The 57671-nt window shown below is 63.0% G+C and carries 44 protein-coding genes, 4 tRNA genes and 1 pseudogene (1 of these 49 running past the window's edge); 27 read left to right on the top strand and 22 right to left on the bottom strand.

The window, feature by feature from the left end; translation table 11 throughout:
* The 4 genes from B3E91_RS10590 to B3E91_RS10575 all read left to right on the top strand — a co-directional run.
* Positions 1–67, top strand: the 3' portion of a protein-coding gene (locus B3E91_RS10590; RefSeq protein ID WP_287029382.1) for a hypothetical protein. The gene continues 62 nt to the left of window position 1, outside the view; only the last 67 of its 129 coding nucleotides appear in the window; its start codon lies beyond the left edge, outside the window; the stop codon is at positions 65–67.
* Between the two features lie 144 nt (positions 68–211).
* Complete coding sequence (locus B3E91_RS10585; RefSeq protein WP_287029381.1) at positions 212–1519, top strand: hypothetical protein; 1308 nt, start codon at positions 212–214, stop codon at positions 1517–1519.
* 7 nt (positions 1520–1526) lie between these two features.
* The gene (locus tag B3E91_RS10580; protein ID WP_287029380.1) at positions 1527–1793 is read left to right on the top strand and encodes a DUF2523 family protein; all 267 of its coding nucleotides are present in this window, start codon (positions 1527–1529) and stop codon (positions 1791–1793) included.
* A gap of 3 nt (positions 1794–1796) precedes the next feature.
* Positions 1797–3074 (top strand): zonular occludens toxin domain-containing protein, encoded by a 1278-nt coding sequence (locus tag B3E91_RS10575; protein WP_287029379.1) that lies wholly within the window; start codon positions 1797–1799, stop codon positions 3072–3074.
* A 403-nt stretch (positions 3075–3477) separates the two neighbouring features.
* On the opposite strand, the gene B3E91_RS10570 is transcribed toward B3E91_RS10575, so the two are convergent.
* From B3E91_RS10570 to tig, 11 genes are all read right to left on the bottom strand, one after another.
* Positions 3478–4107 carry a trimeric intracellular cation channel family protein gene (locus B3E91_RS10570; protein WP_282338474.1) on the bottom strand — a complete coding sequence of 210 codons (630 nt, stop codon included), beginning with the start codon at positions 4105–4107 and terminating at the stop codon, positions 3478–3480.
* 9 nt (positions 4108–4116) lie between these two features.
* Positions 4117–5472, bottom strand: coding sequence for a glutathione-disulfide reductase (gene gorA, locus B3E91_RS10565; RefSeq protein ID WP_287029378.1), 1356 nt, complete (start codon positions 5470–5472; stop codon positions 4117–4119).
* A 168-nt stretch (positions 5473–5640) separates the two neighbouring features.
* A complete protein-coding gene (galU, locus tag B3E91_RS10560; RefSeq protein ID WP_090230693.1) occupies positions 5641–6480 on the bottom strand; it encodes a UTP--glucose-1-phosphate uridylyltransferase GalU in 840 nt (279 codons plus the stop codon).
* 177 nt (positions 6481–6657) lie between these two features.
* Complete coding sequence (locus tag B3E91_RS10555) at positions 6658–6936, bottom strand: DUF3509 domain-containing protein (RefSeq protein WP_273233472.1); 279 nt, start codon at positions 6934–6936, stop codon at positions 6658–6660.
* Positions 6937–7254: 318 nt separating this feature from the next.
* The gene (locus B3E91_RS10550; protein ID WP_287029377.1) at positions 7255–9132 is read right to left on the bottom strand and encodes a SurA N-terminal domain-containing protein; all 1878 of its coding nucleotides are present in this window, start codon (positions 9130–9132) and stop codon (positions 7255–7257) included.
* Positions 9133–9226: 94 nt separating this feature from the next.
* A tRNA-Asp gene (locus B3E91_RS10545) sits at positions 9227–9303 on the bottom strand.
* 49 nt (positions 9304–9352) lie between these two features.
* A complete protein-coding gene (locus B3E91_RS10540; RefSeq protein WP_090230685.1) occupies positions 9353–9625 on the bottom strand; it encodes an HU family DNA-binding protein in 273 nt (90 codons plus the stop codon).
* A 130-nt stretch (positions 9626–9755) separates the two neighbouring features.
* A complete protein-coding gene (lon, locus tag B3E91_RS10535; RefSeq protein WP_287029376.1) occupies positions 9756–12152 on the bottom strand; it encodes an endopeptidase La in 2397 nt (798 codons plus the stop codon).
* Positions 12153–12277: 125 nt separating this feature from the next.
* Complete coding sequence (gene clpX, locus B3E91_RS10530; RefSeq protein WP_090230681.1) at positions 12278–13558, bottom strand: ATP-dependent Clp protease ATP-binding subunit ClpX; 1281 nt, start codon at positions 13556–13558, stop codon at positions 12278–12280.
* A 108-nt stretch (positions 13559–13666) separates the two neighbouring features.
* The gene (gene clpP, locus B3E91_RS10525; RefSeq protein ID WP_287029375.1) at positions 13667–14305 is read right to left on the bottom strand and encodes an ATP-dependent Clp endopeptidase proteolytic subunit ClpP; all 639 of its coding nucleotides are present in this window, start codon (positions 14303–14305) and stop codon (positions 13667–13669) included.
* Between the two features lie 89 nt (positions 14306–14394).
* Positions 14395–15705, bottom strand: a complete 1311-nt coding sequence (gene tig / locus B3E91_RS10520) for a trigger factor (protein WP_273233462.1) — start codon at positions 15703–15705, stop codon at positions 14395–14397.
* A 285-nt stretch (positions 15706–15990) separates the two neighbouring features.
* Here tig and B3E91_RS10515 point away from each other — a divergent pair, with 285 nt between their 5' ends.
* From B3E91_RS10515 to B3E91_RS10495, 5 genes and pseudogenes are all read left to right on the top strand, one after another.
* Positions 15991–17997 (top strand): ATP-binding protein, encoded by a 2007-nt coding sequence (locus B3E91_RS10515; protein ID WP_287029374.1) that lies wholly within the window; start codon positions 15991–15993, stop codon positions 17995–17997.
* 233 nt (positions 17998–18230) lie between these two features.
* Positions 18231–19529 (top strand): Na+/H+ antiporter NhaA, encoded by a 1299-nt coding sequence (nhaA, locus tag B3E91_RS10510; RefSeq protein ID WP_273233458.1) that lies wholly within the window; start codon positions 18231–18233, stop codon positions 19527–19529.
* Between the two features lie 365 nt (positions 19530–19894).
* Positions 19895–20078: pseudogene (locus B3E91_RS22250) on the top strand (DapH/DapD/GlmU-related protein); the annotation flags it as partial.
* A 319-nt stretch (positions 20079–20397) separates the two neighbouring features.
* Positions 20398–20709 carry a hypothetical protein gene (locus tag B3E91_RS10500; RefSeq protein ID WP_287029371.1) on the top strand — a complete coding sequence of 104 codons (312 nt, stop codon included), beginning with the start codon at positions 20398–20400 and terminating at the stop codon, positions 20707–20709.
* A gap of 232 nt (positions 20710–20941) precedes the next feature.
* Positions 20942–21733 carry a CatB-related O-acetyltransferase gene (locus tag B3E91_RS10495; protein ID WP_287029369.1) on the top strand — a complete coding sequence of 264 codons (792 nt, stop codon included), beginning with the start codon at positions 20942–20944 and terminating at the stop codon, positions 21731–21733.
* A gap of 276 nt (positions 21734–22009) precedes the next feature.
* Here B3E91_RS10495 and B3E91_RS10490 read toward each other — a convergent pair.
* The 3 genes from B3E91_RS10490 to B3E91_RS10480 form a co-directional block, all read right to left on the bottom strand.
* Positions 22010–22094: transfer RNA gene (locus B3E91_RS10490), tRNA-Leu, on the bottom strand.
* Positions 22095–22145: 51 nt separating this feature from the next.
* Positions 22146–22221, bottom strand: a tRNA-His gene (locus B3E91_RS10485).
* A gap of 33 nt (positions 22222–22254) precedes the next feature.
* Positions 22255–22331 (bottom strand) — tRNA-Arg (locus B3E91_RS10480).
* 279 nt (positions 22332–22610) lie between these two features.
* Here B3E91_RS10480 and folD point away from each other — a divergent pair.
* Entirely contained in the window at positions 22611–23465 is an 855-nt protein-coding gene (gene folD / locus B3E91_RS10475) for a bifunctional methylenetetrahydrofolate dehydrogenase/methenyltetrahydrofolate cyclohydrolase FolD (protein ID WP_090230662.1), read from the top strand.
* Between the two features lie 48 nt (positions 23466–23513).
* Here folD and B3E91_RS10470 read toward each other — a convergent pair whose 3' ends face one another.
* From B3E91_RS10470 to B3E91_RS10460, 3 genes are all read right to left on the bottom strand, one after another.
* Positions 23514–25418: a DEAD/DEAH box helicase gene (locus B3E91_RS10470; protein WP_287029368.1), complete on the bottom strand. Its 1905-nt coding sequence runs from the start codon at positions 25416–25418 to the stop codon at positions 23514–23516.
* A 135-nt stretch (positions 25419–25553) separates the two neighbouring features.
* Positions 25554–26936 carry a cysteine--tRNA ligase gene (gene cysS / locus B3E91_RS10465; RefSeq protein WP_287029367.1) on the bottom strand — a complete coding sequence of 461 codons (1383 nt, stop codon included), beginning with the start codon at positions 26934–26936 and terminating at the stop codon, positions 25554–25556.
* A 204-nt stretch (positions 26937–27140) separates the two neighbouring features.
* Positions 27141–28811 (bottom strand): glutamine--tRNA ligase/YqeY domain fusion protein, encoded by a 1671-nt coding sequence (locus B3E91_RS10460; RefSeq protein ID WP_287029366.1) that lies wholly within the window; start codon positions 28809–28811, stop codon positions 27141–27143.
* 246 nt (positions 28812–29057) lie between these two features.
* Here B3E91_RS10460 and B3E91_RS10455 point away from each other — a divergent pair, with 246 nt between their 5' ends.
* Positions 29058–29552, top strand: a complete 495-nt coding sequence (locus B3E91_RS10455; protein WP_090230649.1) for a peptidylprolyl isomerase — start codon at positions 29058–29060, stop codon at positions 29550–29552.
* 4 nt (positions 29553–29556) lie between these two features.
* Positions 29557–30279, top strand: coding sequence for a UDP-2,3-diacylglucosamine diphosphatase (gene lpxH / locus B3E91_RS10450; RefSeq protein WP_287029365.1), 723 nt, complete (start codon positions 29557–29559; stop codon positions 30277–30279).
* On the opposite strand, the gene B3E91_RS10445 is transcribed toward lpxH, so the two are convergent.
* Entirely contained in the window at positions 30280–34329 is a 4050-nt protein-coding gene (locus tag B3E91_RS10445; protein ID WP_287029364.1) for a bifunctional nitrate reductase/sulfite reductase flavoprotein subunit alpha, read from the bottom strand.
* 594 nt (positions 34330–34923) lie between these two features.
* On the opposite strand from B3E91_RS10445, the gene nirB reads away from it, so the two are divergent.
* The 6 genes from nirB (at position 34924) to B3E91_RS10415 (ending at position 43146) form a co-directional block, all read left to right on the top strand.
* Complete coding sequence (nirB, locus tag B3E91_RS10440; RefSeq protein WP_287029363.1) at positions 34924–37482, top strand: nitrite reductase large subunit NirB; 2559 nt, start codon at positions 34924–34926, stop codon at positions 37480–37482.
* Entirely contained in the window at positions 37482–37856 is a 375-nt protein-coding gene (gene nirD / locus B3E91_RS10435; RefSeq protein WP_287029362.1) for a nitrite reductase small subunit NirD, read from the top strand. Before nirB ends, nirD begins: the two co-directional genes overlap by 1 nt.
* 313 nt (positions 37857–38169) lie before the next feature.
* Complete coding sequence (locus tag B3E91_RS10430; RefSeq protein WP_287029361.1) at positions 38170–39381, top strand: MFS transporter; 1212 nt, start codon at positions 38170–38172, stop codon at positions 39379–39381.
* Between the two features lie 8 nt (positions 39382–39389).
* The gene (locus tag B3E91_RS10425) at positions 39390–41054 is read left to right on the top strand and encodes a bifunctional protein-serine/threonine kinase/phosphatase (protein WP_287029360.1); all 1665 of its coding nucleotides are present in this window, start codon (positions 39390–39392) and stop codon (positions 41052–41054) included.
* A 34-nt stretch (positions 41055–41088) separates the two neighbouring features.
* Complete coding sequence (cobA, locus tag B3E91_RS10420) at positions 41089–41853, top strand: uroporphyrinogen-III C-methyltransferase (protein ID WP_282338553.1); 765 nt, start codon at positions 41089–41091, stop codon at positions 41851–41853.
* Positions 41854–41865: 12 nt separating this feature from the next.
* Complete coding sequence (locus B3E91_RS10415) at positions 41866–43146, top strand: nitrate regulatory protein (RefSeq protein ID WP_287029359.1); 1281 nt, start codon at positions 41866–41868, stop codon at positions 43144–43146.
* 24 nt (positions 43147–43170) lie between these two features.
* Here the strand turns inward: B3E91_RS10415 and B3E91_RS10410 are convergent, their stop codons facing one another.
* Positions 43171–43770: a tRNA-(ms[2]io[6]A)-hydroxylase gene (locus B3E91_RS10410; RefSeq protein ID WP_287029358.1), complete on the bottom strand. Its 600-nt coding sequence runs from the start codon at positions 43768–43770 to the stop codon at positions 43171–43173.
* A gap of 210 nt (positions 43771–43980) precedes the next feature.
* Here B3E91_RS10410 and B3E91_RS10405 point away from each other — a divergent pair, with 210 nt between their 5' ends.
* Positions 43981–44844 (top strand): universal stress protein, encoded by an 864-nt coding sequence (locus tag B3E91_RS10405; RefSeq protein WP_090230624.1) that lies wholly within the window; start codon positions 43981–43983, stop codon positions 44842–44844.
* A 55-nt stretch (positions 44845–44899) separates the two neighbouring features.
* Here the strand turns inward: B3E91_RS10405 and B3E91_RS10400 are convergent, their stop codons facing one another.
* The gene (locus tag B3E91_RS10400) at positions 44900–45379 is read right to left on the bottom strand and encodes a DUF1289 domain-containing protein (protein WP_090231071.1); all 480 of its coding nucleotides are present in this window, start codon (positions 45377–45379) and stop codon (positions 44900–44902) included.
* A gap of 401 nt (positions 45380–45780) precedes the next feature.
* Between B3E91_RS10400 and acnB the strand changes: the two genes are divergently transcribed.
* Together acnB and B3E91_RS10390 are read left to right on the top strand one after the other, a co-directional pair.
* Positions 45781–48381: a bifunctional aconitate hydratase 2/2-methylisocitrate dehydratase gene (gene acnB, locus B3E91_RS10395; protein WP_287029356.1), complete on the top strand. Its 2601-nt coding sequence runs from the start codon at positions 45781–45783 to the stop codon at positions 48379–48381.
* 133 nt (positions 48382–48514) lie between these two features.
* Positions 48515–48724, top strand: a complete 210-nt coding sequence (locus B3E91_RS10390; protein ID WP_090230619.1) for a YgdI/YgdR family lipoprotein — start codon at positions 48515–48517, stop codon at positions 48722–48724.
* 231 nt (positions 48725–48955) lie between these two features.
* Here B3E91_RS10390 and ampC read toward each other — a convergent pair whose 3' ends face one another.
* The gene (gene ampC, locus B3E91_RS10385) at positions 48956–50119 is read right to left on the bottom strand and encodes a class C beta-lactamase (RefSeq protein WP_287029355.1); all 1164 of its coding nucleotides are present in this window, start codon (positions 50117–50119) and stop codon (positions 48956–48958) included.
* 227 nt (positions 50120–50346) lie between these two features.
* On the opposite strand from ampC, the gene alaC reads away from it, so the two are divergent.
* Both alaC and B3E91_RS10375 read left to right on the top strand, forming a co-directional pair.
* Positions 50347–51579: an alanine transaminase gene (alaC, locus tag B3E91_RS10380; RefSeq protein WP_287029353.1), complete on the top strand. Its 1233-nt coding sequence runs from the start codon at positions 50347–50349 to the stop codon at positions 51577–51579.
* Between the two features lie 68 nt (positions 51580–51647).
* Positions 51648–52091 (top strand): thioesterase family protein, encoded by a 444-nt coding sequence (locus tag B3E91_RS10375; RefSeq protein ID WP_287029352.1) that lies wholly within the window; start codon positions 51648–51650, stop codon positions 52089–52091.
* A 46-nt stretch (positions 52092–52137) separates the two neighbouring features.
* Here the strand turns inward: B3E91_RS10375 and B3E91_RS10370 are convergent, their stop codons facing one another.
* Positions 52138–53367: an acyl-CoA dehydrogenase gene (locus tag B3E91_RS10370; RefSeq protein ID WP_273233396.1), complete on the bottom strand. Its 1230-nt coding sequence runs from the start codon at positions 53365–53367 to the stop codon at positions 52138–52140.
* A gap of 149 nt (positions 53368–53516) precedes the next feature.
* On the opposite strand from B3E91_RS10370, the gene B3E91_RS10365 reads away from it, so the two are divergent.
* From B3E91_RS10365 to B3E91_RS10350, 4 genes are all read left to right on the top strand, one after another.
* The gene (locus tag B3E91_RS10365; protein WP_287029350.1) at positions 53517–54452 is read left to right on the top strand and encodes a LysR family transcriptional regulator; all 936 of its coding nucleotides are present in this window, start codon (positions 53517–53519) and stop codon (positions 54450–54452) included.
* Positions 54453–54698: 246 nt separating this feature from the next.
* Positions 54699–55076, top strand: a complete 378-nt coding sequence (locus tag B3E91_RS10360) for a MerR family transcriptional regulator (RefSeq protein WP_273233391.1) — start codon at positions 54699–54701, stop codon at positions 55074–55076.
* Between the two features lie 49 nt (positions 55077–55125).
* Positions 55126–56289 carry an isovaleryl-CoA dehydrogenase gene (locus B3E91_RS10355; protein WP_287029349.1) on the top strand — a complete coding sequence of 388 codons (1164 nt, stop codon included), beginning with the start codon at positions 55126–55128 and terminating at the stop codon, positions 56287–56289.
* A gap of 70 nt (positions 56290–56359) precedes the next feature.
* The coding region (locus B3E91_RS10350; RefSeq protein WP_287029348.1) for a carboxyl transferase domain-containing protein at positions 56360–57671 on the top strand (1312 nt) is incomplete at its 3' end.

Raw genomic sequence — 57671 nt, 5'->3', positions numbered from 1 at the left:
CGGCGTTATCGCCCTGGTCAAAGTCGCCGCGATGGGTGGTCGCAAGCTGCTCGGCATGATCCGTTAATTCGGAAAGCATCGGGCGTTGCAACTAGGGGCGCTTCGGCGTCCCTTTTACTTTCAGGGAGACGATATGGAGCAACTTTATTACTTGTGCATATTCGTTATTGGCGCCATGTCGGCTTTCGCTGCATTCAATGGAACTAAGTAGATGAGATTATTCTATGTAGCAGCTCTCCTGCTGGTTTCTATGTCCGTCAATGCCGCTAATTATTCGTGGAATGCCGTGGGTTATTCCAATGGATTTTCTGATCCTGAGGCGGCGTGCAAATTTGTTAAGGAACGTGACTCTATAAATATTGGGGCAAATGGACCTGTATTGACTTCGCTTACTCGCAAGTCCGATGTAGAGTTCGATTGCTTCTCCTATACCGAGTCAGGCTACATTGAGAGGCATGTGGTGGTGGGGCGTAGCGGGGACACTTGCGCTGATCCAGCTGCCGTATATAACGGCCAAACAGGCAAGTGCGAAGTACAGGAGCCTCCAGAGGACCCGTGCAAGTCACGCGAGGGCGCGACACAACACTTTTCCAAAAGCGGCACTATGCCTGACGCATATATGAATGTCGGGACGGGTGGGCGCGCAAGTCTCGCCACTCGGAATGGTTGTTTTGATGGATGCGCGGCTGAGGTTATCGATAACCGATGCAAATATGGCGTTGCAGGTAGTTACCTGTGTCGCGGAACCATGCTCTTCTCCGGCACGTCCTGTGTTAACGCTACTGAGCCTTCTCTCGGCGAGGCTGCTGGCGGCGTTGAAACGCCTGAACTTGAGACACAGACCGAACAGACGCCTTGCAACTACATAACCAAGCCTGACGGGTCTCAGAGCTGCGTTTCTGTCGATTCTCAGGCGAATGACGGACGCAGTTGCGGGACGTTTAACGGTGTCCAGATTTGCACCGACAAGAATCCCGATAAAAACGAAACAAAGGTCGACACTACAGTTACTCCTCCGGTGACTAATCCCGATGGAACCAAGTCGACCACTAAAACCGACGTTGCAACTGTCACGAAGTGCACGGGTGTAGGCGTTTGCACGACAACTACAACCACAACGAAGACAACCACGAAAACCGATGGGACTGGAAAAACCACAAGTACAACTACGGTGTGTACGGGTGCGAAGTGTAGTAGCGGGTCGGGCACTGGCGGTGGTGGCGGCGGCGGTGGGGAAGGGGAGTCTTTTGAAGGTCCGGAACTTGATGACGATGTTCCCGGCTTCGGTGACGCACTCGGAGACTTTATGGACGCTGTTTCCGGCTCACCGATAGTTTCCGCTGCAAGCGGTATTAGCATGCCAGGCGGCGGTAGTTGCTCTTTCGCGTCGGCGTCAACAAAGATTGGTGAGATTAACGCAAATGCTGTTTGCCAGAATGCCAGCTGGCTCGACCCGTTGTATCCGGTGATGTTGGCTATGTGGGCGCTTGCCGCCGTTCGTATTTTCCTGAGCGCGTGAGGTTCTTATGCTTTCCGATTTCGCCACGTGGTTGAAGGATGTTTTGTTATGGATTCCTCGGAAGTTGTGGGCGGAGCTTCTTGAAGCGCTTGCAGCGTTTATTCAGGCGCTTCCCGTTCCTGAGTTCTTTCAAACCGCTAAGTCTGCGTTCGGCTCAATCCCGCCGAGCGTTCTGTTCTTTGCTGCAAAGTTTGCAGTGCCCGAAGGTCTAACTATGTTGCTTGCTGCGTACGCACTTCGGTTTGTTCTTCGCCGCATTCCGGTGATTGGGTGATATATGGCTATCGATGCTTATGTGGGACTTCCGGGGCATGGAAAAAGTTACGGCGTCACTGAGCACGTAATTATTCCGTCGATCAAGGAGGGTCGGCACGTTGTGACGAATGTTCCGATGGAACGCGAGGATCTGCTCGCTGATTTCGGCGTGCCCGGCTCCGAGCTGACGCAGCTTCCTGAGGACTGGTTCGAGCGCCCTGATCTCGCGGATCTTGTCCCGAAGGGCTGCGTCCTGGTGCTCGACGAACTGTGGCGCCGTTGGCCGTCCGGGCTGAAGTCGAATGATGCGTTGCTCGCTGACAAGTCGCTCCTTGCTGAGCATCGTCACCGCGTCGACGACAAGGGCCGTTCTATGCGCGTCGTTCTGGTTTCTCAGGATCTCGCGCAACTCGCCAGCTGGGTTCGGCTGCTCGTCGAGCAGACGTATCGGATGACCAAGCTGACGGCGATCGGCTCGACGAAGAAATTTCGTGTCGATATCTACCAGGGCGCGCCGACCGGCCAGAACCCGCCGAAAAGTCGGCTGATCAGGCAGACGTTTGGCAGCTACAAAAAGGAAATTTATCGGTACTACTCGTCCGCGACGCAGTCCGCGACGGGCAGTGTTGGCGATGAAAGCAAGGCCGATGGTCGCGGGAACTTGCTTAAATCGCCGATGCTGATCGCCGGTTTCGTGCTGCCCGTTCTGCTGATCCCGGTGTTGATCTGGTACGTTTACGGCTACTTTTTTGGCCGGCATGACGCGATTACGGCGACCCCTGAGCCTGTCGCTGTAGTTACTGCAGTTGATGCCTCGAAAGTCAATCCGCCTCCACCTGGAATGGAAACTCTCGCGGCACCTGGGCAGTTTGCCCAGCCCGCTGCCGTGGCGGCCGTGAATCCTCCGCCACCGGCTGAATCTGCGCTCTGGCGGGTTGGTGGCTACATACGTCGCGGAACGTCCTCGGGCAGCTCCGTACAGGCGTGGCGGTCTGAGACCGGCTATGGTGGCGAGCCTGAGCAGCGCGAGGAACGCAAATTTATGCCTGACATGATCGTGCTGCATTCTGAGATCGCCGGTATCCGCTACATGCTCGCGAGCGAGTGTGAGCCGTTTCCGGATGGCATCAACTGGCATTGCCCGGTCGATGGTGCTATTGCCACGCCCTGGTCGGGCCGTGGCGGCACCTCAACATGGGCCACCGATGGCACGCTCGCACAGCGCACCGTGAACGCCGCAGCCGACGGCAGAGCGAGCGGAGCGACCGTTGCCGTCGGCAAGGCGCCTACGGCGCTCTGATCGATGTTCCTTGTGCAACCGACAATTGGTCCCGTCGCAGCCGTCCAGTGCTCGGCAGGATCACCTCTACCGGTCGTTGCCCATAATGATCTGAAAAGGAACCTATCCCATGACCGTTATTCATCAGTGTGACCGTTGTGACCATCAAGGTCGTGTCGTCGAGCTGGCGACCGGCTACCTGTGTGAGCCGTGCTACAGCGCGCAGCGCGATCATGAACGCGAGTCCGAAAGCTGCCCCACCTGCGGGCGCGAGGGCGTGACCGATACGGGCCTTTGCTATCCCTGTTCGCATTCGCCCGACGGTTCTTGTGAGCCTGTCATGTTGTCTTAGGCGTTTCCCATAATGTATATTATGTTAAATTATGAATTATGAGATGCGCGCAAAAACGCTCCCACCGCTCGCTTATGGGATGTGTCGATCCAGCAAATGAAAACTCGGCAACGACAGATGCCAGCGAATGGCCGCCAGACGTATCGCCAGCACCACTCCCATCGCTATTCCGGTATCCAGCCAGTGCGGCATCTCCATTGCGCGCAAGCCGAGAAACGTCAGCGATCCAACGATGCACGCTGTTGCGTAGATCTCCTTCTGGAAAATCAGCGGAATCTCGTTGCACAGCACATCGCGCATCACACCGCCGGCAACGCCGGTCATCACGCCCATGATCACCGCCGTGCTCGCGGACGTTTCATGAGCCAACGCCACCTCGGTGCCGATGACCGTGAAGACCGCCAACCCGAAGGCATCGGCGATCAGCAAGCCGTTCTCGTGGATCGGACGGGTCAGCTGGACCCACACCACCGTGCAGATCGCGGCCAGCGACGCGACGAGTATGTAGGTGTCATCGCGTACCCAACTGACGGGATGGTTACCCAGAATCATGTCCCGCAGCGTGCCGCCGCCCACTGCCGTGATGATGGCGATCACCAGGACGCCGAACAGGTCCATGGACTTTCGTCCGGCCATCAGCGCTCCCGTGATGGCGAATACGGCTACGCCGAACAGGTCCGACAGATAGAAGAATGACGGCATGGCCTGGGCTCAGGTTCTCACCGGCGTGCGCATGGTGACGAACTCTTCCGCCGCGGTTGGGTGAATGCCGATGGTTTCGTCGAAATGCTGTTTGGTCGCGCCCGCTTTCAGAGCCACCGCCAGCCCCTGGACGATCTCCCCCGCTTCCGGCCCGATCATGTGGCAACCCAGAACGCGGTGGGTTTCCGCATCCACTACCAGCTTCATCAACGTGCGTTCCTGGCTGTCGGTGAGGCTCAACTTCATAGGGCGGAACCGCGCCTCGTAGATGCGGACATCGTGCGTCTTGCGCGCGTCTTCTTCCGTCATGCCGACAGTGCCAATATTCGGCAGGCTGAAGACCGCGGTAGGAATCTGCGAGTAATCCACGGGTCGATACTCTTCTGGCCGAAACAGGCGCCGCGCCACCGCCATGCCCTCAGCGATCGCCACCGGAGTGAGCTGCACGCGACCGATTACATCGCCAATGGCGAGAATCGAAGGCTCCTTGGTGCGGTATTCCTCGTTGACCTTGATGAAGCCCTTTTCATCCAGCTCGACCGCCGTGTTCTCGAGCCCCAGGTCATCCAGCATTGGCCGCCGTCCGGTGGCATAGAACACGCAATCGGTTTCGAGGGTACGGCCATCCCTGAGTGTCGCCAGCAGGCTGCCATCGGCCTGCTTGTCGATGCGGGCGATGTCGGTGTTGAACTGCAGGTCCAGGCCCTTCTTCAGCATCTCATCGCGCAGATGCTGACGGAGCGAGCCGTCGAAGCCGCGCAGGAATAGGTCGCCTCTATAAAGCAGCGATGTCTTGCATCCGAGACCGTTGAAGATCGACGCGAACTCCACCGCGATGTATCCGCCACCGATCACCAGCATGCGCTTGGGCAACTCGGGAAGATAAAACGCTTCGTTCGAACTGATCGCATGCTCACGCCCAGGCACATCGGGGATGACCGGCCAGCCTCCCGAGGCGATCAGGATGGTTTCGGCGGTGTAACGTCTCCCATCGAGATCGACGGTATGCGCATCGACGAGGCGCGCGTGCCCCTCGAAGAGCGTGGCTCCTGAATCATCCAGCAGCTTCTGGTAGATGTTGTTCAAGCGAAGGATTTCACGATCCTTGTTGGCGATGAGCTTCTTCCAGTCGAAGTCCGTTTCACCGTGCGACCAGCCGAAGCCGTTGGCCTGGTGAAACTCCTCTTCGAAGTGAGCACTGTAGGCCAGCAGCTTCTTCGGTACGCAGCCGACGTTCACGCAGGTTCCGCCCAGGTATCGACTCTCGGCGATCGCGACGCGCGCACCAAACCCCGCAGCGAAACGCGCCGCGCGAACGCCGCCGGATCCGGCACCGATGACAAAGAAGTCGAAGTCGTAGGCCATGTGATTCTCCTCGTAATGCGCGAAGCATAACCTAGCGCGTGCCTTCGGGCGGCAAAGGTCCACCACCGCCCTCTCCTGCTGCTCGCACATTATCGCCGCAAGCATGCCGATCAGCGTCCATGAAAAAGCCGCCCGAAGGCGGCTTTTCTAACGCAGCGCAAGAGCGCTTCAGTACGCCATACCGGTTTTGTAGAGGTTCTCGAAGCAAAAGTTGGTGGCGTCGATGTAACCCTCGGCACTACCACAGTCGAAGCGCTTGCCTTTGAACTTGTACGCCAGCACGCAACCGTCCTGAGCCTGCTTTAGAAGCGCGTCGGTGATCTGGATCTCGCCGCCCTTGCCCGGCTCGGTGTCTTCGATGAGCTTGAAGATATCCGGCGTCAGGATGTAGCGACCGATGATGGCCAGGTTGGAAGGCGCATCTTCCGGCTTGGGCTTCTCGACCATGTTGTTGACGCGGTAGATGTCGTCACGGATCAGCTCGCCGGCGATCACGCCATACTTGGACGTTTCTTCCGGAGGCACTTCCTGGATCGCGATGATCGAGCAGCGGAACTGGTTGTACAGCTTGACCATCTGCTTCAGAACGCCATCGCCCTCGAGGTTGAAGCAGAGGTCGTCGGCCAGAACCACGGCGAAAGGTTCGTCGCCAATCAGCGGGCGGCCGCAGAGGATGGCGTGACCGAGGCCCTTCATCTCGACTTGACGGGTATAGGAGAAATTGCACTCATCGATCAGGCGACGGATACCGACCAGGTATTTTTCTTTGTCGGTGTTGCGAATCTGGTGCTCCAGCTCGTAGCTGATGTCGAAGTGATCTTCCAGCGAACGCTTGCCGCGTCCCGTCACAATAGCAATTTGCGTAAGCCCTGCATCCAGCGCTTCCTCAACGCCGTACTGGATCAAGGGCTTGTTCACCACCGGCAGCATTTCCTTGGGCATGGCCTTGGTAGCGGGGAGAAAACGGGTTCCATAACCAGCAGCGGGAAACAGGCATTTCTTGATCATGAGAGTCCTTTAAGGGCATTACGAAAAAGTGCGGAGACCAGTCTATCAGGCCGTTCCGGGCTTACAATGGCTGACTAGGTTTTCCATGTCTTCCATCATTCGCCTCATCCTGAGGCTGTCCGTGAACGTCTGCATCTTTCCTGCAATCAAACTTCCTAGGCTTCCATGACGTTCGTATTACGCATGGTGATAGGTGGGCAAACCTGCCTCGCGCAGACGCCGTAGCGACTCGACCGGCGGAACCTCACCAAACTGCAGCGCCATATCTCTGCGCATCGTACTGATCAGACACTCGATGCGAGCATGGGTCGTTATCTGAGCGGCACTGACGACACGCTTGATCTCGGAACCATCCTCGCCGCGCAACGCCAGGAGATAACCGCCATCAGGACGAGCCGTAGCGGATGTTTGGTAACCAGGAAAGGAAGCGGCGATTGTTTCCAGAGCTTGATGCATGGGGCGTCCTTGAGGCGATCGTTTGTCGCCGTTAGGGAGCAGCCTTCATGCCAACCGAGCTGGAAATAAAAAATCTATAAAAACAATAAGTTAGAGCCATACCAGCAAGATGAGCCCGTGCAAATTGCATGACCCTGCGCTCTATGACTTGCAAATTGCAGGATGGTTCAAAGTAGCGGCTGATGCGCTCAGGCATCGTCCAGCTTTCCGACCGGGAAAAAACGCCCAAGTTCGAAAACGCGCCCGCTATTCAAAAACGAAAAATGCCCGGCTCTTTCGAGGCGGGCATCTATCGGTGCTTCAACGTTTGATCGGAGATCAGAAGCGTTCGATCTTCGCCTCGGCTTCCAGCTTCCTGCGATACGCGGCGAAATCCTGCTGTCCGCTGCGTGAGGCCAGGAATCGGCTATAGGACGCCTTCTCTTCGCTCGAAAGCGCCTGCTCCGGCTCGCTCACACCGCTGAGTTTAACCAGTACGTAGCTGCCGTTCGACAGCACCACACCGGTGTAAGCGGGTTTATCGGTGCCAGCGGCAGGCTTCGGCATACGGAAGACCGCCTGGAGCACCGCCGCGTCGACACCTTCCTGGTTTCGTGTAGCGGCTTCTACGGGCTGCCAGGTACCGGCCGCGCCTGCTTGCTGCACCGAGGTCTTGCCGTCGCGCAGACTGGCGAGCATCTCTTCGCCCTTGGTTTTCGCCGCCTCGGTAGCGCGCTCTTTCAACAGCTGTTCGCGAATGGAAGACGAAACCTGCTCCAGGGCGAGCTGTTCGGGCATCCGGTGCTCTTTCACGCGGATCACTACGCTGGTTTCGGGATCGAGCTCGATCACGCCGCTGTTCGCACCGTCTTCAAGAACCTCTGGGCTAAACGCTGCCTGCAGCACTTGCCGATTGGCCGCCAGACCTTCGCCACCCTCGCGCCCGAACGGAGCGCTGGTCTGCACTTTCAAGCCGAGTTCCTGCGCAGGCTGGGCGAGATCCGACGCTTCGAACGACGCGTCCTCAAGCTGCTTGCTCACATCGACAAAACGCTGCTCGACTTCCTGGGATTTCAGATCATGTTCCAGCTTGCTCTTGAGGCTGGCGAAGCTGGGGACTTCGGGAGCCTGGACGTCGAGAAGCTTGATCAGATGCCATCCGAAGTCCGTGCGAACCGGTTCGGAAACCTGGCCTTTCTTGAGCGAATACAGCGCTTTCTCGAAGGCAGGGTCGTAGACACCGGGACCTGCGAACCCGAGATTGCCGCCAGCAGCGGCCGAGCCCGGGTCTTCAGAAAACTGCTTGGCCTGCGCTGCGAAGTCGGCGCCGCCGTCGATGCGAGCCTTAATTTCGTCGATCTTGGCTTTTGCCTGCGCCTCGGTCTGCTTGTCATTTACCTCGATGAGGATGTGGCCAGCCTCGCGCTGCTCGGCCAGGCTGCCGATTTCCTTCTGGTAGAGCGCTTGCAGATCCTCATCCTTGACTTGTGCTTGAGCGAAGAATGCCTCCTTCTTCAGCTCTACGTACTCAAGAACGACCTGCTCGGGACTCATGAACTGGGCGGCATGCGCGTCGTAGTAAGCCTTCACATCGTCCTGGCTGACGGTTACACCGCTACCGTCCGCCGGCAGGGTCAGCGTCGCGAAATCCCGTGTCTGCTTCTCGAGGCGAGCGAATGCGTTCACTTCCGGATCAGTGACGAAACCGCTACCGGCAATTCCTGCACGCAGTTGCCCGATGAGCATCTCCTGCTCGAGCATCTGACGGAACTGCAGACGGCTGTAGCCCATTTGCCGAATGACCTGGTCGAAACGCTCGCTACTGAACTGGCCTTCGCTCTGGAATTCGGGGGTACGCAGGATCAACTGGTCGATTGCAGGCTGTGAAAATGCAAAACCTGCATCCTTAGCGCCCTGCAGCACCAATTTCCGCTCGATCAAGGACTTGAGAGCAGAATCTCTTAGAAGTTTGTCATCGAGCTGGGAAGCATCGAAATCCTTGCCCAATTGCTGAAGCAATTGGCGGCGCTGCATTTCTACGGCCTGATTCAATTCAGCAATGGCGATCTCATCACCATTGACTTTGGCAGCGTCCTGCTTGTGATCGGTCGCTCTGAAAATGGCATCGAATCCTGTCAATGCCATGAGCAGGATGATGGCGCCGATAATGGTCTTGGCAATCCAGCCTTGTGAATTGTCCCTGATGTTCTGCAGCATGCGTCCCCCAGACAGCCATAAGAAAAACGGCCGCGCAGCGTGGGTAGAATCCGGATAGAAGAAAGGCGCATCCGAGGATGCGCCTTCTCGTAAATGGCGGAGCGGACGGGACTCGAACCCGCGACCCCCGGCGTGACAGGCCGGTATTCTAACCGACTGAACTACCGCTCCGCAGCCGGATCAGGCCAATGCCGATCCGAAGGGCAAAGCCCGAAGACGCTTAGTTGACGGCGTCTTTCAGAGCTTTACCTGCTTTGAAGCCAGGGATCTTGGCCGCGTCGATTTTGATCGGGTTGCCAGTCTGCGGGTTACGGCCAGTGCGAGCGGCGCGCTCTTTCACTGCGAAGGTACCAAAGCCTACCAGTACCACGGAGTCACCAGCCTTCAGAGCGCCAGTGACGGATTCGATAACCGCGTCAAGCGCACGGCCAGCGACAGCTTTCGGGATATCAGCAGATGCGGCGATGGCATCGATCAGTTCCGACTTGTTCACTTAAGTCCCCTTATTTCTATTGAGTATGTTTTCTGTAATTAGGTGTTTGCGAAGCGGATGCTGGAGGGCCTGCCGACACAAGAGCCGCTTTATATCAAGGGCCAGAAAATAGTGTCAAGGACGCGTCCAGCTAGTGAGTACTGATTCTCTCCTTGGGATCAGCCTCCCGCTTGTCATCCTTCGCTACCAGCTCGGGAGCCGCATCGGGCAAGGGCTCCGGCGCGTATTGCAGCGCAATTTGCAGGACCTCGTCAATCCATTTGACCGGTTTAATCTGCAGGTCTCGCTTAATGTTCTCCGGAATTTCCTTCAGATCGCGAACGTTCTCTTCGGGGATGATGACGGTCTTGATTCCACCGCGATGAGCGGCGAGCAGCTTTTCCTTGAGCCCACCGATTGCGAGCACTTGTCCTCGGAGGGTGATTTCACCCGTCATGGCAACATCTGCCCTGACCGGAATCTGCGTCAGCGCAGAAACCAGCGCCGTACACATGCCGACACCGGCACTCGGACCATCCTTCGGCGTCGCACCTTCGGGCATGTGGATGTGCACATCGCGCTTTTCATGGAAGTCGGGCGCGATACCAAGGCTCTTCGCGCGGCTGCGAACGACCGTCAGGGCGGCGGTGATCGACTCCAACATGACGTCACCCAGCGAGCCCGTCTTGATGAGCTGACCTTTGCCGGGAACAACGGCGGATTCGATGGTCAGCAACTCCCCGCCCACCTGCGTCCACGCCAACCCGGTCACCTGACCGATCTGATCCTGCTGCTCGGCCAGGCCGTAGCGGAACTTGCGGACGCCCAGGAAATGCTCCAAAGATTCCGCGTCGATTGCGACCTTGAAGCGCTTCTCCGTCGCGTGCTCCTTGACCACCTTCCGGCAGACCTTGGCTATCTGCCGCTCCAGGCTGCGCACACCCGCTTCGCGCGTGTAATACCGGATGATGTCGCGCAGGGCGGCCTCATCGAATTCCACCTCGGTCTTCTTCAAGCCATTGGCCTGGACTTGCTTGGGCGCGAGGTACTTCTGAGCGATGTTGATCTTCTCATCTTCGGTGTAACCCGGCAGACGAATCACCTCCATGCGGTCCAGCAATGGCGCGGGAATGTTCATCGAGTTGGCGGTACACAGGAACATCACGTCGGAAAGATCGTAGTCGACTTCCAGATAATGGTCGTTGAAGTTGTGGTTCTGTTCGGGATCCAGCACCTCGAGCAGTGCTGAAGCGGGATCGCCGCGCATATCGCTGCCCATCTTGTCGATCTCGTCGAGCAGGAACAGCGGGTTGCGGACTCCCACCTTGGTCATTTTTTGAATCAGGCGCCCTGGCATCGATCCGATATAGGTGCGCCGGTGACCGCGAATCTCTGCTTCATCGCGTACGCCGCCAAGCGCCATCCGAACGAACTTGCGGTTGGTCGCGCGGGCGATGGACTCGGCCAGGGACGTCTTGCCGACGCCCGGAGGTCCTACCAGGCAAAGCACGGGGCCCTTGAGCTTCTTCACGCGCTTCTGTACCGCGAGGTACTCGAGGATGCGCTCTTTCACTTCGTCGAGGCCGTAATGATCGGCGTCGAGGATATCCTCGGCTTTGCTCAGATCGAGGCGAACCTTGCTCTCAGCTTTCCACGGCACGTTGACCAGCCAGTCGATGTAGGAGCGCACCACCGTCGCCTCGGCGGACATGGGCGACATTTGCTTGAGCTTGTTCAGCTCTGCCTGGGCCTTCGCAAACGCGTCCTTCGGCAACCCTGCGGCGTCGATACGTTTCTTCAGGTCGTCGACTTCGTTATGACCTTCATCGATATCGCCGAGCTCCTTCTGAATGGCCTTCATCTGCTCATTCAGGTAGTACTCGCGCTGGCTGCGCTCCATCTGTTTCTTCACACGCCCGCGAATGCGCTTCTCGACCTGCAGCAGATCTATTTCTGCATCCAGCAAGGCCAACACATGCTCGATCCGCGGAGCGAGATCGGTGATCTCGAGGATTTCCTGCTTCTGTTCGATTTTCAACGCCATATGCGCGGCCATGGTGTCGACCAGGCGGCTTGGCTCATCGATGCTGTTGAGCGATGAAAGCACTTCTGCGGGCACTTTCTTGCCCAATTGAACGTACTGCTCGAACTGACTCAGCAGACTGCGGGTGAACACTTCCGCTTCACGATCAGGCGCCTCCTGCTCTTCGATCAGCGCCACGTCGGCACGATAGTGGTCATCTACTTCATGGAATCGTTCGATTACGCCGCGCTGCTCGCCCTCGACCAAGACCTTGACGGTGCCGTCCGGCAGTTTCAGCAGCTGCAAGACCGTAGCGACTGTCCCAACGCGGTACAGAGCGTCTTCGCGAGGGTCGTCGTCAGCCGGGTTCTTTTGCGCCAACAGGAGTATCTGCTTGTCCCCTGTCATCGCCGATTCCAGGGCCTCGATGGATTTATCGCGCCCTACGAACAGCGGAATCACCATGTGCGGATAAACCACGACATCGCGCAGCGGCAGGAGTGGCAAATCGATGGTTTTCTTCATGATTTTCGCTCTACGGCGGCCATGCGGCCATAAAATGAGTAGCCCTTGAAACTTAAGATGGGGCTAGGGGCATGAAAAAACAAGCCAGCAGAAAAAAGCAAAGGGGCCATCGGCCCCTTCGTTCGTTACGCCTCAGGCGCCGCCTTGGCTGGCGGCTCGCTGCTTTCATAAATGAGCAACGGCTTAGAGGTACCCTCGATGACACTCTCGTCGATGACCACCTTGCTGACATCGCTCTGGGACGGAATCTCGTACATGGTATCGAGCAACACGCCCTCTAGGATGGAACGCAATCCACGAGCGCCTGTTTTGCGCTCGAGCGCGCGGTGAGCAACGGCCTTGAGCGCGTCCTGGCGGAACTCCAGGTCCACGCCTTCCATTTCAAATAGCTTGCCGTATTGCTTCGTCAGAGCGTTCTTGGGTTCGGTAAGAATCTGAACCAGCGCGGCCTCATCCAGCTCATCCAGCGTCGCGATAACCGGCAGACGACCCACGAACTCAGGAATCAAGCCGAACTTCACCAGATCATCGGGCTCGACGCCGCGCAGCGCTTCGCCGACCTGCTTGCCCAGCTCCTTGCTGCGAACTTCGGCATTGAAGCCGATGCCGCCCCGGGTTGAACGGTTGTGGATCACCTTCTCCAAACCAGAGAACGCTCCACCGCAGATGAACAGGATGTTACGCGTATCGACCTGCAGAAACTCCTGCTGCGGATGCTTGCGACCACCCTGAGGAGGTACAGAAGCCACGGTTCCTTCGATCAGCTTGAGGAGCGCCTGCTGCACACCCTCGCCCGATACGTCCCGGGTAATCGACGGGTTATCAGACTTGCGCGAAATCTTATCGATTTCATCGATGTAGACGATACCCATCTGGGCCTTTTCGACATCGTAATCGCATTTCTGCAACAGCTTCTGAATGATGTTCTCCACGTCCTCGCCCACGTAACCGGCCTCTGTAAGGGTCGTAGCATCAGCGATGGTGAAGGGAACGTTGAGCAAACGAGCGAGCGTTTCAGCGAGGAGCGTCTTACCCGAGCCGGTAGGCCCGATGAGCAGGATATTGCTCTTACCGAGTTCGACATCGTCTTTCTTTTCACGCTGATTCAATCGCTTGTAGTGGTTGTAAACCGCTACGGCGAGAACCTTCTTGGCGCGTTCCTGGCCGATCACGTACTGATCCAGGATTCCGCTGATTTCCTTGGGTGCCGGCAGCTTGTGCGAACTACTTTCAGCCTGTGCTTCCTGCACCTCCTCGCGGATGATGTCGTTGCACAGGTCGACGCACTCGTCGCAGATAAACACGGAGGGGCCGGCAATAAGTTTGCGCACTTCGTGCTGGCTTTTGCCGCAGAAGGAGCAATAAAGCAGTTTGCCGTTGTCCTCGCCATTGCGGGTGTCAGTCATTCGATCAATCCAATCCGGGTAGGCTTGAAACACAAGATGAAGGCAATTGCGGGCATTTTCAAGCCCGCGAACGGCCGGACATTGCCCGGCCGCATCGGTCGGCGCCGTTTAGCTCGCCATTTGGCGATGGACGAGAACCTGATCCACCAGGCCGTATTCGGCGGCACGCTCAGCGTTCATGAAGTTGTCGCGGTTGGTGTCACGCTCGATGGTTTCGATGTCCTGGCCGGTGTGAAACGCCAGCAATTCATTCAAGCGCGCACGAATCGAGAGGATTTCCTTGGCATGGATGTCGATGTCCGACGCCTGCCCCTGAAAACCACCCAGCGGCTGGTGGATCATCATCCGCGAGTTCGGCAGGCAGGAGCGTTTGCCCCTGGCGCCGCCCGCGAGCAGGAACGCACCCATGCTGCAGGCCTGGCCGATGCAGATGGTGGAGACGTCGGGCTTGATGAACTGCATGGTGTCGTAGATCGACATACCGGCAGTGACCGAGCCCCCCGGCGAGTTGATGTACAGGTGGATATCCTTGTCCGGGTTTTCCGCTTCGAGAAACAGAAGCTGAGCAGCTACCAGGTTGGCCATATAGTCTTCCACAGGCCCTACCAGGAAGATGATGCGTTCCTTGAGGAGGCGAGAGTAGATGTCATAGGCGCGCTCGCCGCGAGCGGACTGTTCGACGACCATCGGCACCAGGCCGCCGGCTGCTTGGATTTCAGGCATTTGCATGAATGGATTACGGGACATGTCCTGCGATCGCTCCTAATGGGTCAGATCCAAAAACGCATAAGCCAGCTCGACGGCTGGCTTATGGTGTACTCGAACGAAAGAGAGAATCAGGCGGCCTGCGGTGCTTCCGCCGGCTTGACAGCTTCTTCGTAGGAGACCTGCTTGTCGGTCACCTTGGCCTTCTGCAGGACAGTATCTACAACTTGCTCTTCCAGCACAACCGAGCGGACTTCACCCAGTTGCTGGTCGTTCTTGTAGTACCAGGAGACGACCTGCTCCGGCTCCTGATAGGCGGATGCCATCTCCTGGATCATCTCGCGAACACGTGCTTCGTCCGGCTTTAGCTCGAACTGCTTGACCACTTCGGCAACGACCAAACCCAGCAGGACGCGACGCTTGGCTTGCTCTTCGAAGAGCTCAGCCGGCAACTGATCGGCCTTGATGTTGCTGCCGAACTGCTGCACGGCCTGCGCACGCAGACGATCGATTTCGTTGCTGATCAGCGCTTTCGGCACTTCAACCGGATTGCTGGCGAGCAGCGCTTCCATGACCTGATTCTTGACCTTGGACTTGATCGCCTGACGCAGCTCACGCTCCATGTTCTTGCGAACTTCGGTACGGAAGCCTTCGAGACCGCCTTCCTTGATGCCGAACAGGGCGAAGAAGGCATCGTTCAGCTCAGGCAGCTTCGGCGCAGCGACGCTGTTTACGGTTACGGTGAACTCGGCGGTTTTACCGGCGAGATCGAGGTTCTGGTAATCCGCCGGGAAGGTCGGGGTGATGACGCGTTCTTCACCGGCCTTGACGCCAACCAGAGCGTCTTCGAAACCCGGGATCATACGGCCGGAGCCGAGAACCAGCGCGGTGCCCTTTGCCGAGCCGCCAGCGAAGGCTTCGCCGTCCAGCTTGCCAACGAAGTCGATGTTCAGCTGATCGCCATTTTCGGCGGCGCGATCGACGTTCTCGAAGCTGGTGTTCTGCTTGCGCAGGATGTCCAGCATGTTGTCGACATCGCTGTCCGCCACATCGGCCTGCAGGCGCTCGATTTCGACGTTGTCGAAGCTGGCGACCTGGAACTCAGGGAAGATTTCGAAGGTGGCGACGTACTCGAGATCCTTGCCCTTCTCGAACACTTTAGGCTCGACGGCCGGCGCACCGGCAGGGTTCAGCTTCTGCTCGACGATGGCCTCATAGAAAGTCGACTGGATCAGGTCGCCCAGCGCTTCCTGCCGTGCAGCCGATTCGTAGCGCTGACGGATGACGCTCATCGGCACCTTGCCGGGACGGAAGCCGGCGACCTTGGCACGACTGGCAGTCTGCTGCAGACGCTTGTTGACTTCGGTCTCGATGCGCTCGGCAGGCACGCCAATGGTCATGCGGCGCTCCAGAGCGGAGGTGCTTTCAACAGAAACTTGCATGGATATTCCTCGTTGCACAGACATGGCCGGGCATTCCGACCCCAGAATCAAGGGCATGCATTCTAGTGGCTCGAAGGGCAGAAGTCACCCGTCCGCATTTCACGACACATCTATTACGACTGCCGCAGCGGATTTTTCGCTGCGATGCGGCGCAGTCACCACAGCGGCGCGGCGACGGCATATCATAGGGCCAGCTCAGCGCTTCGCTACCTCGCTCGCTCCTGACGGAACATCACGATGCCAGACCACACTTCCCAGCATTGCTTTCTCCAAGACGGCGGGCAAATGGGCGACGAGGTACGTGCGCACGATTGGGCCGCTACGCCGCTGGGTCCGATCGGCGAATGGTCCGCCGCACTGCGGGTGACCGTGCAAACGGTGCTGAACTCCAAGTTTCCCAAGTGCCTTCTCTGGGGCAAGTCCCTCACGGCCATCTACAACGACGCGTTCCGCCCGATCCTGGGTGACAAACCGCAACCCTTGGGGCGCTCATTTGCCGCGATATGGAGCGAAGCCTGGGACACGCTCGGCCCGATCATAGAACGCGCGCTCCGCGGCGAAGCGACCTACATCGAGGACTACCCGACGCCAATCCACCGACACGGCTACCTCGAACACGCCTACTTCACCTTCTGCTACAGCCCCGTGCAGGACGAACACGGCGCCATCGTTGGCGTTATCGATACCGTGGTGGAAACCACCCAGCGCTTCGTCGTCGAGCGCGACCTGCACTCCCTGGCCGCATCGCTGGAAAGCGAGATCGCCTTGCGCACCGCCGACCGTAACCGTCTCTGGCAGTTGTCCACGGACCTGATCCTGGTGGCGCGCCTCGACGGCATCATCGCTTCGATAAACCCCGCCTGGAGCAGCGTTCTCGGCTGGGAGGAGAAACAGCTGGTAGGCAATTACCTGCTCGACCTGGTGCACGGGGACGATCTGGGCGACTGGAAGAACGCGGTGGCAGCGCTGCGTGAGGGCACGCCGATGAAACGGTTCGAGAGCCGCCTGCGCCATCGTGATGGCAGCTATCGCTGGATCAACTGGACGGCCGTTCCCGGCGACGGGCTGATCAATGCGGTCGGCCGCGACTTCACTGCGGAAAAGCTACAGGCGCAGGCGCTCCAGCACACCGAGGAACTGCTCCGCCATAGCCAGAAGATGGAAGCCGTGGGGCAACTCACGGGTGGGCTGGCGCATGACTTCAACAACCTGCTCGGCGGGATCGCCGGGAGCCTGGAGATGCTCGAAACCCGTGTCCAGCAGGGCCGTATCGACGAACTCGGACGCTACATAGCCGCTGGAAAGAACGCCACCCAGCGTGCCGCCGCCCTCACCCATCGCCTGCTGGCGTTCTCCCGGCGACAGACGCTGGACCCCAGGCCGACCGACATCAACCGCCTGGTTAGCGGAATGGAAGAGTTGATCCGGCGCACCATGGGACCGAAAATCCAGGTTGAAGTAGTCAGCAACGAGGCGCTCTGGACCGCATTCGCCGACACCAATCAGCTCGAAAACTCGCTGCTCAACTTCTGCATCAACGCGCGTGACGCGATGCCGGATGGCGGCACGCTGACCATCGAGACGAACAACCATTCACTGGACCTCGGCGAGGCAGGCGAGCGCGGCCTGGCTCCAGGCGAGTACGTGTCGCTTTGCGTGATCGACACCGGCAGCGGGATGGCGGCGGAGGTTATCGAACGCGCCTTCGATCCGTTCTTCACGACCAAGCCGACCGGCCAGGGAACCGGCCTCGGGCTTTCCATGGTTTATGGCTTCGCCCGTCAATCCGGCGGACAGGTGCGGATCGTTTCGGAACCCGGCCAAGGCACCACCCTGTGCCTTTATCTCCCGCGCCACCACGGCCAACCGGAAACGATCGAAGAGCCAGCCCATGCCAAGCCCCCCCAGGCCCGGCAAAGCGAAGCCATCCTGGTGATCGACGATGAGCCGATCCTGCGGATGCTGATCGTCGAGATTCTGCAGGAACAGGGTTACTGCGTACTGGAAGCTGAAGACGGGCCATCCGGGCTGGCAGTGATCCAGAGCGGAGCGCCCATCGATCTGCTCATCACCGATGTAGGGCTTCCCGGCGGCCTGAATGGCCGGCAGGTAGCCGATGCCGCACGCCAGCAACGGCCCGATCTCAAGGTCCTGTTTATCACCGGCTACGCCGAAAATGCCGTCATTGGGAGCGGACAATTGGACCCGGGCATGCAAGTGCTGACCAAGCCGTTCGCCATGGACGCCTTCGTCGAGCGGATCAGCCACTTCCTCAAAGAGCCCTCCCACTAAGCTCCTCAAGTTGGCGCTCTCGGCTGCACCTCGATTCAAGCGCTTTTTCGCCTTGCCGACCTGTGTATGATTGGCCCAGGGTGTTACCGCGTGCTCCGCGCGGTGCAGGTCAATCAGCGCTGGTCGGGCCGCCACGCGGAGAGCGCTCGCCCGTGAAATCCCACTCTTCCCCTTCGCCCCTCCCCCGCGCGCAACTTCTCGCCGAACGCGCCTTTTCCGCTATCGAGCGATTCATGCATGTCGAAGCCGTCAGCGGAATCGTGCTTCTCACGGCAGCCGCGCTGGCGCTGATCTGGGCGAACAGCTCCGCCTCGGACAGCTACCACGCCCTTTGGCACACCCCGGTGTCGATCAGCGTGGGCAGTTACTCGATCTCGCAGTCGCTGCACTTCTGGATCAACGATGGCCTCATGACCGTGTTCTTCCTGGTGGTCGGGGTAGAGATCCGCCGTGAGATACACGAAGGTGCGCTCGCCAACCTCCGCCTAGCATCGCTACCCCTCGCGGCAGCACTCGGCGGCGTGACCGTCCCGGCGGTCATCTATGCACTCTTCAACTCCGACCCCGTGCACGTGAAAGGCTGGGCGGTGCCCACCGCCACCGACATCGCCTTCGCCATGGGGGTGTTGGCATTGCTGGGCCGAGCGATCCCCAGCAACATTCGCGTACTGCTGCTCGCACTGGCAATCATCGACGATATCGTGGCCGTGCTGATCATCGCCGCCTTTTATGGGGCGGGGCTCGACTACACCGGCCTGCTGATCGCCGCGCTCGGTGTGCTGATGGTCCTGGGCCTTCAGCGAATGGGCATCAGCAATGCCTTCGCCTACGTCGTTCCCGGCGTCGTGCTGTGGACCGGACTGCTGCAGACCGGCGCCCATCCCACGCTGGCAGGCGTCGTCCTGGGCCTGATGACACCGGTGCTGCCGCGCCGCGGCCGGGAGCGCCCGATCGACTCCGTGGTGGAAGTTGTCGGCGATCTGCGCAAACACGCGGACGCCGCCAAGCCTCAGCCCGAGGCCCTGGCACCCCGACTCAAGCACCTCAAGCGCGCGCAGCGGGAGCTGATGCCTCCGGTTTCACGCGTACAGAATGCCCTGCACCCCTGGGTCGCGTTCGGCGTGATGCCGCTGTTCGCACTGGCAAACGCCGGCGTGACGCTGGGCGGCGTCAATCTCGACCTTGATGGCTCGCAAACGGTCCTGCTCGGCGTTTTCCTTGCATTGGTGGTGGGCAAGCCGATCGGCGTGATCGCCGCCAGCGTACTGGTCGTCCGCCTGGGATGGTGTCGCCTTCCACCGCACGTCACCTGGCCAGGCGTGTGTGTCGTCGGTTTGCTCGCAGGGATTGGCTTCACTATGTCAATCTTCATCGCCAACCTGGCGTTCGATAATGAAAACCTGCTGAACGCGGCCAAACTCGGCGTGCTACTCGCCTCGGTGGTCGCCGCCGTGATCGGCCTCAGTTGGGGACTCCTCTACGCCAGACGCAACAGAGTGGCTGCAAACCCCGAACACGCGAAAGGAGCGTAGGAATGAATGCACTGGATTGGGTGAAGTGGATTTTTCGTAAACGAAAACTGGCGCGCACCGTAAAAGGGTTTTCCGCCAGTATCAGCTCCTTCGCTACTAGCGATGTCGTGTTCGGCGAATACATCAGCCTGTGGGGTGGCTCGACCGTTTACGACGCCACCATCGGGCGCTACACCTATCTGGCGGGCTGCAAGGCCGTAAACATCGATATCGGCTCCTTTTGCAGCATTGGCCCCGGCACGCGACTGGGCGGCCTGGGCTCGCACCCGGTCGACATGCTGAGCACGCATCCGGTGTTCTATTCGACCCTCAAGCAATGCGGCGTGAGTTTTTCCGACAAGGATTACTTCGAGGAACTCAAGCGGACCTATGTCGGCCATGACGTGTGGATCGGCGCCAACGTGGTGGTCTTCGACGGCGTCAAGATTGGCGACGGCGCCATCATTGCCGCTGGCGCGGTAGTGACCAAGGATGTTCCGCCCTACGCGATCGTTGGCGGCGTCCCGGCCAAAGTCATCAAATACCGCTTCGAACCCGAGGACATTGAGCGCCTCGAGGCCCTTCAGTGGTGGCACCTGCCTGCGGAAGTCCTGAAGGAAAAGGCCGCATTGATTCGTGGATCGGATGTCCCGGCCCTTGTCGCGGGACTGTCGGGAGCGCGCACCCAGAACGAGATCGACTCCTCGCGGCAAACGTCACCAGAGCTGGCTCGTTAGCGTCAGTACGCACAACGACTTATTCCGTCGCATCTCGGCGTAGGCACGGAACGCGCGGCGCTAAACGAGGTCCAGACATTCGCCGCGCACTGCTGCGCGGCACCTGCAATTGCCTTTTAACGAAACGCCCTAGGCGCTGACAGGAGAAGCAATTGGACATCAAGACCGTATTCTTCAAGATAAACCTGACGTTTCTGGTGATCGCCCTTGGTGTGGGCGGCTACACCTTCATGGCCAGAACAACCGCTGACGGTTCGCGCGAAACCGCGCTCCAGGCGTGGGCAAGTTCGAGTTCCGTAACGGCTCCTACCAACTATCAGGCATGCGAGCCAGGCAAGGCGCGCGCGATATCGGGCGACGAAAACTCCGACTGCTCGATTCAGCGTCAGGCGGACTCCATCTACAAGATGATCATCGAAGCCCCAGCCACGAGCGCCGGACAAAGGGCGATCGTGAAGAAGTAGCTCGAACTCTTGTTTTGTATGCCTTGGCGGGCAAAGGCGGCGCATGCGATGCCGCCTTTGTCCTTGCTACTCGCCCTATAGAGCATTCGCTCGTATCCATTACTACCCAACTCGGCCTCTCACTTCCGTGAAGACCTCTCTCTGTTTATCGGACATTCGGCGCCTGGTAGCACTGGCCTTTTGTATCAGCATGAATACAATCGAATAAGTCGAATGAGCGAGAACGGTAGTAATGGAGTACCCATTCAGTTTTAGATGGACGAAGCAGCACGAAGCCTTTTGTATCGCCGAACGCATTTACCTCAACCATGCGCAAAAAGTTACAGGCGTCTACCGCGCAAGAAATTGGTTGCTGCTGGAAAAAGGGCAAAAAATCAAAATCAATTGCGAAGTGACCACTGAAAACAACTCGTCGATGCCCAACCGCAGTTTTTGCACGATAGGTGCGCACTCCTACGCCAATAGCAAGCTCCCTGCCGACATGCAGATTGGACGATATTGCAGCCTCGCATCCGGGATTACGATTATGGGGTCCCAGCATCCGATAGATCGTTTCACCACCAGCCCAGTTACGTACATCAAGGTTTTCGCAGAAAAATCACTGGACGGTTATGCAGGAAACTATGAAATAACCCCCTTCGAAGGGATTTTTGCACCCTCGCCCACGGTAGGTCATGACGTGTGGATTGGAGGAGACGTTGTACTGAAGGGCGGTATTACAATAGGGCACGGCGCCATTATCGCGAGTAACGCCGTGGTGACAAAGGATGTTCCACCCTACGCGATCGTAGCCGGTGTTCCAGCCAGGATCATCCGCTATCGCTTCCCTAGCGAGATCGTAGATAGACTGCTGGCACTCTCCTGGTGGGATTATAAATATACCGACCTACCAACTGCCGAAGTGGATGGGGTGGAGGATTTTATCGTCACGCTTGAGAAGAAGATTTCCACGCAGGAAATAACCAAGCATGGATTCAAGAAAATAAATCTCTCGAAGGAGTTTTATAGACTGGCAAACCAATAGCTTGTCGCTGGATACGCTGTACCTGCAATGTTACACCTGCACATTTAGCCAGGGAGCACCTAAAGCCGGAAGTACGGGTACGCAGATCCTTGTCGCCTGGCAGCCGATCAAGCGGGGCGACCGTAACGCGCACATCAAAACGCCAAACCCATCCTGGACAACGAAAAAAGGCAGCCCATTTCGGAGCTGCCTTTTTATTCCTGTTGCCGAAGCGCTTTTAAGTCGCGCCCCTTCAGGTCACATCAGAACTTCCACCTGGAAAACAGTTTGATTAGATGGTGCGGACGGAGAGACTCGAACTCTCACACCTTGCGGCGCCAGAACCTAAATCTGGTGTGTCTACCAATTCCACCACGTCCGCATGACGCTGAAACGAAAACGCCAGGTACTGGACCTGGCGTTTTCTCGAATATGGGGTGGACGATGGGAATCGAACCCACGACACCAGGAGCCACAATCCTGTGCTCTACCAACTGAGCTACGCCCACCATATTACGTTTGCCTGTGCCTGAGCGGCCAAATGGCGCACCCGGCAGGACTCGAACCTGCGACCATCCGCTTAGAAGGCGGATGCTCTATCCAACTGAGCTACGGGCGCTTAATCATCTGCATTCGAAAGCGAAGCGCGGACTTAAAAGCGTTGGCCTCAAGGGTCGAATTCTACCCTTTTTTCCATCTTACCCAGCGGCTGGCTGTGCTCGACAAGCGGGGCGAATCTTATAGAGAGGCCTGCACCACGTCAACACTCGGATTGAAAAAATATTCAGGTATTTAAAGAGCTTACGGGGAAACGCCAATCAGCCGACTTTGCCCGCCCGCGACGCCATGCGAGAATGCGCGTCCTTTTTCAATCCTTCCCGATGGTTAACTAAGCGCAATGACTGCACAACTGATCGACGGCAAAGCGATCGCCGCCAGCCTCCGCCTGCAGATCGCCCAACGTGTTGCCGAGCGGCGTCTTCAGGGTCTTCGTGCACCTGGACTGGCGGTGATTCTGGTGGGTAGCGACCCGGCGTCCCAGGTCTACGTTTCGCACAAGCGCAAGGACTGCGAGGAGGTCGGCTTCGACTCCCGCGCCTACGACCTGCCCGCCGAAACCAGCCAGGAAGAACTGCTGGGCCTGATCGACAGCCTCAACGAGAACCCGGAGATCGACGGCATCCTCGTGCAATTGCCGTTGCCGGCGCACCTGGACGCATCGCTGCTGCTCGAACGCATCAGCCCGGACAAGGACGTCGATGGCTTCCACCCGTACAACATCGGCCGCCTGGCGCAGCGCATGCCGATGCTTCGCCCGTGCACGCCGAAAGGCATCATCACCCTCCTCGCCAGCACCGGCGTCGATCTCTACGGGCTCAACGCCGTGGTGGTAGGCGCGTCCAACATCGTTGGCCGGCCGATGGCGCTGGAGTTGCTGCTGGCCGGCTGCACTGTCACCGTCACCCATCGCTTCACCAAGGACCTGGCGGCGCACGTCGCCAATGCCGATCTGCTGGTGGTGGCGGTCGGCAAGCCGGGTCTGGTCAAGGGCGAGTGGATCAAGCCGGGCGCGATCGTCGTCGACGTCGGCATCAACCGCCAGGAAGACGGCAAGCTGGTCGGCGACGTGGAGTACCAACCGGCGCTGCAACGTGCCAGCTGGATCACCCCGGTTCCCGGCGGCGTCGGCCCGATGACCCGCGCCTGCCTGCTGGAGAACACCCTGTACGCCGCCGAGCACCTGCACGCCTGAGGATTGCAACGCCGCAACGGAACGAAGGGCACCCTTGGGTGCCCTTCCTCATTTCCGGCCAGCCGTTCGCTGCTCCAGCAACCGCGCCGCGCCCCTGGGCTTGTCGGTGAACCAGATCACCCGGCTGACGCCACGGGTTATCGCCACGTAGGCCAGGCGCAGGCTCTCATCCTGCATCGCCTGGTCGTAGCTGTTGCGGAAGAAGCCGGAGTGCCGATACAGCGCATTACGCAGCGGGTGCGCCGGGACGCTGGCTCCGTCGTCGAGGATGATCGCCACTTCGGCCTGCAGCCCCTTGGCGCGGTGGATGGTGTAGGTCTTCACCGGCAGTCGTTCGGGCAGCTCGGCCTGGATCGCCCGCAGCGGCTCGTTGCGCCGACCGAGAACCAGCACGGCGTTGCGCTCCGCACCGGGTCGGCCGAGGGCGTGCTCGCACTGGGCCGTGATCTCCCGGATCAGCCGTGGCAGGTGTCGCCTGATATCGAAGCCGCTCTCCAGCCGCACGCCGTGATCGCCCGGCTGCTCGTGCCTGAAGGCGCGACTGAGCTTGGCCTGCTTCACCTCGACCCCGGCGAGCACCGCCTCGCCATCGCGGATCACCGGTTCGATGGAGCGGTAGTTGGTTTCCAGCAGCAACAGCGTGCTCTTGCGCGAGCGCCCGCGGCTGGGGAAATGGCGATCGAAGTCCATGAACAGCTCCGGAGAACTGCCGCGCCAGCCGTAGATGGACTGCCAGTCGTCGCCGATCGCCATAAGGCTGACGTCGCCGCCTTCGCCCGCCAGGCGCCGATGTACCGCCTGTAGCCACTGCACGATCTGCGGCGAAATATCCTGGAATTCGTCGATCAGCAGATGCCGCAGAGGCTCGAGCGCCCCGCCGGAAGGAAGCTTCGGCAACCTGTCCGTGAGCGCCTGGAAGGCGCCATCGAAGGTCATAAGCCCACGTTCGCTCAGCTCGCCTTCGAAGGCTCGCCAGAACATCACCAGCGCTTCGATGAACAGCCGCTCTGCGGTCGAGCACGGCAGCGCCTTCGGCTCCAGACGGTCGATACGGATGCCAATGCTCTGGATGAAGCCGGCCTGCTGGTAGAACACCTCGAACAGCGGCGCGGCGGAGAACTCGCCGGGCAGTTGATAGGCGTCCATAGGTGCCTTCATGGGTTCGCCAGGTCCGGGGGCAGACATGCCCAGGAGCCGATGCACGGCGCCACGGAAAGCGGCCTGCTCGATGTAGCAGCGCTGGTAGGCCTGCCGGAGCAAGGCGGTCTGCGCAGGCTTCAGACGCGAGGCGGTCAGCGGGTTGTCCGGCTCGGCGTCGGCGCCGCGCTCGGATAGTTGCTCGAACCAGCGGGGCGCACCCAGGTGGTCGCGCGCCAGCATGCCCATCGCCGAATGAAAGGTCCGCACGCACTGGCGCGCCTGGGCGGCGTCGAAGGGAAACTCCCAGAACGCCAGCACGCGGCCGAGTTGCTCGCGCAGTTGCGCGCAGGACGCGCTGGTGAAGGAAATCACCGTGAGGCTGCCCGGGTCGATGCGCAGGTGGCAAAGCATGAACACCACGCGCAGCACCAGCGTCGTGGATTTTCCCGAGCCGGCGCCGGCGAACACACGCGTCGCGGCCCCACGGGAGAGGATCATCGCCCACTGCTCGTCCGACGGCGCGCTGATCACACCGACGCTGACGGCCTGGCTCACCCGTTCGCGCATCGCGGCGACCTGAGCGGCCTCCAGGGGCATCGGGCTGGCCGAATAGAGCCCGGCGGACGCGGGTTTGCCGCCCGCGGTCTTGCCGGCACTGCGCTTCCTGGTCGTTGCGCCGCTCTTTCGCGCGGCACGCTTTTGCGCCACCGGAGCAGCGACAGGCCCGGCATTGAGGTAGGCGGTGGTACGGGGGAAGTAGCGCGCCAGCGCGCTGGAAAGCAGCAGTTTGTAGCGTTTCACGGCAGACAGCATTCGGTAGTTCCAACCGCTTCGTGTGGCATAGCGGCCAAGGGTAAGCCGTTGCTCGAGTCGAAAGGGCCATCGGCCGGGATGGCACCATCGAAAATGAAAAAGGCCGCTGAGCGGCCCTTTCCGATGTGGCTTCGGTTATTCCGCCAGACGCCAGGTGGTGCCGCCCTTGCCATCTTCCAGGACCACACCCATGGCGCCGAGCTGGTCGCGGATGCGGTCTGATTCGGCCCAGTTCTTGTCGGCGCGCGCGCGCAGGCGCGCGGCGATCAGCGCCTCGACCTCGGCGGCATCGACCTTGCCCTCGGCGCCGGCCTGCAGGAAGGCGTCCGCCTCCAACTGCAATACACCCAGCACCTTCGCTAGCTCTTTCAGCCGCACGGCCAGCCCGGCGGCGGCCGGCAGGTCGGTGTCACGCAGGCGGTTGACCTCGCGAACCATGTCGAACAGCACCGCGCAGGCTTCCGGCGAGTTGAAATCGTCGTTCATCGCCGTGGCGAAACGCTCGACGAATGCCTCGCCGCCGGCCGCCTGTGCATCCGGCAGGCCCTTGAACGCATGGTAGAAGCGTTCCAGCGCGCCCTTGGCTTCCTTCAGGCTGTCTTCGGAATAGTTGATCGGACTGCGGTAATGGCTGGAAACCAGCAGGTAGCGCACCACCTCCGGGTGGTACTTCTCCAGCACCTCGCGGATGGTGAAGAAGTTGCCCAGGGACTTGGACATCTTCTCGCCGTCCACGCGCACCGCGCCGGCGTGCATCCAGGATGCCGCGTAGAGCTTGCCGGTGGCCGCCTCGCTCTGCGCGATCTCGTTCTCGTGGTGGGGGAACACCAGGTCCGGGCCGCCGCCATGGATGTCGAACGTCTCGCCCAGGCAGCAGGTCGACATCACCGAGCACTCGATATGCCAGCCGGGCCGACCGGCGCCCCACGGCGATTCCCAGCTCGGCTCGCCCGGCTTGGCGCCTTTCCAGAGGACGAAATCCAGCGGGTCCTGCTTGGACTCGTCGACCTCGATACGCGCGCCGATGCGCAGGTCCTCGATCTTCTTGCGCGACAGTTTGCCGTAGCCGACGAACTTGCCGACCCGGTAATAGACGTCGCCGTTGCCCGGTGCGTAGGCGAAGCCCTTGTCGATCAGGGTCTGGATCATCGCGTGCATTCCGGCGATGTGGCCGGTGGCACGGGGCTCCTGATCGGGACGCAGCACCGCCAGGCGGGCCTCGTCCTCGTGCATCGCGGCGATCATGCGCTCGGTCAGCGCCTCGAAGGATTCGCCGTTCTCCTGCGCGCGACGGATGATCTTGTCGTCGATGTCGGTGATGTTGCGCACGTAGTTCAGCTCGTAGCCGGAATGGCGCAGCCAGCGGGCGATCACGTCGAAGGCCACCATCACGCGGGCGTGGCCGATGTGGCAGAAGTCGTACACGGTCATCCCGCAGACGTACATGCGCACCTGGTTGCCCAGCAGCGGCTTGAAGGGTTCCTTGGTCTTGCTCAGCGTGTTGTAGATCGAAAGCATGGTCCATGTCCTAAAAAAACGGGCCACATCGCGTGGCCCGTTTCGACGATATCGTGACGTTAAAGAGCCAGTTTACGATCTCGCGAGCTAGAGCCAGCCAAGGCGGAAATACCTGAGGACGCGGAGTTTACAAGCTGTAAATGAGCAGTCCGAAGGGATTTCCAACGCGGGATGGCCGACGCGCAGCAGATCGTAAGCGGGCTCTCAGCCCTGGCCCCAGGAATCGCGCAGCGTCACCGTGCGGTTGAACACCGGCTGGCCGGGGCGCGAGTCCTTGAGGTCGGCGCAGAAGTAGCCTTCGCGCTCGAACTGGAAGCGCTCTTCCGGCTCGGCCCGGGCCAGCGACGGCTCGGCGCGACAACCGGTGAGCACCACCAGCGACTCCGGGTTGATGTTGTCGAGGAAGCTCGCGCCCTCCTCGGCCTTCTCCGGGTTGGCGGAGCGGAACAGACGGTCGTACAGGCGCACTTCGCACTCGACGCTCTCGGCGGCGGGCACCCAGTGGATCACGCCCTTGACCTTGCGGCCCTCGGGGTTCTTGCCCAGGGTGTTCTCGTCATAGGAACAGCGCAGCTCGACGATGTTGCCGTCGGCATCCTTGATCGCCTCATCGGCGCGAATCACGTAGCTGCCGCGCAGGCGCACTTCGCCACCGGGGATCAGGCGCTTGTAGCCGGCCGGCGGGACTTCCTCGAAGTCGCTGGCGTCGATGTAGATCTCGCGGCCGAACGGCAGGACGCGCACGCCCATGTCCTGCTTCGGATGGCGCGCCAGCTCGAGGTTCTCCACCTGGCCTTCGGGATAGTTGGTGATCACCACCTTGAGCGGTTTGAGCACGCACATGGCGCGCGCGGCGTTGGCGTCCAGGTCCTCGCGGATGGCGAACTCGAGCATGCCGATGTCGACCACGCCGCCGGCGCGGTTGACGCCGATCATGTCGCAGAAGTTGCGGATCGAGGCCGGCGTGTAGCCACGGCGGCGGAAACCCGAGAGCGTCGACATGCGCGGGTCGTCCCAGCCCTGGACGTGCTTCTCGTCCACCAGTTGCTTGAGCTTGCGCTTGCTGGTGATGGTGTAGTTCAGGTTGAGCCGGGCGAACTCGTACTGGCGCGGCTGTGCGGGCACCGGCAGGTTGGCCAGGAACCACTCGTACAGCGGACGGTGATCTTCGAATTCCAGGGTGCAGATCGAGTGGGTCACGCCCTCGATGGCATCCGACTGACCATGGGTGAAGTCGTAGCTTGGGTAGATGCACCACTTGTCACCGGTCTGGTGATGATGCGCATGGCGGATACGGTAGAGGATCGGGTCGCGCAGGTTCATGTTCGGCGAGGCCATGTCGATCTTCGCCCGCAGCGCACGTGCGCCATCGGGGAATTCGCCGGCCTTCATGCGCGCGAACAGGTCCAGGTTCTCGGCCACCGAGCGGTCGCGGAACGGACTGTTGCGACCCGCTTCGGTCAGCGTGCCGCGATACTCGCGCGCTTCCTCCGGAGACAGGTCGTCGACGTAGGCCTTGCCGGCCTCGATCAGCTGGATCGCCCAGGCGTGCAACTGATCGAAATAGTTGGAGGCGTAGCGCACCTCGCCGGACCAGTCGAAGCCCAGCCACTTCACGTCGCTTTCGATGGCGTCGATGTATTCCTGGTCTTCCTTGGCCGGGTTGGTGTCATCGAAACGCAGGTGGCAGTCGCCGCCGAACTCCTTGGCCAGACCGAAGTTCAGGCAGATCGACTTGGCGTGGCCGATGTGCAGGTAACCGTTGGGCTCCGGGGGAAAGCGCGTGATGATCTTCGCGTGCTTGCCGGCGTCGAGGTCGGCCTGAACAATCGGGCGGAGAAAGTTGCTGGCGGTGGGAGTCTCTGGCTTGCTCATAGGGTCCTTGATCTTATGGTCCGTTGACGTTTCATCGCGATGGAACGGCAACGGCCTCTTCGGGTGCGCCGCGCAGGGTAGGCCGGCCAAATCAAAGCCCGTATGATAGCGAACCCGTCAACCCCCTGACAGCCGCAAAGCGGACGTGCTCGTTGATAGTGGATCGAAGGGCCGCTGCCGCCCCGCTCCGCCTTCGGCCCACCCGGATTCGACGCCCCGCCCTTTGCCAGACAAGAGTGAGTTCCCATGATCAAGTTGCACACCAACCACGGCGTCATCACCCTGAACCTGTTCGAAGACAAGGCCCCGGAAACCGTGGCCAACTTCAAGGAATACGTGAAGGCCGGTCACTACGACAACACCGTGTTCCACCGTGTCATCGGCAACTTCATGATCCAGGGTGGCGGTTTCGAGCCGGGCATGAAGCAGAAGGCCACCCGCGCCACCATCAAGAACGAAGCCAACAACGGTCTCTCCAACAAGACCGGCACCGTGGCCATGGCACGCACCATGGAGCCGCACTCGGCCTCCGCGCAATTCTTCATCAACGTTGCCGACAACACCTTCCTCGACCACAGCGCGCCGACCGTGCAGGGCTGGGGTTACGCGGTGTTCGGCGAAGTCGCCGAAGGCATGGACGTGGTCGAGAAGATCAAGGGCGTGTCCACCACCATGAAGTCCGGTCACCAGGACGTACCGGTGGACGACGTGATCATCGAGAAAGCCGAAATCGTCGAGTGATCCCTTGATCCTGCTGATTTCCGATCTGCACCTCGAAGAACAACGCCCGGACATCACCCGGGCGTTTCTGTTTTTCCTGCAGGATCGCGCCGCACACGCCGATGCGCTGTACATCCTCGGCGACTTCTTCGAAGCTTGGATCGGCGACGACGCCATGACGCCCTTCCAGCACCGGATCGCCGAAGCCCTGCGCCAGTTGAGCGACGGCGGCACACATATCTACCTGATGCACGGCAATCGCGATTTCATGATCGGCAAGGCGTTCTGTCGCGAAGCCGGCTGCACCTTGCTGGCCGATCCGAGCGTCGTCGAGCTGCAGGGCGAGCGCGTGCTGCTGATGCACGGCGACAGCCTGTGCACCCGCGACATCGCCTACATGCGCCTGCGCCGCTGGCTGCGCAACCCGCTGGTGCTGTTCATCCTGCGCAACCTGCCGCTGGCCACCCGGCACAGGCTCGGTCGCAAGCTGCGCAAGGAAAGCCGCATGCAGACCCGGCAGAAAGCCGCGGATATCGTCGACGTCACCCCGGATGAGGTGCTCCGGCTGATGCACGAACATGGCGTGAAGCGGCTGATCCACGGCCACACCCATCGCCCCGCACGGCATCCACTGCAGGTCGACGGCCAGCCGGCCGAACGCATCGTGCTCGGCGACTGGGATGCCCAGGGCTGGGCGCTGCAGATCGACGCCGAAGGCTATCGCCTCGACGCCTTCCCGCTAGGCTGATCAGTAGACATCGCGCAGGTAGCGCTTCTGCTCCGCCAGGCCGCGGATGAATGCCGCCGCACGTTCTTCGTCCAATCCGCCGTGATCGCGCGCCACCTCGCGCAGGGCGACGTCGACATCCCGGGCCATGCGGCTGGCATCGCCACACAGGTACAGGCTCGCGCCCTCCTCCAGCCAGCGCCACAGCTCCGCACCGTTCTCGCGGATGCGTTCCTGCACGTAGATCTTTCGCGCCTGGTCACGGGAAAACGCCAGGCTCAGGCGCGTGAGCAGACCATCGCGCTGCATCTCCCGCAGTTCGTCGCGGTAGTAGAAGTCCGATGCTTCGTGCTGTTCACCGAAGAACAGCCAGTTGCGCCCCCGATCGCCACGCATGCGCCGCTCCTGGAGAAAGGCGCGGAACGGCGCCACGCCGGTGCCGGGGCCGATCATCACCATAGGCGCATCGCCATCGACCGGCGGCCGGAAATGCTTCGAGCGCTGCACGAACACCGGGACTTCGCCGCCCTGCGCGCGGTCGGCAAGGAAGGTCGACGCCACGCCCTTGCGCTTGCCGTAGCGTACGGTCGATACGGTCAGGTGGACTTCGTCGGGGTGCGCCTTGGGGCTGGAGGCGATGGAATACAGCCGCGGCTGTAGCCGTTTCAGGCTGCCGAGCAACTCCTCGGCGGCGTATCGGGCGGGAAACGCCTGCAGCACGTCGGCCAGTTGCCGGCTCCACAGCCAGCCGCCCAGTTCGGCCCGGCGTTCGCCCAGCAGCGCCTTTAGTTCGTCGCTGCGGCTGCGCTCGGCGATCAGCGCCAGGGCTTCCTGGCTCGGCCGGGCGATCTCGAAATGGCTGCTCAGCGCCTCGCGCAGCGGTAAATCGCCGACCCGCGCGATATTCACGAGTTGCTCGCCGTCCAGCTTCGCCAGGGCAAGCACCTCCTCGACCAGCGCCGGGCAGTTCTTCGGCCATACGCCGAGCGCATCGCCGGCCTGGTAACTCAGCCCCGACTCGCCGAGACCGAGCGCGAACAGGCGGGTTTCCTTGCCGGAGCCTTCGCCGTTGAGCTTCAGGTTGACCAGCAGCTCGGCACCCAGCGGGCGCTCCTTGCTGACCACCTCTGTCGGTTCGGCCCTGGCGACAATGGAGGCGCCGCCAGCCGAAGGCCTCGCCGCCGTGCCGCCGTGAAGCATGGGCAGCAGTTCTTCCAGCCAGGCGCCGGCGGGCTCATCGAAATCGCTGTCGCAGGTCAGGCAGGCGCGCAGCGGCGTAGCGCCGAGTTCGGCCAGACGGCGGTCGAGGTTCCTGCCGTGCTGGCAGAACCGTTCGTAGCTGGAGTCGCCCAGCGCCAGCACCGCATACCTCAGGTTTTCCAGGCTCGCCGATGCGGCGCGCAGGCCTTCCCAGAAGCGCTGCCCGTTGTCCGGGGCATCGCCGTCGCCGAAGGTGCTGCTGAGCATCAGCACCGTGCTGGTTTCCGCCAGTCGCTGGGCCGGGAAGTCACTCATGCAGTGCGATGCGACGCCCAGCCCGGCCTCGCCCAGCCGCTGCGCGAAGCGTTCGGCCAGCGTTTCCACGTTGCCGGTCTGCGAGGCCCAGAGCAGCGTGACCTGCGGCAGCGCCGGAGCCTGCGCGGCGGGTACCAGCTGATTGCGACTGAACAGGCCGGCGAGCATGCCGTCCAGCCATAGGCGCGTATCGACCGCCAACGGCGCCTGGGCCGGCAGGCTCGGCACGCCGACGCCCTCGGCGGAACGCAGGCCGCTGATGAAGCCGGACAGGTAAATCCGCTCGCTGTCAGTCAGCTCCGGCGGCGCATAGTTGGCGTCGCCGAACCGCGCGGCGAAGGCTTCCACCGGCGCCGTCACCTCGCTCTGGGTCGTCGGCGTGTCGAGAAATCGGTGTTCGATCAGCTCGACCTTGCTCAGCGCCACGGCGCTGAACTTGAATTCGGGCTGCAAGGAAATCGGGTCGACGGCGCTGCTGGTCACGGCATTGATTGCCAGCCCCTCGCCCTGCGCGTCGTTCCAGTGGAACGGCGCGAAGCAGTTGCCTGGCAGCACGCGCTCGCTGACCACCACGGGCAGCACTGCGTCGCCGCGCCGTGAGCGGATCTGCAAGCGATCGCCAACGGCCACGCCCAGCCGCTCGGCGTCCTCGGGGTGGATTTCCACGAACGGGCCGGGGTTGAGCTTGTTCAAGGTGGCGACCTTGCCGGTCTTGGTCAGAGTGTGCCACTGGTGCTGCACGCGCCCGGTGTTGAGCACGAAGGGAAAGGCGTTGTCGGGCATTTCCGCCGGGCTCATGTACGGCCTTGCGAAGAACCGCGCCTTGCCGCTCGGTGTGGCGAACGCCAGCCGCGGCAGGCTGCCGTCCTCGCGCCGGTGCAGGCGCTGGCTGATGCCGTCGTTCAGGTAGCGCCGCGGGTGACGTTCGTGGCCGCCTCCCGGCGGACAGGGCCATTGCTGCGGCGCCTGGCCCAGGCTGGCGTGGCTGACGCCGCGAATGTCGTAGCCGGTCGCCGGATTGTGGAAGCGCCTGATCTCCTCGAACACCTCGCTGGCGGAGGCGTAGCTGAACGCCTCGGCGTAGCCCATGGCGCAGGCCACGCGGGCGATCAGCTGCCAGTCGGCGATGGCTTCGCCGGGGGGCTCGACGGCCCTTGGCGCCAGGCTGAGGCTGCGTTCGGAGTTGATCATCACGCCGTCGGCCTCGGCCCAGAGCGCGCCGGGCAGGAGGATGTCGGCGTAGCGGTTGGTTTCGCCGTCGAGAAAGGCGTCCTGGGCGATCACCAGTTCGGCGGCCTGCAACCCCGCGATCACCGCCTCCCGGTTGGCGACGCTGGCCACCGGATTGGTGCAGATGATCCAGCAGGCCTTCACCTTGCCGGCGCGCATGTTCTCGAACAGTGCCACGGTTCCCCCACCGGTCTCGTCGCGCAGAGTGCCGCGCGGCACGCCCCAGGCGTCCTCGACGAACGTGCGGTCTTCCTCGATCAGTGCCGAGCGTTGCCCCGGCAGGCCGGGACCCATGTAGCCCATCTCGCGTCCGCCCATGGCGTTGGGTTGCCCGGTGAGGGAAAACGGCCCGCTGCCCTGCCGACAGAGGGCGCCGGTGACGAGGTGCAGGTTGCACAGCGCATTGGTGTGCCAGGTGCCGTGGGTGCTCTGGTTCAGGCCCATGGTCCACAAGCTCATCCATTCGCCGGCCTCGCCGATCCACTGAGCCGCCTGGCGAATGTCCGCTTCGGCCAGCCCTGTCAGCGCGGCGACGTGCGCCGGCGTGTAGTGTTCGAGAAACGCTGGCAGCGCCTCCCAGCCTTCCGTGAACGCGGCGATGAAGGCTTCATCGCAGTGGCCGTTCTTCCACAGCAGGTGCAGCAGGCCATTGAGCAACGCCAGGTCGGTGCCGGGACGGATCTGCAGGAACAGGTCGGCCTTGTCCGCCGTGGCGCTGCGCCGCGGATCGACGACGATCAGCCGGGCGCCGGCCTTGCGCCTGTCGAGCAAGCGCAGGAACAGGATCGGATGACAGTCCGCCATGTTCGCGCCGATCACGAAGAACAGGTCGGCATGCTCGAAGTCTTCGTAGGAACCGGGCGGCGCATCCGACCCCAGCGACAGCTTGTAGCCGCTGCCGGCGCTGGCCATGCACAGCCGCGAGTTGGACTCGATGTTGTTGGTCCGCCAGAAGCCCTTGGCCAGCTTGTTGGCCAGGTACTGCGCTTCCAGCGACATCTGCCCGGAGACATACAGCGCCAGCGCGTCGGGGCCATGGGTATCGAGAATGCCGCGCAGGCGCGACGCGGCTGCCTGGATGGCCTCCTCCAGGCCAACCTGCGACGGCTGCTGCGGGCGCTCGCTGCGCAGGTAGGCATGCTGCAGGCGGCCGGGCGCGGTGATCGGCTGCGCGCAGGTGCTGCCCTTGGTGCACAGACGGCCGAAGTTGCTCGGGTGCTGCCTGTCGCCGCTGACCTTGAGTACGCGGTTGTCCTCCACCTGCATGAGGATGCCGCAGCCCACGCCGCAATAAGGACACACACTCCTGACCGTGTTGCTCGCCATACCCGGACCTCGAATCACAGAAACAAAAAAAGGCGCCGTATCGCTCTTCCGTTTTCAACGGGAGCGGCACGGCGCCTTTGTCGTAAGGGTGCGCAATCGTTTTTGATCACGCGCAGCGAGGACGGTGCAAGGCACACGCCAGGTTTGCCATCGGTTCGACGATGCGCTCGCAGACCGCGGTTTCATTGAGTTCCGCGCCCGCCGGCAGGTACTTCGGCGATCGCTCTGCGCACCGCGGTGCGGCCCCACAAGGAGGCACGTTCGACGGCGCGGCCCGTGATTGGGGCAGATTCACCAACCGGGCTCGTCGCATCGGAAGGCCGCTGGCGGCGCCGCTCGAGCGGACGCAAGGGTGCGTCGCTCCTGGCCTGGAGGTTTTTTCGTAGCACGGAACACAGCCACGAACGCCGTTCTGGCATGGCCACTGCATCGGTCCATTCGCCGCAGCGTGCCGTCGAAGACCGCAACGCTCCGCCAGGCAGCCTGGCGAACGGCACCACAATTCATATGAAGAACAGGCAAAGGCGCCCGCGGACCGAAAGGTCCCGGGCGTTTTTTTTTGCCTCCAGAAAACCGTATCGGTCGGGGTAACCCATGAACTCAGCCACCTCCTTCAATCCTGTGCGGACGCTAATCGTCATCGGCAACGGCATGGTCGGCCACCACTGCGTCGAGCAACTGGTCGCCATGGGTGCCCTGCAGCGCTATCGCATCCACGTGTTCGGCGAGGAAGGCCAGCGCGCCTACGACCGCGTGCACCTGTCCGAATACTTCGGCGGCCGCGATGCCGAGTCGCTGGCCATGAGCGACGCGGCGTTCTACCAGCAGCCGGGCCTGACCCTGCACCTGGGCATGCCGGTGCTGGAGATCGACCGCCAGCGCCGCGAAGTGATCACCGCCAACGGCTGCTTCCCCTACGACAAGCTGGTGCTGGCCACCGGCTCCTACCCGTTCGTGCCGCCCATCGAAGGCGCCGAAGGCAATTCGCGCCTGGTCTACCGCACCCTCGACGACCTGGACGGCATCCGTGCCGCCGCCGGCGACGCGCGTCGCGGCGTGGTGGTCGGCGGCGGCCTGCTCGGCCTGGAAGCGGCCAACGCGCTGAAGTCCCTCGGCCTGGAAGCTCATGTCGTGGAGTTCGCCCCTCGCCTGATGCCGGTGCAACTGGACGACCAAGGCGGCGCGGCGCTGAGGGCGCGCATCGAGGCACTGGGCGTCGGCGTGCACCTGTCGCGCGCTACCCAGTCGATCAGCACTGGCGAGCAGCATCGCTACCGGATGAACTTCGCAGAGGGCGAGTTCCTGGAAACCGATCTGATCGTGTTTTCCGCCGGAATCCGCCCGCAGGACGCCCTCGCCCGCCAGTGCGGACTGGAACTCGGACCGCGCGGCGGCATCGCCGTCGACGAGCACTGCCGCAGCAGCGACGCCGACATCTACGCCATCGGCGAATGCGCCGCCTGGAACGGCAGCGTCTTCGGCCTGGTCGCGCCAGGCTACCGGATGGCGCGCAAGGCCGCCGCCGAACTCTGCGGGCAGCCGTGCGACCCATTCCTCGGTGCCGACATGTCGACCAAGCTCAAGCTGCTCGGCGTGGACGTCGGCTCCATTGGCGACGCCCACGGCGCCAGCGCCGGCTCGCGCAGCTACCGCTACATCGACGAAGCCACCTCGAGCTACCGCCGCCTGGTGGTTTCCGCCGACGGCAAGCAGGTACTCGGTGCGGTGCTGGTCGGCGACAACAGCTACTACGACACCCTCCTGCAATACGCGCAGAACGGCATCGCCCTGCCGGCCGACCCGGCCAGCCTGATCCTGCCGCGCGGCGAGTCCGCGCCGGCACTGGGCGTCGACGCGCTCCCCGCGACAGCGACCATTTGTTCCTGCCACAACGTCAGCAAGGGCGCGGTGTGCTGCCAGGTAGACGCCGGTGTCACCGACCTCGGCGAACTCAAGGCCGCGACCAAGGCCGGCACCGGCTGCGGCGGCTGCAGCGCCCTGCTCAAGCAGGTCTTCGAGCACGAACTGAGCGCCCGTGGCGTGGCCGTGGACAAGAGCCTCTGCGAGCATTTCGCCTTCACCCGCCAGGAACTCTACGGCATCGTCCGCGTGGAAGGCATCGAAAGTTTCGACACCCTGCTCGCCCGCCACGGCAAGGGCGAAGTCGGCTGCGACATCTGCAAGCCGGTGGTGGGCTCGATCCTCGCCTCCTGCTGGAATCGGCCGATCATGGAGCCTTCGTTGGTGCCGTTGCAGGACACCAACGACACCTTCATGGCCAACATGCAGAAGAACGGCACCTATTCGGTGGTGCCCCGCATTCCGGGCGGCGAGATCACCCCGGACGGGCTGATCGCCATCGGCGCGGTGGCGAAGAAATACGACCTCTACACCAAGATCACCGGCGGCCAGCGTATCGACCTGTTCGGCGCTCAGCTGCATGAACTGCCGGACATCTGGGGCGAACTGATCGCCGCCGGCTTCGAGACCGGCCACGCCTACGGCAAATCCACACGCACGGTGAAGTCCTGCGTCGGCAGCACCTGGTGCCGCTACGGGGTGCAGGACAGCGTGAAGATGGCGCTGCGCATCGAGCACCGCTACAAGGGCCTGCGTTCGCCACACAAGCTCAAGTTCGCGGTGTCCGGCTGCACCCGCGAGTGCGCCGAGGCGCAGAGCAAGGACATCGGCGTGATCGCCACCGAACACGGCTGGAACCTCTACGTCTGCGGCAACGGCGGCATGCGTCCGCGACATGCCGAGTTGTTCGCCACCGACCTCGACGACGACACCCTGATCCGCACCATCGACCGCCTGCTGATGTTCTACATCCGCACCGCCGACAAGCTGCAGCGCACCTCGGTCTGGCGCGAATCGCTGGAGGGCGGGCTCGACTACCTCAAGGCCGTGGTCCTCGACGACAGCCTGGGCCTGGCCGGCGAACTGGAGGCGCAGATGCAACTGGTGGTGGACCGTTACGAATGCGAATGGGCCAACGCCCTCGCCGACCCGGACAAGCTCAAGCGCTTCCGCACCTTCGTCAACGACCGCGGCGGCGACCCCGACATCCGCTTCGTCAAGGAGCGCGGCCAGCGCCGCCCGGCAAACGCCAACGAACCCGAACTGATTCCCCTGACCGTGGAGAGCGTCTGATGAACACCTCGAGAGAAACGCACGCGGCGATGGGCGGCAACGACTGGCGGGAGGTCTGCGGCGAGCGCGACCTGGTCGCCGAGTCCGGCGTGGTGGTGCTGCTCGAGGGCCGGCAGATCGCGCTGTTCTACCTGCCGCAGCAGGCCGACCGGCCGCTCTATGCCCTCGACAACCGCGACCCGAAATCCTCCGCCAATGTGATCGGCCGCGGCATCGTCGGCCAGCTCGGCGGCGAACTGGTCATCGCCTCGCCGCTGTACAAGCAGCACTTCCGCCTGGAAGACGGCAGTTGCGTGGAGTATCCCGAACAACGCCTGCGCGCCTGGCCGGTGCGCTTGCGGGACGGCAGGGTGGAGGTTTTCGACAGCGTGTGATTGCTGCGCGAAAAGCGCACCAAAACGATGTCGGGCGCACTACTTGGCGGCAGGAAAACCATCGCAAAGATGGGCACTCCAGCCCCACGCAACGCGGTCTGCGCCCAGATACCTTCAAATTACGGCCACCGTGCCGCAAATACGTTTTCTACCGTTCGAATACCAGCCAATGGCCTGCTCCTTGCATTTGCCAAACCGCGGATGATCCCCATGGTCATCCACCTCCTGACAAAGGCGTCAGGGCATCCACCCCGTAAACGGGACGATGCTCTGGCGTTTTTTTTTGCGCCTGAAAAAGATGAGGGGATTCACGATGAACTCCAGTTTCCTGAAAGCCGGCCACACGCCGACGCTGTTCGCGGCCTTTCTGTATTTCGACCTGAGCTTCATGGTCTGGTATCTGCTCGGGCCGATGGCCGTGCAGATCGCCACCGACCTGCAACTGACCACCCAGCAGCGCTCGATGATGGTGGCCACGCCGATTCTCGCCGGGGCGGTGTTCCGCCTGATCCTCGGCTTGTTCGCCGATCGGACGTCGCCCAAGACCGCCGGCATCTTCGGCCAGTGCGTGGTCATCGCCGCGCTGGCGGTGGCCTGGCTGGCGGGTGTGCACAGTTACGAGCAAACGCTGCTGCTCGGGCTGTTCCTCGGCTTTGCCGGCGCCTCCTTCGCCGTCGCGCTGCCGCTGGCGTCGCAGTGGTATCCGCCGCAGCACCAGGGCAAGGCCATGGGCATCGCCGGCGCCGGCAACTCCGGCACGGTGTTCGCCGCGCTGTTCGCGCCGGCGCTGGCGAAGATGTTCGGCTGGAACGACGTGTTTGGCTTTGCCCTGATTCCGCTGGTGATCACCCTCGCGTTGTTCGTGCTTTGCGCCCGTAACGCCCCCCGGCGACCGGCACCGAAGCGGATGGCCGACTACGCTCGCGCCCTCGGCGACAAGGACAGCTGGTGGTTCATGTTCTTCTACAGCGTGACCTTCGGCGGCTTCCTCGGCCTGGCCAGCGCCCTGCCCGGCTACTTCCATGACCAGTACGGCCTCGATCCGGTGACCGCTGGTTACTACACCGCCGCCTGCGTGTTCGGCGGCAGCCTGTTCCGCCCGCTGGGTGGCGCGCTGGCCGACCGCATCGGCGGCATCCGCAGCCTGCTGGCGATGTACACCCTCGCCGCCATCTGCATCGCCGCGGTGGGCTTCCACATTGCCAGTTCGCTGGTGGCACTGAGTCTGTTCGTGGTCGCGCTGCTCAGCCTTGGCGCGGGCAACGGCGCGGTGTTCCAGCTGGTGCCGCAGCGCTTTCATCGCGAGATCGGCGTGATGACCGGATTGATCGGGATGGCCGGCGGCATCGGCGGCTTCCTGCTGGTGTCCGGCCTCGGTGCGGTGAAGCAGGCGACCGGCGATTACCAGCTCGGCCTGTGGCTGTTCGCCAGCCTGGCGGTGGTTGCCTGGTTCGGCCTGTGCGGCGTCAAGCGTCGCTGGCGCACCACCTGGGGCTCCGCGGCCTCCACCGCAGCGCGCGTCTGAGCCCGCGCATGTCGCTCAAGCTCGTCATCGGCGAAGCCAGCGCCACCGGCCCGCGCGAGGAGAACCAGGACGCGTTGCGCAGCGTGCTCCCGGAGCCCTCGCTGGCCGGCAGCAAAGGCTGCCTGTTCGCCCTGGCCGACGGCGTGAGCTACTGCGCCGACGGCCGACTGGCGGCGCGGTCCAGCGTGCAGGCTCTGGCGCAGGACTACTACGCCACGCCGGAAACCTGGAGCGTGGCGCAGAGCCTGGAAAAACTGCTGCAGGCGCAGAACCGCTGGCTGCAGACCGCCGGCAACGGCCAGCCGCTGCTGACCACCCTGTCGGCGCTGGTGCTGCGCGGGCGGCGCTTCACCCTTGCGCATGTCGGCGATTGCCGGGCCTACCGCTGGCGCGACGCCGGACTGCGCCGGCTGAGCCAGGACCATGTCTGGCAGCAGCCAGGCATGCAGCATGTGCTGACCCGTGCCCTGGGCCTGGAAAGTCACCTGGTGGCCGACTTCAGCGAGGGCGAACTGAACGTCGGCGACACCCTCCTGCTGCTCAGCGACGGCGTGTGGAGCATGCTGGGCGACGCGGGCGTGCGCAGCGTGCTGCAGGCCACCGACGACCCTCGCTCCGCCGCGCAGGCGCTGGTGCATGCCGCGCACTGCGCCGGCAGCCAGGACAATGCCAGCGCGCTGCTGATCCGCGTGGAAGCGCTGCCGGAAAGCGACTGGCAGGACCAGGCCGCCAGTTGGCCACCGGCGCCGGTGCTCAAGCCGGGCCAGCGTTTCGAGGGCTGGCAGGTGCTGGCGCTGCTCAGTGAATCGCAGCAGTCGCGGCGCTATCGCGTGGCCGACGAGCAGGGCCGGCACTGGCTGCTGAAGACGCTGCCCGCCGCGTTGGCCGAGGATGGATCGGCCGCACAGGCACTGATGATGGAGGAATGGTTGCAGCGCCGCGTGCCGGGCCGCGCCTTCGTCGAAATCCATCCGCTGCCCCAGCGTCGCCACCTGTACTACGTGCAGCGCGAGTACGCCGGTCGCAGCCTCGCCGAGCAGCTCGAGGCGGACGGCCCCTTGCCGCTGGGCGAATGGCTGGATTGCGCGACGCGCCTGCTACGCGCGGTCGGCCAGTTGCACCGGCGCAACATCCTGCACCGCGACATCAAGCCGGAGAACCTGCACCGTGGCGCGGACGGCGAGCTGCGCCTGCTGGATTTCGGCCTGGCCTATTGCCCCGGGCTGTCGCGCGACGGTGCCTACGGCCTGCCGGGCACCCCCAGCTACATCGCCCCGGAGCGCTACCACGGCGCCGAGCCGGAGCCGCGCCAGGACCTGTTCGCCGTCGGCGTCACGCTGCATCGGCTGCTCACCGGGCAATTTCCCTACGGCGAGGTCGAGGCGTTCCAGGTTCCACGCTTCCATTCGCCGCCGGCGAGTGCGGCCCGACGCCGGCCGGAACTGCCGGCCTGGCTCGACGCCTGGCTGGCGCGTTGCCTGGCCAGCGATCCGGCCGACCGTTTCGAAACCGCCGAAGAAGCCCTGCTGCAGCTGGAACAGGGCGAACGCCAGCCGCCCACCCTCGCGCGCCCGCTGTTGCAGCGCGAACCCCTGAAAACCTGGCGGGCGATCGCCGGGCTGTCGTTGTTGCTCAACCTGGTACTGATCCTCACCTGGCTCTATCGGCACTGAGACCGACCGCCAACCACCTGACGAGGTAAATCGAATGAACGCGAAAGTCTGGCTGATCGGCGCCGGCCCCGGCGATCCGGAACTCCTCACCCTCAAGGCCGTGCGTGCCCTGGGCGAAGCCGAAGTGGTGCTGCTCGACGACCTGGTCAATCCGCAGGTCCTCGCGCACTGTCCGCAGGCGCGCGTCCTGCGCGTCGGCAAGCGCGGCGGCTGCCGCTCCACCCCGCAGGCATTCATCCAGCGCCTGATGCTGCGCTACGCCCGCCAGGGCCGCTGCGTGGCACGCCTGAAGGGCGGCGACCCGTGCATCTTCGGCCGTGGCGGCGAAGAAGCGGCATGGCTGGCCGGACATGGCGTCGCCTGCGAAATCGTCAACGGCATCACCGCCGGGCTGGCCGCCGCCACCCAGTGCGGCATCCCGCTTACCCTGCGCGGCGTGGCTCGCGGGGTCACCCTGGTCACGGCGCATACCGAGGACGGCGCCAGCCCCGACTGGTCGGCCCTGGCGCGCAGCGGCACGACGCTGGTGGTCTACATGGGCGTGGCCAAGCTGGGCGAAACCCGCAATCATCTTCTGGCCGGAGGCCTCCCGGCCGACACCCCGGTGGCGATGATCGAGCAGGCCTCGCTGCCGGGCCAGCGCGAGTGCCGCTCCACGCTCTCGCGCATGCAACGGGACGCCGCGGACTTCGCCCTGCAAAGCCCTGCCGTGCTGGTGATCGGCGAAGTGGCGGCATGCCACGTGCATCAGTTCGCCGGTGCCTCCATGCGCGACCATGGAGCGGCCGCGATCCTTTGAAGGAGCAAGACCATGACCGACGACAGCATGCCCGCCGCCCTGCGCTTCATGCTCGCCGCCCGCCGCTGCGAACTGCAGAGCCTGGAAAGCCTGGCCGTCACCTGCGAACTGGTAACGATGATCAGCCAGCTGGTGCATGCCCTGCAGAAGGAGCGCGGCTACTCGAACATGTACCTGGGCAACGTTCAGGAGCGCCTGCTGACCACCCTCGACCGCCTCAGCGACGAGTCCCGGCACAGCGAGAAGCAGCTGCGCGACTGCCTGGAGCAGCTCGATCTCGGCGGCTCGACGGACAAGGCGCGGCTGCTCAACCGGATCGCCTTCGTCCTCTACAGCCTCGACGACCTGCCGCGCCTGCGCCGCCGCGTCCGCGAACAGCGGGTGACCTCCAGCGAAGCGATGACGGGCTTCACCCGCCTGATCGGTGGCCTGCTCGCCGTGGTCTTCGAGGCCGCCGACACCGCCCTCGACCCCGAGCTCACCCGCGCCCTGGTGGCGATGTTCAACTTCATGCAGGGCAAGGAGCTCGCCGGCCAGGAGCGCGCGACCGGCGTCGCCGGGTTCGCCGCCGGCTACCTCGACGACGCGCAGCATGAACGAATGCGCCACCTGCTCGAAGGGCAGCAGCGCTGCTTCGACATCTTCCGCGAGTACGCCAACTCGTCCGCGCTGGCGGTCTGGGAAGATCTCCTGGCGGGCGACATGGAGGCCCAATTGCGATCGCTGCGCGGGGTCGCACAACGCACGGCGAAGAACGCGGCGGTGGACGCCGATCTCGGTGAGCTGTGGTTCGACGTCTGCACCCGGCGCATCGATGCGATGAAACAGGTCGAGAACCTGCTGGCCCGGGACCTGCTGCAACGCTGCCGGCAGAGCATCGCCGATGCCGGCGCCGATCTCGACAACCACCGCGCATTGCTCAAGCGCCTGGTCGGGAATGCCGCGAACACCCAGCCGGTGCTGTTCAACGTCCAGGGCACCGCGCTCGACGGCTCGCCGCAGGACGGTATCGGCAGCCAGCTGAACCGCTCGATCCTCGACCTGGTTCACGAACAGACGCAGCGCCTGCAAGCACTGGGCGAGGAATTGAAGGACGCGCGCAGCACCCTCAGCGAGCGCAAACGCGTCGATCAGGCGAAAAACCTGCTGATGAAACGCTATCAACTGAGCGAGCAGGCCGCCCACGAGCAACTGCTGCGCACTGCGATGGACAGCGGCAAACGCCTGGCCGAGGTGGCCGACCAGGTGATGACCCATCTGCGCAAGGAAGCTGCCAACGCGGCACGGGGTTGAACGGATTGGCGAATGCCTGATCGATCAGGCCGGCACGCCGCTGTGGAAGCGGAGCTCGCTGTCCGGGCTCTGGATCAGCTCGGCTTCCGCCGCCCTCACCCGCTCGATCGTCTGCTCGACATCCGCGGCGTCGCCGTACTGATAGGCGAAACGCAGGTAGTTCTGGAAATGCCGGCCCTCGGACTTCAGCAGCCCGTAGTAGAACTTGCCCAGTTCCTCGTCCAGATGCGGCACCAGCGCGGCAAAGCGCTCGCAGCTGCGCGCCTCGATGAAGGCGCCCACCACCAGCGTGTCCACCAGCTTCTGCGGCTCATGGCTGCGCACCGTGCTGCGCAGGCCGGAGGCGTAGCGGCTGGCGGAAACCGGGCGCAGGCCGATCCTGCGCTTCTTCAGCAGGCGCAGGACCTGCTCGTGGTGCACCAGCTCCTCGCGGGCCAGGCGGGACATATAGTTGATCAGGTCGAGGTGCGCGTTGTAGCGGGCGATCAGGCTGAGCGCCGTGGACGCGGCCTTGAACTCGCAGTTCTTGTGATCCAGCAGCATCACGTCCTGCTGCTGCAACGCGGCGGCGATCCAGGCGTCCGGCGTGCTGCAACCGAGGAATTCACCGATCTCAGGCAGCATGCGCACGCTCCCCATGAAGCAGAAGGCGAACGGCGGAACGCGGGGAGACGGTGTGGAAAGGCATGGCGGCTCGGGTCGATATCGCGAAGCGCAGCATTATACGAATGCACCGTCGCAGGGCCAGCCTGGCGCGGTTGATATGCATCAACCGCGGCGCCGGACCCAGCGTCTACAGTCATTCGGGTCGAAACAGGCACGAGGGACAGCACCATGCACGCCATCCGCAGCATCCTGGTGGTCATACAGCCCGATCAGACCGATGACCTGGCACTCAAGCGCGCCCGCCTCATCGCCGGCGTAACCCAGTCGCACCTGCATCTGCTGGTCTGCGACAACAAGCGCCAGCACGCCACCTACCTCAACGAGCTGGTCAGCGAACTGGAGCGGGACGGCTACAGCGCCAGCGCGCAGCAAGCCTGGCAGGACACTCCTCACCAGACGGTGATCAACGCCCAGCAGGCCGAAGGCTGCGGGCTGGTGATCAAGCAGCACGTGGCGGAAAACGCCCTCAAGCGCCTGCTGCTGACTCCGGATGACTGGAAACTGCTGCGTTACTGCCCTGCCCCGGTGCTGATGGTGAAAACCGACAGGCTCTGGACCGGCGGCAAGGTGCTCGCTGCCGTCGATGTCGGCAACTCGGACAGCGAGCACCGCACGCTGCACGCCAGCATCGTCAGTCATGCCTACGACATCGCCGAACTGGCCAATGCCTCGCTGCACGTCGTCAGCGCCCACCCGGCGGCGATGCTTGCTTCTGCCGATCCGACCTTCCAGCTCAGCGAGACCATCGAGGCGCGCTACCGGGAGGCGTGCGCGGTGTTCCAGACGGAGTACGACGTACCGGCGGAACGCCTGCACGTCTGCGAAGGCCCGGCCGACGTGGTGATTCCCCAGGTGGCGGACCAGTTGCACGCCGCCGTCACGGTGCTCGGCACGGTGGGGCGCAGCGGATTTTCCGGCGCGCTGATCGGCAATACCGCCGAAGTGGTGCTGGATTCGCTGGACAGCGATGTGCTGGTGTTGAAGCCGGACGACATCATCGACCACCTTGAGGAACTGGTCGCCCAGCGCTGAACGACGCCCATGAAAAAGCCGCCTCCGGGCGGCTTTTTCGTTGCGCGGGTGCGTCTCAGGGGAAGCGTTGCTCGACACCTTCGCGGAGGAATTTCGGCGCGATGTAGCGCTCGTAGTGCGCCTCGGACAGGATGAAGAACTCGCGGTCGATGGCGTCGCGCAGGTCAGGCAGCGTCCAGCCGCGAAACTCCGGCATCAGCACCACGCCATAGGCATCCAGCTGGCTGATCACCCGCGCGCCACGGGCGATCAGTTGGTAGGCCCAGCAGTACGCCGACTGTTCGGGGACGAAGCGGATCTGCCGCTGTTCGAGCTGCTGGCGCAGGCGCGAGGTATCGAACACCTCCAGCTTGGCCTGCATGACCTGATCGAGAAGCACCTCGAGACGCGCCCACACCGCGCGGCGCTCGTCCTCGTTATAGGCGTTCCAGTTGACCACTTCATGGTGGAAGCGCTTGCAGCCTCGGCAGACCAGATCGCCGTAGACGGTGGAGCAGAGACCGACGCAGGGCGTCTTGATGCGCTGATTGGACATGGCGAACAACGAAAGGCGGGCGGCGAAACAGGCCGGCATCTTAGCCCTTTGTCTAACACCGGTCACCCCGTCCGACTGCCGGTCCGCGGCTTAACTTCGCACCCGTTTTCCGGTAGGATGAGCTCCGCCGTTTTCGGCGCCAATGTCCGTTCGAAGCTGTTTTCAAAGCGTCACGAGCACAGTAACTCCCGTCAGGACGATTCGTTGGCGCAGGCATGTCGACCCGCTCGACCTGCAATGCGCCAGCCCTCATCAAGCCCGATCCTGCGGCGTAAAACTTTGAAAACAGCTTCTGGATGGAAACCGACGGACCCTGGCCGACCCGCCCAAGAAGCGGAGAAGCGCATGCGTAAGTCGGTTTCCACTATGTGTCCTCCGGGACCACTGATGAGGGTAAAACTGTGCTTGAAGCCTACCGCAAACACGTACAAGAGCGTGCCGCCCAGGGTATCGTGCCCCAGCCGCTGAACGCCGAGCAGACCGCAGGCCTGGTCGAGCTGTTGAAGAACCCGCCCGCCGGCGAAGAAGAATTCCTCCTCGATCTGCTCACCAACCGCGTACCGCCGGGCGTCGATGAAGCCGCCTACGTCAAGGCCGGTTTCCTTTCCGCGCTGGCCAAGGGCGAAGCCACTTCCCCGCTGATCGACAAGAAGCGCGCTGTCGAACTGCTCGGCACCATGCAGGGCGGCTACAACATCGTCACCATGGTCGAGATGCTCGACGACGCCGAACTGGCAGCCACCGCCGCCGAGCAGCTGAAGCACACCCTGCTGATGTTCGACGCCTTCCACGACGTGGCCGAGAAGGCCAAGAGCGGCAACGCCGCCGCCAAGGAAGTGCTGCAATCCTGGGCCGACGGCGAGTGGTTCACCAAGAAGCCGGCGATCGCCGAGAAATACAGCCTGACCGTGTTCAAGGTCACCGGCGAAACCAACACCGATGACCTGTCGCCGGCGCCTGACGCCTGGTCGCGCCCGGACATCCCGTTGCACGCCCTGGCCATGCTGAAGATGGCCCGCGACGGCATCGTTCCCGACCAGCCGGGCTCCATCGGCCCGCTGAAGCAGATCGAGGAGATCCGCGCCAAGGGCTTCCCGGTCGCCTACGTGGGTGATGTGGTCGGTACCGGTTCGTCGCGCAAATCCGCCACCAACTCGGTGCTGTGGTTCTTCGGCGACGACATCCCCTACGTGCCGAACAAGCGCGCGGGCGGCTTCTGCTTCGGCTCGAAGATCGCGCCGATCTTCTACAACACCATGGAAGACGCAGGCGCCCTGCCGATCGAGTTCGACGTGTCGAACATCAACATGGGCGACGTGATCGACGTCTATCCGCATGCCGGCAAGGTCTGCAAGCACGGCACCGACGAAGTCATCACCACCTTCGAACTGAAGACCCCGGTGCTGCTCGACGAAGTCCGCGCCGGCGGCCGTATTCCGCTGATCGTCGGCCGTGGCCTGACCGACAAGGCCCGCGCCGAGCTGGGCCTGCCCGCCGCCGACCTGTTCAAGAAGCCTGACCAGCCCGTTGCCAGCACCAAGGGTTTCACCCTGGCGCAGAAGATGGTCGGCAAGGCGTGCGGCGTCGAGGGCGTGCGCCCGGGCACCTACTGCGAACCGAAGATGACCACCGTCGGCTCGCAGGACACCACCGGCCCGATGACCCGCGACGAGCTGAAGGACCTGGCTTGCCTGGGCTTCTCCGCCGACCTGGTGATGCAGTCCTTCTGCCACACCGCGGCCTATCCGAAGCCGATCGACGTCACCACCCACCACACGCTGCCGGACTTCATCCGCAACCGTGGCGGCGTGTCGCTGCGTCCAGGTGACGGCATCATCCACAGCTGGCTGAACCGCATGCTGCTGCCCGACACCGTCGGCACCGGCGGCGACTCGCACACCCGCTTCCCGATCGGCATCTCCTTCCCGGCCGGTTCCGGCCTGGTGGCGTTCGCCGCCGCCACCGGCGTCATGCCGCTGGACATGCCGGAATCCGTGCTGGTGCGCTTCAAGGGCAAGATGCAGCCCGGCATCACCCTGCGCGACCTGGTTCACGCGATTCCCTACTACGCGATCCAGAAAGGCCTGCTGACCGTCGAGAAGAAAGGCAAGAAGAACATCTTCTCCGGCCGCATCCTCGAGATCGAAGGCCTCAACGAGCTGACCGTCGAGCAGGCGTTCGAGCTGTCCGACGCCTCGGCCGAGCGCTCGGCTGCCGGTTGCACCATCAAGCTGCCGGAAGGCGCCATCGCCGAATACCTGAACTCCAACATCACCCTGCTGCGCTGGATGATCGGTGAAGGTTACGGCGACGCCCGCACCCTGGAGCGCCGCGCCAAGGCGATGGAAGCCTGGCTGGCCGATCCGAAGCTGATGGAAGCCGATGCCGACGCCGAGTACGCCGAAGTCATCGAAATCGATCTGGCGGAAGTTACGGAGCCGGTGCTCTGCGCGCCGAACGACCCGGATGATGCCCGCCTGCTGTCCACCGTCGCCGGTGAGAAGATCGACGAAGTGTTCATCGGTTCGTGCATGACCAACATCGGTCACTTCCGCGCCGCCGGGAAACTGCTGGACAAGGTCAAGGGCTCTATTCCGACCCGCCTGTGGCTGTCGCCGCCGACCAAGATGGACCAGCACCAGCTGACCGAGGAAGGCTACTACGGCATCTACGGCAAGGCCGGCGCACGCATGGAAATGCCGGGCTGCTCGCTGTGCATGGGCAACCAGGCACGCGTGGCGTCGAACTCCACCGTGGTTTCCACCTCCACGCGTAACTTCCCGAACCGCCTGGGCGACGGTGCCAACGTCTACCTGGCCTCCGCCGAACTGGCAGCGGTCGCGTCGATCCTCGGCAAGCTGCCGACCGTCGAGGAGTACATGGGCTACGCGGCGAACATCGACAGCATGGCTGCCGACGTCTACCGCTACCTGTCCTTCGACCAGATCGCCGAGTACAAGGAAGCGGCTGCCAGCGCCAATATCCCGGTCGTCCAGGCCTGATAGCGACGCAGCAGCAAGGAAGGAGCCCCGCCCAGTGCGGGGCTTTTTCTTTTCTTGGGGAGCATCCGTTGCTCAGGCTTGTCAGAACCTGGGAACGCCTTTGGCGAATCACGATCCCGTAAGGAGCTACAGCATGAAACAGTGGATTTTTGCCGTCTTCTGCGTACTCGGTCTGGCCGGTTGCGCCCACGACTACATCATCGCCACCAACGACGGGCAGATGCTCAGCAGCGACAGCAAGCCGGAGCTGGACGAAGACACCGGCCTGCTGGAATTCGAGGACAGCGACGGTCGCAAGCAGCAGATCCCGCAATCGCAGGTCAAGCAGGTCATGGAACGCTGAGTTCCAAGCCAACCGAAGCCCCGCCCCGGCGGGGCTTTTTTATGCCATCGAAGATTTGAAGCGAAGCGCCGCGCTGCCGGCCGACGCAGTTGCCGAGCGGATGGCGCTGGCCAAACAGGGTCGGAATTTCGTCGGGACGGATTGCTCGGCGCCGGAAACCCGCGCCGCGAAAAAAGGCGCTACGCGCATTGGGGCTTTGGCATGCTCCTGCGCCCGAAGAATGCCTGGCCCTCAGCGCTGCGCCTTCAGCACCTGCTGCAACAGCGCATAGGACGCCCGCACGCGAGCTTCGAGGGGCACGTTGCGGTTGGCCAGCATCACCACGCCGATGCGCTCGTCCGGCACGAAGGCCACGTAGCCGCCAAAGCCATTGGTCGAGCCGGTCTTGCCGAACAGCACGCCCTGCTCGTTTGTTTCCCGCTTCGGCAGTCGAGTCGCAGGCTGCGCTTCCAAGGCCATGGACGGCGCGTTGCCGGCCAGCAGTTGCTCGCGGGAAAGCGGCCAGGGGTAGCGCTCCCAGACCATCGCCTGGGTGAAGTTCTGGGTACGCGTCACGCCCTGATGGGTCGTCTCGATGGCCGCCGCCAGCGGCGCCGGCACGCTTGCCTCGCCCAGGTTGATATCGATGAAACGCAGCATGTCGTCGACGTTCGATTTCACGCCGTAGGCCTCGGCATCGAGGACACCCGGGCTCACGCGAATGGCCTTGTTGTCCTGCCGCGCGTAGCCGTAGGCGTAATCCGGCATCCGAGCGGCCGGCACCTGAACGTAGCTGTGATTCAGCGCCAGCGGCGCGAGCACCTGATCATGCAGCGCCTGGGCGTAGGGCTGGCCGAACGCCTGGGCGGAAACACGCCCCAGCAGGCCGATGCTGAGGTTGGAGTAGGAGCGCTCATGACCGGCGCCCGGCGTGGGTTTCCACTGCCGCAGCCAGTTCATCAGGCCGTTGTCATCTTTGACCTGATCCGGCACCTGCAAGGGCATGCCACTGCTCTGGTGCGTGGCCAGGTCCATCAGGCTCAGCTCTCCGGCCGGGCTGCCGTCGAGCGGCTTCAGATGCGCGCCAACCCGGTCATCGAGCGACAACAGCGCGCGTTCCTGGGCCAGCGCCGCCAGGGTTACGTTGAAGGTCTTGCTCAGCGAGCCCAGCTCGAACAGCGTCTGGCGGGACACCCTCGTCGCCGCTTCGCGGTTCGCCAGCCCTTTGGTGAACACATAGTGCCTGCCCTGCCAGGTCACGCCGACCGCCAGGCCGGGTACGTCGTACTGCGCTATCAGCGGCGCGAAGAGCGTGTCGGCCTCGGCCTGGAACCACTGTTCGGACATGGCCGCCGCCGGCAGCGTCACGGAAAGGCTGGCAGTAAACAGGCCCAGGACGATGGAGCGGCGAGTCATCGGATAAGGTTCTCTCTCGTTGTGCAGGGCGGAACCATCTGGGCGTCCAAATGAGCGTTGCCGTTCGAGTCGCCGGAAAGCCTATCGTTCGTGGCGGCCAGCAACCGCTATGCTGCGCGCATCGAGACGCTCGACAAAGCCTGCGCCGGGCCTTATTGTCCGGCCTGGCCACCGCAGTGGCCGACGTCGCTCGGACGGTTCCGGGCGCTCACGTTTTCGAGGCAAGCATGACTGAAGTCCGCACCGCGCGCCGCTTCGCGCGTATCGATCGTCTCCCCCCCTACGTTTTCAACATCACTGGCGAGCTGAAGATGGCCGCGCGCCGTCGTGGCGAGGACATCATCGACCTGTCGATGGGCAACCCGGACGGGCCTACCCCGCCGCACATCGTCGAGAAGCTCTGCAGCGTGGCCCAGCGCGAAGACACCCATGGCTATTCCACCTCGCGCGGCATTCCGCGCCTGCGCCGGGCGATCTCGCGCTGGTATGCCGATCGCTATCAGGTGGACATCGATCCGGAAGACGAGGCCATCGTCACCATCGGCTCCAAGGAAGGCCTGGCCCACCTGATGCTCGCCACGCTGGACCATGGCGATACGGTGCTGGTGCCCAACCCCAGCTACCCGATCCACATTTACGGCGCGGTGATCGCCGGCGCCCAGGTACGCTCCGTCCCGCTGGTGCCGGGCATCGACTTCTTCACCGAACTGGAACGGGCGATCCGCGAATCGATCCCTAAGCCGAAGATGATGATCCTCGGTTTCCCCTCCAACCCGACCGCGCAGTGCGTCGAGCTGGATTTCTTCGAGCGCGTGGTCGCGCTGGCCAAGCAGTACGACGTGCTGGTGGTGCACGACCTGGCCTACGCCGACATCGTCTACGACGGCTGGAAGGCGCCCTCGATCATGCAGGTGCCCGGCGCCAAGGACATCGCGGTGGAGTTCTTCACCCTGTCCAAGAGCTACAACATGGCCGGCTGGCGAATCGGCTTCATGGTCGGCAACAAGCAGCTGGTGAACGCTCTGGCGCGGATCAAGAGCTATCACGACTACGGCACCTTCACGCCGCTGCAGGTCGCCGCGATCGCCGCTCTTGAAGGCGACCAGCAGTGCGTGCGCGATATCGCCGAGCAGTACCGCCAGCGTCGCAACGTGCTGGTCAAGGGCCTGCACGAGGCCGGCTGGATGGTCGAGAATCCCAAGGCGTCGATGTACGTCTGGGCGAAGATTCCCGACGCCTACGCGGCGCTCGGCTCGCTGGAATTCGCCAAGAAACTGCTCACCGATGCCAAGGTCTGCGTGTCGCCCGGCGTCGGCTTCGGCGACTACGGTGACGACCACGTGCGCTTCGCCCTGATCGAGAACCAGGACCGGATCCGCCAGGCGGTGCGCGGCATCAAGCACATGTTCCGCGCCGACGGCCTGATCGGCTCGGCCAAATCGCATACCTCCGAAAGCTGAAGCCGTCAGCTCCCGGCCTCGCCCGAGGCCGGGTTTTCCCTCCCCTCCCGCCCCATAGAGTTGCCGACATGGCCCGCCTGATTCTCGACTTCCCGGAAGACCAATACTGCTTCAGCACCCAGCTGACCGTGCGCATCACCGACATCAACGGCGCCAACCACCTGGGCAACGATTCGATGATCTCGATGATTTCCGAGGCCCGTGCGCGCTTCCTGTTCGAGTACGGCATCGGCGAATCGCGCAGCGACGGCAGCGGCATCATCGTCACCGACCTCGCCACCACCTACAGGGCCGAGGCTCATGCCCGCGATCAGTTGCTGTTCGAGGTGGGCGTGATGGACTTCAACCGTTACGGCGGCGACATCACCTTCCGCATCACCCGGCCCGCCGATGGCCGGCTGATCGCCATGGCCAAGTCCGGCTTCGTGTTCTTCGACTATCGGCAGTCGCGGGTGGTGGCGATGCCGGAAGCCTTCCGCGCGCTGTTCCCCAGGGTGAACTGGCTGGACTGAGGTAAAACGAAAAAGCCCGCTTTCGCGGGCTTTTTTTGGCGCGGAATCAACGCCCCGAGCGCAGCATCTCCCGCGGCACGTACTTGCCGATCTCGTACTTGCCGACCGCCATGCGGTGCACTTCGTCCGGCCCGTCGGCCAGGCGCAGAGTGCGCTGCATCGCCCAGAAGTATGCCAGCGGAGTGTCGTTGGATACACCGGCACCGCCATGGATCTGGATCGCGCGGTCGATGACGTTCAGCGCGACGTTCGGCGCGACCACCTTGATCTGCGCGATCTCGCTCTGCGCCACCTTGTTGCCCACGGTGTCCATCATATAGGCGGCGTTGAGGGTCAGCAGGCGTGCCTGGTTGATCTCGATGCGGGAATTGGCGATGTGGTCGATGTTGCCGCCCAGACGGGCCAGCGGCTTGCCGAACGCGGTGCGGCTGGCGGCGCGCTTGCACATCAGCTCCAGTGCCCGTTCGGCCATGCCGATCGAGCGCATGCAGTGGTGGATACGGCCAGGCCCGAGGCGGCCCTGGGCGATCTCGAACCCGCGCCCTTCACCCAGCAGCACGTTCTCGTAGGGAACCCGCACGTTCTCGAACAGCACTTCGGCGTGGCCATGCGGCGCGTCGTCGTAACCGAACACCGGGAGCGGGCGGAGGATGGTCACGCCCGGCGCATCGCTCGGCACCAGGATCATCGAGTGCTGCTGGTGACGCGGCGCATCCGGGTTGGTCAGGCCCATGAAGATCATGATCTTGCAGCGCGGATCGCAGGCGCCGGAGGTCCACCACTTGCGTCCGTTGATCACCCACTCGTCACCGTCACGCACGGCGTTCGCCTGCATGTTGGTAGCGTCGGAGGACGCCACGCCCGGTTCGGTCATGGCGAAGGCGGAGCGGATTTCCCCCCTCAGCAGCGGTTCCAGCCATTGCTGCTTCTGCGCTTCGTTGGCGTAGCGCACCAGGGTTTCCATGTTGCCAGTGTCCGGCGCCGAGCAGTTGAACGGCTCGGAGCCCATCAGCGAGCGGCCCATGATCTCCGCCAGCGGCGCGTATTCCATGTTGGTCAGGCCGGCGCCGTACTCGGACTCCGGCAGGAACAGGTTCCACAGCCCTTCTGCGCGCGCCTTGGCCTTGAGCTCCTCCATAATCGCCGTGGGCTGCCAGCGGTCGCCCTCCGCAACCTGCCGCTCGAAGACCGGCTCGGCGGGATACACATGGGCTTCCATGAACGCGGTGACGCGTTCGCGCAGTTCCTGAACCTTGGGAGAGTAGGAGAAATCCATCGCGGCAAACCTTCTAGGGCGGTTTTCGTTAAGTGATGGAGAAGATGCTAGAGCAGCGATTTGGATTAATCGAAGCTATTTTTGTCGTGTATTAACATTCATAACTTATATATGATCGGCCCATAACAAAGACAAAAGGACGCGTGACAATGAACCTCAGCAAGGTCGACCTCAACCTCTTCATCGTGTTCGACGCCATCTACAGCGAGGCCAACCTGACCCGCGCCGGACAGATCGTCGGCATCACTCAGCCCGCGGTGTCCAACGCCCTCGCCCGCCTGCGCGAAACCTTCAACGACCCGCTGTTCGTGCGTACCGCCCAAGGCATGGTGCCGACGCCGATGGCGCAGAACATCATCGGGCCGGTGCGCAATGCGCTGCAGTTACTGCGGGTGTCGGTTCAGGAGAGCCGCATCTTCAACCCGCAGCAGGCGAACAAGACCTACCGGGTCAGCATGACCGATCTCACCGAGGCCGTGCTGCTGCCGCCGCTGTTCCAGCGCCTGCGCCGCCTGGCACCGCAGGTGTGCATCGAAAGCATGCTGTCGCGGCGACGCGAAATGACCAAGGAGCTGGCTGCCGGGCGCCTGGATTTCGCCGTCGATGCGCCGCTGAACACCGACCCTCAGGTACGCCACGTCAAGCTGCTCGACGACCGCTACGTCTGCGCCCTGCGCCGCGGCCATCCGCTGGCGAAGGAGAAGATCAGCCTCGACGACTACCTGTCACTCAGCCACATCCACATTTCCAGTCGGCGCAGCGGCCTCGGCTACGTCGACCTGTCGCTGGGCAAGATGGGCATCCAGCGCCGAGTGGTACTGCGCTCGCAGCATTACCTGATGGCATCCACCGTTTTGCAACAGACCGATATGGCGATGACCGTCCCCGAGCGCTTCGCTAAGCGGCACGACCTGCATTACGTCGACCTGCCGGTGAACGACGTGCCCAACGTCGAAAGCCATCTCTACTGGCACGAAAGCACCGACCAGGACCCGGCCAACCGCTGGATGCGCGAACAGCTGATCGAGATCGCGCAGAAGGTCTCGGCGAGCGAGCAGAAGGCCGTCTCCGCAGTTGCCACATGAGGTTTGCTCGCTAAATCATTGATTGAAAAGGCCGATTGAAAGCTAAAGTAGATTCTAGCTTTCAACGGCCTGCGCTTCACGTCGAGCTCGTTGAGCGGAACGCTCACTGCCCAAATCCGACCCTCGACACAAACCTCCCCGCCTTCACTCCCCGTACTCCCAGCCAATCGGCAGCGCTCCAATCTGGTTGACGTTAACGTCAACCCTGCTTTACGTTAACGTCAAGCAAACACTGAGGTCACCTCGATGAGCCGCTATTCCATCTCCGATCTCGCCCGCGAGCTGGACATCACGCCCCGCGCCATCCGCTTCTACGAGGAGCAGGGCATGCTGGCGCCCGAGCGCCGCGGCCAGGAGCGTGTCTACGGCAGCCGCGACAAGGTGACCCTCAAACTGATCCTGCGCGGCAAGCGCATCGGCTTCTCCCTGGCCGAATGCAAGGAACTGATCGAGCTCTACGATCCGGCCGAGGGCAATCGCGTTCAGCTGGAAACCTTCATGCGCAAGATCGAGGAGCGCCGGGCACAACTCGACCAGCAGTTGCTCGACATCGAACAAATGAAACTGGAACTGGACACCGCCGAGGAGCGCTGCCGGGCGGCGATGGCCGCCACCACCGCCTGACGCCGATCGCTGCACGACTCACCACAACAACAAGAAACAGGTGATCACCATGAGCTACCCAAGCCTCAACTTCGCCCTGGGCGAAACCCTCGACATGCTCCGCGAGCAAACCCGGGCATTCGTCGCCAGCGAACTGGCACCGCGCGCCGCCGAGATCGACAGCAGCAACCAGTTCCCCCTGGACATGTGGCGCAAGCTCGGCGACATGGGCCTGCTGGGCATCACCGTCGAAGAGGAATACGGCGGCTCGGGCCTGGGTTATCTGGCCCATGTGATCGCCATGGAGGAGATCAGCCGCGGCTCGGCATCGGTCGCCCTCTCCTACGGTGCGCACTCCAACCTGTGCATCAACCAGATCAAGCGCAACGGCACGGCCGAACAGAAGGCCCGCTACCTGCCGAAACTGGTCAGCGGCGAGCACGTCGGCGCCCTGGCGATGAGCGAACCGAACGCCGGCTCCGACGTGGTCAGCATGAAATTGCGCGCCGACCGGCGCGGCGACCGCTACGTGCTCAACGGCAGCAAAACCTGGATCACCAATGGCCCGGATGCCGACACCTACGTGATCTACGCCAAGACCGACCTGGAGAAAGGCCCGCACGGCATCAGCGCCTTCATCGTCGAGCGCGACTGGAAGGGTTTTTCCCGCGGCACCAAGTTCGACAAGCTCGGCATGCGCGGCTCCAACACCTGCGAACTGTTCTTCGACGACGTCGAGGTGCCGGAAGAGAACGTGCTCGGCCAGCTCAATGGCGGCGTGCGCGTGCTGATGAGCGGCCTCGACTACGAGCGCGTGGTGCTCTCCGGCGGCCCGACCGGGATCATGCAGGCATGCATGGACGTGATCGTGCCGTACATCCACGACCGCAAGCAGTTCGGCCAGAGCATCGGCGAGTTCCAACTGATCCAGGGCAAGGTCGCCGACATGTACACCCAGCTCAACGCCAGCCGCGCCTACCTCTACGCCGTGGCCCAGGCCTGCGACCGCGGCGAGACCACGCGCAAGGACGCCGCCGGGGTGATCCTCTACACCGCCGAACGCGCTACGCAGATGGCCCTGGATGCGATCCAGATCCTCGGCGGCAACGGCTATATCAACGAATTCCCCACCGGCCGGCTGCTGCGCGACGCCAAGCTCTACGAGATCGGCGCCGGCACCAGCGAGATCCGCCGCATGCTGATCGGTCGCGAGCTGTTCAACGAGACCAGGTGATCCGTAGGGTGCGCCGCGCGCACCGCACACACTGCCATGGTGCGCACGGCGCACCCTACAGGAAGCACAGATGACCATCCTGCACACCCGGATCAACCCGCGTTCGCCCGAGTTCGCCGCCAACTGCGCCGCGCTGCTGGAGCAGGTCAACGCGCTGCGCGCCCTGCTCGCCCGCGTCCATGAAGGCGGCGGTACCAAGGCCCAGGAACGTCATACCGCGCGTGGCAAGCTGCTGCCGCGCGAACGCATCGACCAGTTGCTCGATCTCGGCTCGCCGTTTCTCGAGATCGGCCAACTGGCTGCCCACGAGGTCTACGGCGAGGAGGTTCCGGCCGCCGGCGTGGTCGCCGGCATCGGCCGCGTCGAGGGCGTGGAATGCATGATCATCGCCAACGACGCCACGGTGAAAGGCGGCAGCTACTACCCCTTGACCGTGAAGAAGCACCTGCGCGCCCAGGCCATCGCCCAGCAGAACCGCCTGCCGTGCATCTACCTGGTGGACTCCGGCGGCGCCAACCTGCCGCGCCAGGACGAGGTGTTTCCCGACCGCGAGCACTTCGGGCGGATCTTCTTCAACCAGGCCAACATGAGCGCCCAGGGCATCCCGCAGATCGCCGTGGTGATGGGCTCCTGCACCGCTGGCGGCGCCTACGTGCCGGCCATGGCCGACGAAGCCATCATGGTGCGCAACCAGGCGACGATATTCCTCGCCGGGCCGCCGCTGGTGAAGGCCGCCACCGGCGAGGTGGTCAGCGCCGAGGAACTGGGCGGCGCCGACGTGCATTGCAAGACCTCCGGCGTCGCCGACCATTACGCCGAGAACGACGAGCACGCCCTGGCCCTGGCCCGGCGCTGCATCGCCAACCTCAACTGGCGCAAGCAGGGCGAGATCAACAGCCGTGTGCCGATTGCCCCGCGCTACGCCGCCGAGGAGCTGTACGGGGTGATCCCGGCCGACGCCAAGCAGCCGTTCGACGTGCGCGAAGTGATCGCGCGCCTGGTGGACGACTCGGCCTTCGACGAATTCAAGGCGCTGTTCGGCGCCACGCTGGTCTGTGGTTTCGCCCACCTGCATGGCTACCCGGTGGCGATCCTGGCGAACAACGGCATTCTCTTCGCCGAATCGGCGCAGAAAGGTGCGCACTTCATCGAACTGGCCTGCCAGCGCGGCATTCCGCTGCTGTTCCTGCAGAACATCACCGGCTTCATGGTCGGGCAGAAATACGAGGCCGGCGGCATCGCCAAGCACGGCGCCAAGCTGGTCAACGCGGTGGCCTGCGCCCGCGTGCCGAAGTTCACCGTGATCATCGGCGGCAGCTTCGGCGCCGGTAACTACGGAATGTGCGGCCGCGCCTACGATCCGCGCTTCCTGTGGATGTGGC

Source organism: Pseudomonas sp. UBA6310, from assembly GCF_002438225.1.
Classification (GTDB): domain Bacteria; phylum Pseudomonadota; class Gammaproteobacteria; order Pseudomonadales; family Pseudomonadaceae; genus Pseudomonas_O; species Pseudomonas_O kuykendallii.
The sequence above is the reverse complement of the archived record's forward strand: the minus strand, read 5'-3'. Positions and strand labels throughout refer to the sequence as shown.

Bases quoted from the DNA above. Each gene is read 5' to 3' on its own strand.
- B3E91_RS10410 (WP_287029358.1), bottom strand. From the start codon at position 43,770: ATGCTGCCTGAGATCGGTGAATTCCTCGGTTGCAGCACGCCGGACGCC.
- B3E91_RS10445 (WP_287029364.1), bottom strand. From the start codon at position 34,329: ATGGCGAGCAACACGGTCAGGAGTGTGTGTCCTTATTGCGGCGTGGGC.
- B3E91_RS10550 (WP_287029377.1), bottom strand. From the start codon at position 9,132: ATGCTGCAGAACATCAGGGACAATTCACAAGGCTGGATTGCCAAGACC.
- nhaA (WP_273233458.1), top strand. From the start codon at position 18,231: ATGCATGTCGAAGCCGTCAGCGGAATCGTGCTTCTCACGGCAGCCGCG.
- B3E91_RS10365 (WP_287029350.1), top strand. From the start codon at position 53,517: ATGAACCTCAGCAAGGTCGACCTCAACCTCTTCATCGTGTTCGACGCC.
- alaC (WP_287029353.1), top strand. From the start codon at position 50,347: ATGACTGAAGTCCGCACCGCGCGCCGCTTCGCGCGTATCGATCGTCTC.
- B3E91_RS10370 (WP_273233396.1), bottom strand. From the start codon at position 53,367: ATGGATTTCTCCTACTCTCCCAAGGTTCAGGAACTGCGCGAACGCGTC.
- clpP (WP_287029375.1), bottom strand. From the start codon at position 14,305: ATGTCCCGTAATCCATTCATGCAAATGCCTGAAATCCAAGCAGCCGGC.
- B3E91_RS10390 (WP_090230619.1), top strand. From the start codon at position 48,515: ATGAAACAGTGGATTTTTGCCGTCTTCTGCGTACTCGGTCTGGCCGGT.
- B3E91_RS10585 (WP_287029381.1), top strand. From the start codon at position 212: ATGAGATTATTCTATGTAGCAGCTCTCCTGCTGGTTTCTATGTCCGTC.
- B3E91_RS10405 (WP_090230624.1), top strand. From the start codon at position 43,981: ATGCACGCCATCCGCAGCATCCTGGTGGTCATACAGCCCGATCAGACC.
- B3E91_RS10425 (WP_287029360.1), top strand. From the start codon at position 39,390: ATGTCGCTCAAGCTCGTCATCGGCGAAGCCAGCGCCACCGGCCCGCGC.
- B3E91_RS10400 (WP_090231071.1), bottom strand. From the start codon at position 45,379: ATGTCCAATCAGCGCATCAAGACGCCCTGCGTCGGTCTCTGCTCCACC.
- B3E91_RS10570 (WP_282338474.1), bottom strand. From the start codon at position 4,107: ATGCCGTCATTCTTCTATCTGTCGGACCTGTTCGGCGTAGCCGTATTC.
- B3E91_RS10580 (WP_287029380.1), top strand. From the start codon at position 1,527: ATGCTTTCCGATTTCGCCACGTGGTTGAAGGATGTTTTGTTATGGATT.
- B3E91_RS10575 (WP_287029379.1), top strand. From the start codon at position 1,797: ATGGCTATCGATGCTTATGTGGGACTTCCGGGGCATGGAAAAAGTTAC.
- B3E91_RS10470 (WP_287029368.1), bottom strand. From the start codon at position 25,418: ATGCTGTCTGCCGTGAAACGCTACAAACTGCTGCTTTCCAGCGCGCTG.
- folD (WP_090230662.1), top strand. From the start codon at position 22,611: ATGACTGCACAACTGATCGACGGCAAAGCGATCGCCGCCAGCCTCCGC.
- B3E91_RS10430 (WP_287029361.1), top strand. From the start codon at position 38,170: ATGAACTCCAGTTTCCTGAAAGCCGGCCACACGCCGACGCTGTTCGCG.
- cobA (WP_282338553.1), top strand. From the start codon at position 41,089: ATGAACGCGAAAGTCTGGCTGATCGGCGCCGGCCCCGGCGATCCGGAA.
- ampC (WP_287029355.1), bottom strand. From the start codon at position 50,119: ATGACTCGCCGCTCCATCGTCCTGGGCCTGTTTACTGCCAGCCTTTCC.
- lon (WP_287029376.1), bottom strand. From the start codon at position 12,152: ATGAAGAAAACCATCGATTTGCCACTCCTGCCGCTGCGCGATGTCGTG.
- B3E91_RS10495 (WP_287029369.1), top strand. From the start codon at position 20,942: ATGGAGTACCCATTCAGTTTTAGATGGACGAAGCAGCACGAAGCCTTT.
- B3E91_RS10355 (WP_287029349.1), top strand. From the start codon at position 55,126: ATGAGCTACCCAAGCCTCAACTTCGCCCTGGGCGAAACCCTCGACATG.
- B3E91_RS10455 (WP_090230649.1), top strand. From the start codon at position 29,058: ATGATCAAGTTGCACACCAACCACGGCGTCATCACCCTGAACCTGTTC.
- clpX (WP_090230681.1), bottom strand. From the start codon at position 13,558: ATGACTGACACCCGCAATGGCGAGGACAACGGCAAACTGCTTTATTGC.
- B3E91_RS10460 (WP_287029366.1), bottom strand. From the start codon at position 28,811: ATGAGCAAGCCAGAGACTCCCACCGCCAGCAACTTTCTCCGCCCGATT.
- gorA (WP_287029378.1), bottom strand. From the start codon at position 5,472: ATGGCCTACGACTTCGACTTCTTTGTCATCGGTGCCGGATCCGGCGGC.
- nirB (WP_287029363.1), top strand. From the start codon at position 34,924: ATGAACTCAGCCACCTCCTTCAATCCTGTGCGGACGCTAATCGTCATC.
- B3E91_RS10515 (WP_287029374.1), top strand. From the start codon at position 15,991: ATGGGCGACGAGGTACGTGCGCACGATTGGGCCGCTACGCCGCTGGGT.
- cysS (WP_287029367.1), bottom strand. From the start codon at position 26,936: ATGCTTTCGATCTACAACACGCTGAGCAAGACCAAGGAACCCTTCAAG.
- B3E91_RS10555 (WP_273233472.1), bottom strand. From the start codon at position 6,936: ATGCATCAAGCTCTGGAAACAATCGCCGCTTCCTTTCCTGGTTACCAA.
- tig (WP_273233462.1), bottom strand. From the start codon at position 15,705: ATGCAAGTTTCTGTTGAAAGCACCTCCGCTCTGGAGCGCCGCATGACC.
- galU (WP_090230693.1), bottom strand. From the start codon at position 6,480: ATGATCAAGAAATGCCTGTTTCCCGCTGCTGGTTATGGAACCCGTTTT.
- B3E91_RS10375 (WP_287029352.1), top strand. From the start codon at position 51,648: ATGGCCCGCCTGATTCTCGACTTCCCGGAAGACCAATACTGCTTCAGC.
- B3E91_RS10360 (WP_273233391.1), top strand. From the start codon at position 54,699: ATGAGCCGCTATTCCATCTCCGATCTCGCCCGCGAGCTGGACATCACG.
- B3E91_RS10415 (WP_287029359.1), top strand. From the start codon at position 41,866: ATGACCGACGACAGCATGCCCGCCGCCCTGCGCTTCATGCTCGCCGCC.
- nirD (WP_287029362.1), top strand. From the start codon at position 37,482: ATGAACACCTCGAGAGAAACGCACGCGGCGATGGGCGGCAACGACTGG.